Consider the following 56,761-nt stretch of genomic DNA (forward strand, 5'->3'; position numbering starts at 1 on the left):
ATTCTTGCTCTCACCTTTTTCGCTGCGTTTCGCAATTTTCACATTTCAATCTGTTCGCAGATTGTTGACAAGCTGCGCTTGCCCCGATACTATAAAGGCAACCCGAACACGCTGCCAAGGAGGTGCAACTATGACCGCCGTGATTTACGCCCGCTATTCATCCGACAGCCAGAGAGAAGCGTCCATTGAAGGACAGCTGCGCGACTGCAAGGACTACGCCGAGAAGAACGGTATCACCGTGGTCGGCACCTACATCGACCGTGCCTACTCTGCCAAAACGGATGACCGCCCGGACTTCCAGCGGATGATTAAGGACAGCGCAAAGAAAATCTTCGATGTGGTTCTGGTCTGGAAACTCGACCGCTTTGCCCGGAATCGGTTCGATGCCGTGAACTACAAGTACCAGCTGGAAAAGAACGGTGTCCATCTGGTGTCCGCTATGGAACCCATTTCGCAGGGGCCTGAAGGCATTATGGTGGAGAGTATGCTGATTGGCATGGCGGAATACTATTCCGCCGAACTTGCCATGAAAGTAGCGCGCGGTGAGCGCGAAAACGCTCTCCAGTGCAAGTACAACGGCGGTGTGGTGCCGCTGGGCTTCACCATTGGCAAGGAGGACAGGCTGTACCATATCGACCCGGAGACGGCTCCCATCGTGCAGGAGATCTTCACCCGGTACGCCGACGGCGAACCGGCTGAGAAGATTGCAGCATCCCTGAATGAGCGCGGCCTGCGTACCCGCACCGGGAAGCCGTTCGTAAAGAACAGCTTCTTCCAGATCTTCCGCAACCGCCGTTACATCGGTGAATACCGCTATAAGGACATCGTGACACCGGGTGGCATTCCCGCCATCGTGGACGAGGACTTGTTCAACCGGGTGCAGCAGCGCTTCGAGCAGAACAAGATCGCCCACGGTCGCCCTGCAAAAGAGGATGTGAGCTATCTGCTGACCACCAAGCTGTTCTGCGGCAAGTGCGGTACGCTCATGGGCGGCGAAAGCGGCACAAGCCACATGGGAAACACCTACTATTACTACAAGTGCGGCAAAGCCAAACGCCACGGCAAGGCGCACTGCGATCTGAAAGCCATCCGCAAAGAGCCGTTGGAACGGTTCGTGGTGGAGACTGCCATCAAGGTGATTTTCAGCGATGAAATCATCGAACGGCTGATAGATTTGATTATGGAAGCCCAGCAGCAGGAGAACACCCGCCTGCCCGTTCTGAAAGACCAACTCCGGGATACAGAGAAGCGGCTGGCAAATCTTCTGGAAGCCATTGAACAGGGTATCCTAACCCCGACCACCAAGCAGCGGCTGGACGAACTGGAAGCCCGGAAAGAAGCTCTGAACACCAGCATTCTGGAAGAAGAACTGAAAAAACCAGTTCTGACCCGCGAATGGATGCGGTTCTGGTTTGAAAAATTCCGCAAGGGTGACATGAGAGACATGGAGCACCAGCGGCAGATCATTGATACCTTTGTCAACTCGGTCTACGTCTTTGACGACCGGGTCGTGCTCAATTTCAACTTCACAGACGATGCCAAGACGGTCACCCGTGAGGAAGTGTTGGGTTCGAGTGCTGTGGACAATGCTCCACCACAAAAATCCTCAGACTTTCGTCTGAGGATTTTTTGTTTGGTGGCGGTACAGGACTCGAACAGGGCGGCTCTGACGACGCCAGTCGGCAGAGTAAGCAATCAGCCCAGTGGGCTGTTGCTTAGCCCGCGGTTCCCAACGCGTAGGAATGTCTACCGGGATGACTGCCGTTTTGTGGTGGACGGTACAGGACGAGAACCGGAACGAGCAAAGGCAGGGTATCACCATGACGGTGGTATCCTGCCTTTTGCTTTGATATGTTTTATCAGTAGATCACAGCATCCGTTGCAGTATAGCCTTCGAGAGAATTCTCCTTGACCTGAATACAAATATAAGTGATCTCAGAATTGCTTGCAGCAAAGAACTGGCGCTTTGCCATGGGAGAAATCTTCAGCCAGTCGCCTACTGCAAGGCTGATTTCTTCGCCATCGATAACGACCTTGCCTTTGCCGGAAAGAACACCGTAGATTTCCTCATTTGCCTTGTGGGAGTGAACAAATGGAACATTTGCTCCCGCAGGAAGCGTATTCAGGCTGATCTCCGCACCAGTCAGGGCGAGCTTTTCATGAAGCTCCGTCCGATTTTCTTTTCCAACTGTCATTTTTGTGTAGCTTGCCATTGTAAGCACCTCCAATTTGATTCGCAATCTTTCATTGCCTGAGCTAAGTATAGAAGCCCACACATTCAAAAACAAGTACGCACCTTTTTGTAACTGTACACTCAAAAATGAATGTGCTATACTATACACAGAGGTGACTGATATGCGTACAAAAGAAGAACTGCCGGAATGTCCGGTTGCAACAGCAGTATCCCTGATTGGCGGAAAATGGAAACTCTTGCTTCTGCGCAATCTGAAAGAGCGTCCATGGAGATTCAATGAGTTGCAAAGAAGCATCGACGGGATCTCGCAGAAAGTTTTGACCGAGAGCTTAAGACAGATGATTGATGATGGACTTGCCTACCGCCGTGATTATCACGAGAATCCTCCCAAAGTAGAATATGGGTTGACCGATCTCGGAACGGAAATGTTACCAATTGTCAATGCACTTGCAGACTTTGGCAATTACTATAAATCAGTCGTTGATCGGTCATGATCGATATTATGAAGCAGGGTTTGGGGCTCCGCACGCCCCAACAAGAGCGCTTTGGAAACTCGCAAGAGTTGAAGAGTTTTGGTGGGCGGTACAGGACTCGAACAGCACGGCACCGCCGCAGGCGGGGCAGCAGAACGGTCTTGCGTTAGCAAATAGCACAAAACCCGGAATCTTTTCGGGGCCAAAATGGCTCAAAAAGGGTTCCGGGTTTCTGATTTTGCGCTATTCCTTTGTGCAAGCTGCTATCGCATTTTTATTTTGCAACAGCCCCTCTTTTTTATTTCCGGAGATTTTATTTTCGGGTATAGGCTTCCATGCCGTGCTCGGCGGGGTCGTAATATTCCATCAGGGTGATGTAGTTTTCCGGGTAGTGGCAGAATGCCGCACGCAGAACGCTGTCTGCCGGGCTGTTCACGCTCATCAGGCTGAGGATGTAGTACACCAGCATCCGCAGCACATCGCTCTCCACCTCGTAGCACAGACCCACCGCCAGCACCGGCACCACCACCTGCTGCGCCCGCAGCGGCACGATGGCCCCCACCTGCTCCAGAATGGGTCTGCTCATGGCCGAAGCCGTCATCACGCAGCGCAGCACCTTCGTCCACGACATTTTACGGATGTTCTCCATGCTGCGCAGCCGTTCCATCACAGCTTCATCGTCCAGGATCACGCCCTCGGCTGCCTCTTTCTCCGAGAGGGTAAAGGCACACTGCAGCATATCCATAAAGGCAGCTTCATATTTTTCGTGGTAATTTGCGGCGCTTTTGCAGAACGCCAGAGCCGCCGCGATCACCGAATCCACATCTTCCTTTGTGGCCAGCTGGTCGAACCGCAGCGGCACGCCGCCCATCCGGCTCTCGATGATGCTCAGATCATCCAGCTCGTTCTGGTACGCCGTGGAGGGCAGAAAGCGGTCGTTTCCGTTGCGGTGGTAGCCCCACTCTTCCGGCATCACACGGGCCACGATATCGCCGCTGGAAATGATGTTGAAGATATTGCTTACATCCCAATCCGTTTTCAGTCCGCCGTCTGCCGTGTGGTCGTTGTCGTAGTCCGCCTGCAGATCCGGGCGGTCTGCTGCCGTCAGTGCCGCCGGTGCGGCAAAGGTGTAAACAAAGGTATTTTCCTGCGCGATCTGCGGCAGCTGCTGCCGGATGCGCGCCGCCGTCAGGTTTGCCACAGCCGCGCCGCGGCTGTAGCCGCCCAGCCAGAGCTTGATGGTGCCCAGCGTTCCCGCTGCAGCCTCGGCTTTTTTCAGGTAGTCCTGCAGATCCTCAAAAAAATGCTCTGCTGCTGTCACAAAGCCATAGTGCCCGCCGCCTTCGCCCACATGCAGGTTGCTGGCCCACTCGGCGCCATAGCCGACACCGCGCAGCATGGCTGCAATAATGGTGGTGCGCTGGCCATCCTGTACCAGTGTTTTCTGCGCAAAAGCACAGCCCGCGGTATCCACCGGGGTGTTCAGGCTGCACTGGTAGCCCGCATAGACCGCATTGGCAAAGCCAAGCTTCTGGTAGGCATCCGCAATGCTGTCCTCACGGCCCGCTTCACCCTCCACCCAGTAAAGCGCATCGCTCTGGTAGGTGTTGCCGCTTGCCGCCACAAGGCCCAGCGTTGCCAGTGCCAGCTTGTGGCTGTACTGCAGCGCCGTGTTCTCAAAAAAGGCATCTGTATAATAAAAATCGTGGGAGAGATCTGTTTCGCTGTGGTCGCTGCGGAAGGCAAAGGAGTAGTAATCCTCCGGCACCGCACTGCCCACCACAGCCTGTGCGTCCTGCGGCAGCAAAGCCTCTGCCGCCGCGTGCGGGGCCAGCACGCCTGCCACGGCAGCTGCTGCCGCCTTGCAAAAGGCACGTCGTTTTATGGTCTTCATCTTTCTGCTCCAATCAAGGCTTCTGCATAAAACCAGCCTGTTTTTCTAAGTATAGCGGATTTTGCACGCTGATACAATCGCTCTTTCTTAATAAAAAAACAGTCCATGCTCCACACACAGACTGTTTTATGGTATAGTATAAAGGTGTCCGGCTCATCTCAGCTCGATCTGCCTGCAGTAGTCCACGATGTGGTGGAACATCTGTTCCACTGCCGGGGCCATTGCGGCGGGGCGCTGCACAGCCAGGCCCACCACACGGTCTTCCTCTGGCTCGATGGGATAGATCTTGATCGCAGCCTTGCAGTCGCGCAGCAGCATCTGCGGCATGATGGAAATGCCCAGACCTGCTTCCACCATGGCGATGTTGGACTGGTCGTCGATGACATGGCAGCGGCGCTCGGTGCCGATCTTATATTTTTTCAGGAACTGGCGCATCTCAGCATCGGTGGCATCGCACTGCACAACGAAGCTTTGGCCGTTCATCAGGGCGGGAGTCATCACGCCGTTTTCCGGTTCGGGCCAGTCCTGCGGCACGATGCACAGCAGCGGCTCGCGGAACAGCTCGGTGAGGTTGAACTCTTCACGGCAGGTGGAGGAAAGGAACGCGATATCCACCTGACCGGTTCGCAGCCATTCCTTCACATCGTCGTAGGTGCCCTGATACACCTCGATCTCGATCTGCGGGTAGTGGGTCATAAAGCTTTTGAGCAGGCCCGGCAGCAGCGAAGCACACACCGAGTTGAATACGCCCAGCTTCACCTTGCCCTTTTCCAGGCCGTTCAGGCGGGCGATGCTCTGCTTGAGGGCCTCGTCGCTGTTGAGCACATCGCGAATAGAGGGGTACAGGGATGCGCCGTAGCTGGTCATGGATACGCCGTTTTTGCCGCGGTTGAACAGAGCAAAGCCCAGCTCCTCCTCCATTACGGCAATGGCGTGACTGATGGCCGATGGGGTCAGGTGCAGCTGCTGTGCCGCCTTGTTGAAGCTGCCCTGCCGGGCCACGGCATCAAAAATCTCGTAGGAAAAAAGCGTCATGCCCAAAGCCTCCTTCCGTTTTTACTGGTTCGGAGACGCCCGATTCTCTGTGAATCTTTTTCATCTTTCATTTGAGATAGTTCAATTATCTTCTTGATTGTACTATCCCGCGCCTTTTCTGTCAAGCATTTTTGCCCGATTTATGCGCCTTTCCGGCGTATTTTGTCAAAGATGACGCAGGAGCCTGCCAGCCTGCGCCGTATCATTAAAAAAAGCACAAAAAGTAGATTTTTTATCAAGTGAGGGATTCCTTATGACCGAGACTGCCAAAGCCCCTGTCCGCTGTGGACTCAGCGGCACAGCGCTCAAATACATCGCCTGCATCACCATGCTCATTGATCACATCGGCGCTTCCTGCATCGAAGCCGGTATCCTGCTGCCGGCCCTCGCCGCCGGTGCTGCCAGCTGCGGTGGCATCCCGGTCAGCACCCTGCTGGCGGCAGACCGTGTGCTGCGGTATATCGGGCGGCTGGCCTTTCCCATCTTCTGCTTTCTGGCCGTGGAGGGCTTTCTGCACACCCACGATGTAAAAAAATACGTCCGGCGGCTTCTGCTGTTCGGCCTTCTGAGCGAGGTGCCTTTTGACCTTGCCTTTTTCCGCACACCGTTCGCCCCGCAGCACCAGAACGTCTACTGGACGCTGGCGCTGGGCGTGCTGGCTATGGCAGGGCTCAAGCGCTTTGAAAAGGAAAACGGCCTGCCCGGCTGGCAGGGGCTTGTGTGGGCGGGCGGCTGCGCCGCGCTGGCGCTGGCTGCCAACACCGACTACCACGCCATCGGCGTGCTCATCATCTGCACCCTGTACCTGACCCGCGCAGACCGCAAGCGGCAGTGCCTTGCAGGTGCGCTGCTGTTTTTGTTCGAGCTGACCGCGCCGCTGGCCTTTGTGCTGGTCTGGTTCTACAACGGGCAGCGCGGCGCGTGCAGTCCGCTGCAAAAAAAGGCCTTTTACTGGTTCTACCCGGTGCACCTGCTGGTTCTAGCAGGTATCACGAACCTTATGCTATAACAGCAAAAAGCCCGCCGTCCAAAGACAGCGGGCTTTTTTACAGCTTCTCACATCGGGAACATAACGCCCGTTAGCAGCAGCATGGCAGGCACCGTGACCAGCATACACACGGTGGAGTGGGCCACCGCCTGACTGGCAAGGGTCGCCTCGGTGCCGGTCTGTTTGGCCAGCACAGCGGCAAGGCTGCCGGCCGGGCAGCAGGCGATGATGGACAGGCCGGTGCGCAGCACATTGTCCAGCGGCAGCAGCCACAGCAGCAGCATGAACAGCAGCGGGAACAGGATGCCGCGCAGCAGGGTGACCCGGTACAGGAAACCGGTGTGCAGCAGCGCACGGATGTCGCTGTCTGCCAGCAGCACACCTACGATCATGAGCGCCAGCGGGGTGGTGCAGCCGCCCACCGCACTGCAGAACTGCTGCACCGGTGCGGGCAGCCGCCAGCCGGTGGCCAGCAGCACCAGCATAGCCACCGTGGCAATGTTGGTGGGGGTGATGAAGGTCTTGAGCCGGATCTTCTCGCCAGGGCGGAACAGGCACACCACATAGGTAAAGAACCATACATTATAAGAGGCCATGGCCATGCCCGCAAACACAGTGCCGCGCGCGGTGCCCAGCAGGGCGCTGCACAGCGGCAGGCCGATGAAGCCGCAGTTGGGCATAGCCGCCGTGCCCACCAGCACCGCATACTTACCCGGCGTGTCGTGGTGCAGCCAGCTGCTCAACCGGCACAGGCCGGTGGTCACCACAAACAGTGCCAGCAGCAGCACGAACAGCACCCCTGCCTGAGTGAGCAGCTCCGGCTCACCATCCACGGCTGCACCAGCCAGCATGGTACAGGGCAGCAGAAGCTTCATGATAAAATCCGACAAAAACTTGCTGTCACGATCCTTGATGATGCCGCTGCGTGCACCTACATAGCCCAGCAGCACCTCCAGAAAGATCACCGTGATCTGACCCGCCAAAACGCCAAACGCCATTGGTTCCTCCTTTTTTGTTCCGCAAGCCGCATTTTTCCTTTACAAAGGAAAAAGCCCATTGATTTCAACGAATCAACGAGCTTTTTCTTGGCGGAGTAGGAGGGATTTGAACCCTCGCGCCGTTGTTTAGACGACCTACGCCCTTAGCAGGGGCGCCTCTTCGACCTCTTGAGTACTACTCCAGAGCAAAGTGTGTTACACTTATTCAATAAAAAATGGCGGAGAGAGTGGGATTCGAACCCACGGTACGTTGCCGTACGGCAGTTTTCAAGACTGCTTCCTTAAACCACTCGGACATCTCTCCTTGTGGACATCCGCCTTACGCCGTGTCGAATGCCTATTTAATTTACCAGATTTGCACGCCGGTGTCAAGCCTTTGGGGCAATTTTTTTCTTTCAGCCCTTAAAAACAAAATTTACCACAACCTTTTTGGGTCTTGGCCTGTTTCAGGTCTTTACAAGTACACCTTTTTGTTGTATAATAAACACAAGAAAATTTCCTCGCGGTGTAAAGGAGAAATATACCATGTCGTTTTCAGAACTTTTGAAGCAGTGCCGCAAAAAGCAGGGCATCAGCCAGGCTGAGCTGGCTTCCAAACTGGGCGTGACACAGCAGGCTGTCGGCAAATGGGAAAGCGGCAAGTCCTCTCCCGATCCGTCTACCGTGGCCCGCATTGCCGAGCTTTTGAACACCACAGCAGATTATCTGCTGGGCCTGTACCGCCCGGTAAGCAATGTTTCCGCCCCGGAAGAGCGGTTCTTTGGCAGCTATTCTGAAAGCCTGATCCCGGTGATCGGCACGGTAAAGGCCGGTTACGGTGCCCTCGCCTTTGAGGAGGACTACGGTCAGGAGTATGCCCGTGTGAAGGACCCCTCCAACTATTTTTATCTGGTGGTGCGCGGCGACAGCATGGAGCCCCGCATTCAGGACGGCGACCTTGCCCTTGTGCACAAGCAGGACACACTGGAAAACGGCGACCTTGGCGTGCTGATCTACGGCGATGAGGGCGAGGGCACCCTGAAGCGCTATATCCAGCGCGGCAACTGCGTGGTGCTGCAGCCCTTCAACCCGGCCTACAGCGAAATGGTCATCAAGGGCGAGGACCTGAACCATCTGCACATCGCCGGCCGCGTGGTGGAAACCAAGGCAAAATGGTAATAACTCCTTCCGTCTGCTCACGCTGTTCGCAGCCGCCTTCCTCATGGAGGGAGGCCTTGGCAAAACCGGAAACTTTCCCGTACTGCCAAAGGCTCCTCCTTTGGGAGAGCTGTCGAACAAAGTGAGACTGAGAGGGCGAGGACGCTAACCGTGAAACCATAAAAGCCATCTGCAATTTTGCGCATGGCTTTATTTTTTGACCCTTTTTCCCACTTTGGAGGTGTATTCTGCATGGAACAGACCCTGATGGACAAGCTTACCATTCTGGCCGACAGCGCCAAATATGATGTTGCCTGCACCTCCAGTGGCGCATCCCGCACCGCGCGGGCAGGCATTCTTGGCAGCTGCTATGCACCGGGCTGCTGCCACGCCTTTACCGCTGATGGCCGCTGTGTAAGCCTTTTAAAGGTGCTCATGACCAACTGCTGTGCCTTCGACTGCAGCTATTGCGTCAACCGCAAGTCCAACGATATCCCCCGTGCCACCTTCACGCCCCGGGAATTGGCTGAGCTGACTGTGGAGTTTTACCGCCGCAACTACATTGAAGGGTTGTTCCTTTCCAGCGCGGTGCTGGGCACGCCGGACTACACCACCGAACGGATGCTGGCCGCCCTGCGGCTGCTGCGGGGCGAATACCGCTTTGGGGGCTACATCCACGCCAAGGCCATCCCCGGCACCAGCCCGGAACTGCTGCAGCAGCTGGGATATCTGGCCGACCGCCTGAGCGTGAATGTGGAGCTGCCCAGTGAGCAGAGCCTGAACCTGCTGGCCCCGGACAAAGGGCGGCACTCCATTTTCCGGCCCATGAAGCAGATCGCAGTTTCCGGCGCGCAGAGCAAACAGGAGCTGACCGTCTACCGCCATGCGCCAAAGTTCGCACCCGCCGGGCAGAGCACCCAGATGATCGTAGGCGCTTCGCCGGAGACAGACTACCACATTTTAAAGCTCACTGAGGGCATGTACCGGAAGTACAGTCTGAAACGGGTGTTCTACTCCGCCTACATCCCGGTAGCCGAGGACACCCGCCTGCCTGCGCTGGACACCAAACCCCCGCTTTTGCGGGAGCACCGGCTGTATCAGGCTGACTGGCTGCTGCGGTTTTACCAGTTCAAGGCAGACGAAATTCTGGATGAAGCCAACCAGAGCTTCAACCCCTACCTCGACCCAAAATGCAACTGGGCCGTGCAGCACTACGGGCTTTTTCCGGTAGATGTGAACCGCGCGCCCTTTGAAATGTTGCTGCGTGTGCCGGGCATCGGCCCCAAAAGTGCCCGGCGCATCTGGCACGCGCGCAAGCTTTCCAGCCTTGGGTTGGACGAGTTGAAGCGCATGGGCGTGGTGCTCAAGCGGGCACAGTATTTCATCACCTGCAAGGGTTTTGCGGGTGCGCACCCGGGCCGTGGCACCGCCGGGCGGGAGCGCATCACGCAGGCGCTCATCGACCCCAACGTGTTCGGCGGCAGCTGCGAACAGCTCAGTCTGTTCACGCCGCCTGCGGTGGACGATCTGATCACGCAGGGCGTGGCACCGCGCGCAGCCATGCGCATGGTGCGGGAGGAGGCGGTGCAATGTCTGGCGAAGGCGCTGTAAATGTTCAAGTTCAGAAAGCCCGCAGGCTCCACGATGCGGATGTGGTGTACCTCTACGACAGCAGCTTTGAAGGCTTTCTGTGCTGCGTGTTCGAGAGCTTTGCCCAGCACGAGATCCCCTTTGCGGTGTGGACACCCCAGCGGGAAACTTCCACCCTGTACCCGGTCAAGGACATCCCCACCGACCACGCCAAGGCTCAGCGGGTGTTTGCCAGCTTTGGCAGAAAGCTTGGCCCCGAGACAGAGTACCTCGTCAGCCGGGATTTCCTCTCCGGGCGGGAGGACAAAGAGCTGCTGCTCATCCGCTTTCTGCATCTGGCCTTCGCCCTCGGCCCCGGCACCGTGAAGCGCACCGGCCACCCGGACGTGGCCCCGCTGTATGAGATGAAGAAAAGCCTTGACTGGGAAGTGGACAAGTTTCAGGGCTTTGTGCGGTTTGAGGAGCACGACGGGATGCTGGGCGCCGTCATCCACCCCAAAAACTACATCCTGCCGCTGCTGCGGCCCCACTTTTGCGGGCGCTTCCCGGAAGAGAACTTTATGATCTACGATGCGGTGCATCAGGCTGTGCTGCTGCAGGAGGACCACAAGGCCCGGCTGCTGGAGCTGGCTGCACCGCTGGAGCTGCCGCCGCCCAGCGAGCGGGAGCAGCAGTTTCAGGCATTGTGGAAGCAGTTCTACCAGACGCTGGAGATCAAGGCCCACCACAACGAAAAATGCCGCATGACCCACTGCCCCAAGCGCTTTTGGGCCGATATGGTGGAGATGAAAGATGAATTTTAACAAAAACGTTGCATCTGCGCCGTTGCAACCCCCAAAACCTATGGTATACTATAAGAGATATCCGGCAGGCCTTCTGCCGAACACTCCCGCACTGCTGCGGGGCAACACAAAAGGAGTATTGTAGCGTTATGGTTCGCATTACTATGGAAGACGGCGGCATCATCGATATCGAGCTGAACGAAGAAGCCGCTCCTATCACCTGTGAGAATTTCAAGAAGCTGGTCAGCGAGGGCTTTTACAACGGCCTGACCTTCCACCGCGTGATCCCCGGCTTTATGATCCAGGGCGGCTGCCCGCTGGGCAACGGCACCGGCGGCCCCGGCTGGAACATCAAGGGCGAGTTTGCTGCAAACGGCGTGAACAATCCGCTCAAGCACACCCGCGGCGTGATCAGCATGGCACGCGCCATGAACCCCAACAGCGCCGGCAGCCAGTTCTTCATCATGCATCAGGATGCACCTCATCTGGACGGCCAGTACGCTGCCTTTGGCAAGGTGGTTGCAGGCATGGATGTTGTGGATAAGATCGCAGCTGTCCGCACCGACTGGAACGATAAGCCCACCACCCCGGTCAAGATGAAGACTGTGGAGCTCATTGAGGGCTGAATTTCAAACCTAAAAAAATCCCGACACCTTGCGGTGCCGGGATTTTTTGTTGATGCTTGTTTTTAGCAGCCTTCCTTTTCGGCCAGCTTGCGGCCCATGAGCACGCCCATGACCGAAGCCATCATCAGGCCGCGGGTCCAGCCGGAGGAGTCGCCCAGACAGTGTAGGCCCTTGATGTTGGTGTCAAGGTTCTCATCCATCTTCACCTTGTTGGAGTAGAACTTCAGCTCCGGGCTGTACAGCAGGGTCTCGTTGGCGGCAAAGCCGGGCACCACCATATCCAGCATCTTGATGAACTCAATGATGTTGGTCATGGCGCGGTAGGGCATGGCGGCGGTAATGTCGCCTGCCACGGCATCCTTCAGGGTGGGCTTCACGTTGGACTGGGCCAGCTCCTTCTGCCAGGTGCGCTTGCCGTCCAGGATATCGCCGTAGCGCTGCACCATGATGTGGCCTGCGCCCAGCATGTTGGTCAGCTCGCCCACCTTCTGTGCGTAGGCGATGGGCTGGTTGAACGGCTCGGTAAAGTTGTGGGAGACCAGAATCGCAAGGTTGGTGTTCTCGCTCTTTTTCTCCTTGAAGCTGTGGCCATTGACCACGGCAAGGTCGTTGTCGTAGTTTTCCTGCGCCACAAAGCCGCCGGGGTTCTGGCAGAAGGTGCGCACCTTGTTCTTCCAGGGCTTGGGGTAGCCGATAAGCTTGGACTCATACAGCACCTTGTTCACCTTTTCCATGACCTCGTTGCGGCACTCCACGCGCACACCGATGTCCACGGTGCCGGGCTTATGGGCAATATGATGCTCGGCGCAGATCTTTTCCAGCCAGTCCGCACCGCGGCGGCCGGTGCCAATGACCACGGTATCCGCATACACAGGCCGGACCTGATCGCCGTCCTTCAGCAGCACGCCCTTGCACTCCTCGTTCTCAAGGATGATGTTCTCGCACTCGGTATTGAACAGCATCTCCACGCCGTTGTCGGCCAGATAGTTCTGGATGGCAAGGTACAGCTGCTGCGCCTTCTCTGTGCCCAGATGGCGGATCGGGCAGTCCACCAGCTTCAGGCCGGCATGGATGGCGTTCTTGCGGATCTCCTTGATCTCCTCGCCGGTGTAGATGCCCTCCACATGGGGGTCTGCGCCGAACTCAAGATAGATCTTGTCGGTGTAGTCGATAAGCTCCTGTGCAAACTCCTCTCCGATCAGGGCGGGCAGGTCGCCGCCCACCTCATAGGAGAGGCTCAGCTTGCCATCCGAGAAGGCACCTGCACCGGAAAAGCCGGTGGTGATGGCGCAGGTGGGGCGGCAGTTGACGCAGTGGCCCACTTCGGCTTTGGGGCAGTGGCGCTTTTCCACGGGCTTGCCCTTTTCCACCAGCAGCATCTTCTTTTTGCTGCCGTGGCGCAGCAGCTCCACAGCGGTAAAAATGCCAGCCGGGCCGGCACCGACAATGATCAGATCATACTTTTCCATTTCTCTTTTATCCTTTGCTGTTTTGATTGCGAACTCCTTCCGTCAAACCCTTCGGGTTTGCCAGCTCCCTCATTGAGGGAGCCTTTGGCATTCCGGCAAACTTCCGCGGAAACGGAAAAGTCTCCGGTTTGGCCAGAGGCCCCATCCCAGAGGGGGCTGTCTGCGAAGCAGACTGGAGGAGTTTCCTTATTTCTCGTTCTCCTGTTCCACAGTGGCGCTCTCGTCCACCTCATCCAGCTCCACAGCGCTGGCCTCGGCATCGGTGCGGGTCACATCCGGGGCGACCACGCCGTCGCCGTTCAGGTCTTCACCGGTCAGGGACTCCAGCATGGACTGAGTCTCCGGGTGCAGCTTGGCAAAACGGCGCACGGCCAGCACCGTGTACAGGGCGCTGAGCAGGTTGATGGAACCTTCCACGATCAGGATGATGCCAATGGCCATGACCAGTGTTTCCATGGTGCCGAAGGGGTTCAGGATCATGATAACGCCCAGCACCACGCTGAGCACCGGCAGCAGCAGAAAGCTCTTCCAGCTGGAATAGCCGCAGCGGCGCAGATCCAGTGCGTTCTGCACACGACTGATGCTGTCAAAGATCACGAACAGGCCGAACACGATGGGCAGGATACTCACCACGATGTCGCTGCGCAGGATCAGGAACGCACCCAATGCCAGACAGATGATACCGGAGATCAGGGTGAGCTGGCTCTGGAACACACCGCGTTCCACCACAAAATAGCGGATGAGCTGCACCGCCGCGCAGGCCAGCACCACAGCGCCCAGCGCATAGCACACGATGTTCAGGGCCGTGGTGGGCTTCATGAGCAGAAAAACGCCCAGACCCAGATACAGCGCACTCATGAGCACCAGATTCCATTTGAGCTTTTTTACCATAGAGATCACGTTCCTTTCCTTTGCAGGGACAGTTTTTCACGCCCCTCATTCGGCAGGGGAATACATGGGGGCAATGATGTTTTTGTTGATGCGGGCGTAGAAGCCAAGGCTCAGCAGGACACTGACGATCTCAGCGATGAGGAAGGCCCACCAGACATTGTTGACATTGCCGGTCTGTGCCAGCAGCCATGCGGCCGGCAGCAGCACGAACAGCTGACGGCAGACCGAAACGATCAGGCTGAACACACCGTTGCCCAGTGCCTGAAACACCGAGCTGAGCACGATGCTGGCACCCGCCAGCAGGAAATGCAGGCAGATGATGCGCATGGCCGGGATGCCAATGGCCAGCATGGCATCACTGGCCGCAAAGATGCCCAGCACCTTATCCGGCGCGAACTGGAAGATGCAGAAACCAATGAGCATGATGCACTCGGCATAGCAGACTGCCAGCTTGATGGTTTTTTTCACGCGGTCCGGTCTGCGGGCACCGTAGTTGTAGCTGATGATGGGCACCATGCCGTTATTCAAGCCAAAGATGGGCATGAACACGAAGCTCTGCAGCTTGAAGTACACACCGAACACCGCCACCGCCGTGGCCGAGAAGCTCATGAGGATCAGGTTCATGCCAAAGGTCATCAGGCTGCCCACGCACTGCATGGCAATGCTGGGCAGGCCCACCGTGTAGATGCGGCCAATGGCCTCTGCACTGGGGCGGAAGCCCTTGAAGCTGATCTGGATATCTGGGTTCCTGTTCAGGTTGAAGAACAGGGTCATGCCTGCGCCGCAGAACTGGCCGATGACCGTTGCCACAGCTGCGCCGGTGGTACCACTGAGGGCCTCACCGCAGTAGCCAAAGATGAAGATGGGGTCCAGAATGATGTTCACCACTGCACCCACCAGCTGGCTGATCATGCTCAGCTGGGTGCGGCCGGTCGCGGCCAGCAGCTTTTCGCCCATGGTCTGGGTGAAAAGGCCCAGACTGAAGATGCAGCACACCGAAAGATACTGGATGCCCTGCTGCGCAATAGCCGCATCACTGGTCTGTGCATAGAAATAGGGCTTCATGCAGGTAAGGCCAATGACGAGGAACACCACGAAGCTGCACAGCGAAAGAAAGATGCCGTTTTTCGCCGTGGCATTGGCACGGCTCTGGTTCTTTTCGCCCAGACTTTTGGACAGCATGGCGTTCACGCCTACGCCGGTGCCCACGCCCACAGCGATCATCACATTCTGCAGCGAGAAGGCGAGGGACACAGCGGTGAGGGCGCTTTCACTCACATGGGACACGAACACCGAGTCCACCACGTTGTAAAGCGCCTGCACCAGCATGGAGATCATCATGGGCACGCTCAGCTTGACCAGCAGAGGGTTGATCTCCATGGTGCCCATAATGTTTTCCCGCGTTTGGGCGGGAGAGGTTTGGGGTTGCTTTGTTTCCACGTTTGCTCCTTTTTACATTGGGATTCAGGTGATATGGCAAGGCCGCTGCCGAATAACTCCTTCCGTCATCGCTGCGCGATGCCACCGCTCCCCTTTTTGTCACTTGCGTGACATCTTCCCCCGGCCGGGGGAAGTCTTTCTCAATGAGGGAGGCATTGGCAAAATCAGAAACTCCATCATACTGCCAAAGGCTCCCTCTCCGAGGGAGCTGGCACGGCGGGAGCCGTGACTGAAGGAGTAAAACAGTCGCCGTTGCCCGAAACGTGGGCAGGGTGCAAAAGCACCCTACCCACGAATCATCGTTGTTTTATTTTGAAGTGCCCGGGCGGTCAGCCAAGGTTCTTCTCCTTGGCGGCGGCTGCGTCCAGGATCATCTTCACGCAGGTCTCGCGGCCCAGAGCAGCGTTGATGGCCAGATCATAGTTGTGGGCATCACCCCAGCGGTTCTGGGTGTAGTAGTTGTAGTAGGCAGAACGGTTGCGGTCGGTCTTTTCCACCTCGTCCTTGATGCCCTTTTCGTCCTTGGCCTTGACCAGAGGATTGGTCTTTGCGTATTCCAGCCGCCACTCCTTGGGGGCGTACACGAACACGCGCAGCACATCCTTGCGCTCACGCAGCACATAGTCGCCGCAGCGGCCCAGGATCACGCAGGGGCCTTCCTCGGCCAGCTGCTTGATGATGCGGCTCTGAAGAATGAACACCTGATCGCCCAGCGGCAGCTCATTGCCCATGGTGTACAGACTGTACAGCAGGCTGTGAGTATGCCGTTTTTCACTGGCGGCAACAGCTTCTTCCGAAAGACCAGAGTGCTTTGCTGCCATGGTGATCAGCTCTTTGTCGTAAAGCTTGATGCCCAGCGCATTTGCCACATCTTCAGCGATGTAGCGGCCGCCCGTGCAGTATTCACGTCCCAAAGTGATGATCGTCTTTGCCATAATGTGTTCCTCCTATGTCTTGATCTATAGCCCAAAGGCTTTGGGTCGGGCCGGTCATTCCGCCGGCTTTTCCTGTGCCTGGGAAACAGGTTGCTCCGGCGTGGGGCGCGGCTTTGGCAGCCGCACCTCCGCCACGCGCATGGCACCGGTCTGGTCCACTGCATACACGCTGCAGCGGCAGCCTGCGGCCATGATCTTTTCCGGGAAGCGGATGCCTCCCTCCGGCGTGCGCTCCATCCGGCAGAAGCTGCGGTGGGCGGTGGTGGCGTGGGCCACACCGTCGTGGCACGCACAGGCCACCCAGCCGGAAAAGCCTTCCGGCAGCGGGTCCTTCACGCCGCGCTGCTCAAAATAGTAAACGTCTGCCGTCTCGCCGGGCACCAGCTCGCAGCGCATCCGCAGCGGACGGTTGGCGGCAACATCGCGGGGTTTTGCCCGCAGGGCGATGGCGCGCCCGGTAAAGTAACGCATAAAGTCCACCAGTGCCATGGTGCAGTTCACTGCGCCGTTGGAATCTGCGGTGGGGTCGTTCAGCAGCACATAATCTGCCATTACGGCATCGTCGTGGCCAAAGCCGCGCAGGCCCATCCAGACCCGCACCGGGTCCCGCTGGCCGCGGATGCGCCGCTCCACCTGCACTGCCACACAGCAGTCATCGTGGATCTGGGCACGCAGGTCGGCAAGATCCATCCATGCCTGCCAGCAGGGGTAGCCGCAGCAGCCAGCGGCAGCAGCCGCAAAGGCCGCATTGGCGGTGGTGCTGTGGGCCATGTCCTCCATCACATAAGCCACTTCTTCGGGCAGGACATCCTCGCCCCAGCAGTTCATCAGTGCCGCCATGACCAGCGGCAGATCCATGGTGCGCCCAAAGCTGGGATCGTGGGCGGAAAGGCAGTATTCCGGCAGATAGAGCTGCCGGTTCAGCGGGTGGCCGTTGTGCTTTTCCCACGCCAGCGGCCGCACTGCCGCGGCCAGCAGGCGCACTGCGGGCGAGACCTTGTCATCGTTGGTGGAAAGGTTCACCTGCAGCTGCACGCCGGTGCCGCCGCCGGGCGTTGCCACGGTCACGGTATCGCCCATGAGGAAGATCATGCCGTCGTCACTCTGGGAATTGCAGCTGCAGCGGGGGTAGCCCGGTGCCCACTTGCCAAAGCTCATCCAACCGGTCCAGTTTCCTCCGGCATATACCCGGCAGCGCACCTCCACCATGGTGTTGTGGGGCGCAAAGGCGTTCCAGCTGACATTCAGGTTGCAGAAGGCCGGCATGGCAAATTCCGGCGTGGTGTAGCTGCCGTATTGCAGGCAGCGGCCCGCCACGCTGTCCAGCACCAGTGCACCGCCGTCCAGTGCCACATTGTCCAGCTGCCCGCGGGAGAAGGTCTCGGTGCCCTGCAAAACCAGATTATTCCGTTGTTCCATGGAGCACCTCTCCTTTGCGGAAGTTCAAATTTACTCTTCGGTGTCGTCGGTTCTTTCGCCGTAGTCCTCTTTGAGGGCGGCTTCCAGCTCGGCATCCTTCATTTTGCGGATGCTCTCCTCAATGTGGAACACCTTTTCAATATCGCCGTAGATGATCTGGCAGGATACTTCGGTCACGAACCAGAAGCCGAAGATCAGCATGAGCAGCAGGCCCAGCGGCATGCACAGGATCACCACGCCCCAGAACAGGATCTGCACGATGGCCGCCGCCAGTGCGTGGGGCAGGAACGCGATCATGCAGTTGATGCTGTTTTTCACGGTCAGGCTGAAGGGCTGATCCAGCAGCACCACCTGCGGCCACATATAGGCGAACAGCATCTGGAAGATGAGCAGGTTCAGCACCGTGGCCACCCACAGCGGCACGCCCACATTGGTGCCCTTGCTCAGCATATTGAAGCAGAAATACACAAGGAAGATCTGCGCCGTGACCACCACACAGTAGAAGATGCCCGGCGCAATGCTGGCCTTGAAGTTGCGCTTGAAGGCACGGCGATAGGTCACCCACCAGTAACCGGCTTCGTCACGCAGGGCACGCAGCACGGTATCGTACATGCCGGCCAGCGCAGGCCCGGCCAGAATGCCGCCTACCACCGCGCTTGCCAGCATGACCGGCAGGCTGTTTGCCAGAAAGCCGATGTACACCAGACAGATCACCGGCAGAAAGCCGATGCAGGCCAGCAGGTTTGCAAGGAACATGCCGTTCATATCACGGCCCACAAGCTCAAAAAAACGGCCCACGCCGGTCTTGCGGGGAGCATCCTTTTCAACGCCCTTACCGGCCTTGAAGTCATTTGCGGAAGGAAATAAACCCATGTTCGTATGGTACCTCTCTTCATCCATTGGGCCGGCAGAAAGCATTTCGTGCAGAAAGTGCCATTGTGCTGGCTTTACAACTATAAATATACCCGCATTTTGTCAATTTTGCAAGACCGCAGATCCTCCGATTTGTAAAAAAAGTGTTATTTCCCCCCTTTTTACAAAAAGTGTGATACAATGACAATGGCATATTTTGCCGGAGGGAGGAAAACGCAATGAGCATTTTTCGCACGATTGCGATGTTTATTTACTTATTTGGTTATATGATCGTCCATTATGGCGTGCTGCGCCGGGCGGAACGCGCTCTGGCTGCAGGCGACATGCAGCTGGTGGAAGAGCTTGTCAACAAGCATATCCCGCACTGGAGCCGGGGCATTTTAAAGGTGACCGGCGTTTCCTTGAGCGTGGAGGGCCTTGAGAATATCCCCAAAGATACGGCCTGCGTGTTCGTGGGCAACCACCGCAGCTACTACGACATCCCGCTTTTGCTGGCCAGTCTGGATAAGCCCCACGGCATCCTTGCCAAGGAAGAGCTGGAAAAGATCCCGCTGCTGAACCGCTGGATGAAGCTGCTGGGCTGCGTGTTCGTGCAGCGCGACGACCTGCGGGCATCCGTGCGTGCCCTGAACGACGCCACTGCCATTGTGGAGAGCGGCAAGAGCTTCGTCATTTTCCCGGAGGGCACCCGCTACAAGGGAGAAGAGGGCGGTGCCGGTGAGTTCAAGGCCGGTGCATTCCGCATTGCCGTCAAGACCGGCGCACCGGTGGTTCCGGTGGCCATTACCGGTGCACGTGCCCTGTTTGAGAACAATGGCAACCTGTGCCATCCGGGCAGCGTGCATATCAAGGTGCTGCCGCCCATCCGGACTGCAGGCATGAGCAAGGCCGAGCAGAAGCAGCTGCCGGACGCTGTGCGTCAGGCCATTCTGGCACAGCTGTAAATCAGAACTTGGAGGAAACTGCCCCATGGCAAGCTACCGTTACGAACGCGATATCGACCCCAAAGACCTCCAGCCCCGCAAACAGCGCCAGTACACCCGCAAGGAACGCTGGGCCAACTGGTGGGATTATAACCTCAAGTGGGTCATCATCATCGGCATCATCGTGGTGTTCTTCGGCTACAACTTCGTCGGGCAGTATTTCTTTACCGTCCATGCAGACTATAACGTGGCCGTTGTGGCCCCCCACTACCTGCCGGAAGCCACCCAGACCGCCCTGCAGGACGCCCTTGCCGCCTACGGCGAAGACCGGAACGGTGACGGCAAGGTGGTGGTAAAGCTGAACCTCTACACCATGGACTTTGACAACGAGAACTCGGATGCCTACCTTGACATGGCAGGCACCACCAAACTTTCCACCGACATTCAGGGCGCGCTGAGTTCCATCTTCATCCTGTACGACCCAGCCGGGTTCCAGCAGACCACCGGCACCCTGCGCTACCTCGACGGCAGCCTGCCGCAGTCCGACGCAGACAGTGACTGGTGGAACATGGTCTACCGCTGGACCGACTGCCCGGTGCTGGCGGGCCTTGATCTGGGCGATTACGCCTCCGATGCCGTGCAGAGCGAAAGCGGCTCCAGTCAGGAGCTGATGAGCCGGTACTATATCGGCATCCGCGGCGCATGGAACAAGGACTCCGCCGGCCTGCTTGAGGGCGGCGAAGAACTGTGGAACAAGCTGACCGCCGGGGCGGTGTCCACCGTCACCGAGGAGGGCTGAGCCATGCGGTTCCGGGTAAAGCGCGGCGGGCCTGCCGCCGGGTTCACATTTGACCGCACAGCAAAGCCGGTGCAAAGGCCGGAGCCAGAAAAGCCGGTCTCCCTTGCACAGGCGCTGGATAATCCCTATGGGAGATATTACGGCAAAGCCCGCAGCAGGGAAGAACTGCTGAAAAACAGATAATGTGCAAATAAAACTCCCCCAGTCGCCTTCGGCGACAGCCCCCTCGGGGATGGGGCCTTTGGCAGAGCCGGAAACTTTTCCGCTTTGTCAGCGGCTCCCTCTTTGAGGGAGCTGGCAAACCCGCAAGGGTTTGACTGAGGGAGTTCGTTTTCTATTTTGTTCTTTTTACACATATCTGATTTGAAATATTCTCCCCTTTGAAACGCCGGAGGTTTTGTTGTTTCTCCGTCCCAGTTATGGTATACTTACTGGGTATCTATTATCTTGATGGTATTTATCATACATGCAAAAGGATGTGAACCCATGGACGCACTGGAACAGGCACGCGCCGAGATTGACACGGTGGATGCCCAGCTGGCTGCGCTGTTTGAGCGGCGGATGGCTGCTGTGCTGCAGGTGGCCGAATACAAAAGAGCCCATGGCCTGCCCGTTTACGATGCCGCCCGCGAGACGGCAGTGCTGGAAAAGGCTGCGGCCCGCATTCAGGACCCGGCTCTGCGGCCCTACTATAAAGACCACGTGCAGAACCTGATGGACGTGGCAAAACAGTACGAAGCCGTGGTGCTGGGCCAAAACCGCGCCGCCTATCAGGGCGTGGAGGGTGCCTTTGCCCACATTGCCCTCCGGGCGCTGTTCCCCCACGCCGAGGCTGTGAGCTACCCCACCTGGGACGAGGTGTTTGACGCGGTGGAACGCGGCGATGCTGCCCGGGGCGTCGTTCCCTTTGAGAACAGCCATGCGGGCGATGTTTCCGCCGTGCTGGATCTGTGTTATAACCATCCGGCGCTGTGGGTGGTGGATGTGTACGATCTGCCCATCTCCCAGAATCTTCTGGTGCTGCCGGGCACAAAACTCGACCAGATCAAAAGCGTCTACAGCCACCAGCAGGCCATCGCCCAGAGCGAGACCTTTTTAAGGCAGTTCGGCCTGCCCGCCACCGCCATGGCCAACACCGCCATGGCCGCAAAGTTCGTGGCCGAAAGCGGCGACTCCTCCAAAGCGGCCATTGCAAGCGTGGAGACGGCGGCACTGTACGGGCTGGAGGTGCTGGTGCCCAGCATCAACACCGACGGCGACAACACCACCCGCTTTATCGTGCTCAGCCGCGAAAAGCCTACCGGCGGCAACCGGTTCTCGCTGCTGTTCACGGTGGACAACAAACCCGGCAAGCTGGGCGAGGTGATCCAGATCATCGGTGCCAGCGGCTTCAATATGGAGTCCATCAAGAGTCGGCCCATGCCTCATGTGCCGTTTGAATATTATTTTTACGTGGAGCTGGTGGGCGACCCCACCGCCGACGAGACCGCCGCGCTGCTGCGTGAGCTTGACCGCACCTGCCGTACCGTGCGGCTGTTAGGAGTGTATACCAAATGAGTGAATTTATCGGAACCAAGCTGACCATGAATCTGGGCGAGCGCAGCTATGACATCATCGTCAAGAGCGGCTCGCTGGAAAACCTGTACCAGTTCGCCCGGCTGGACCGCCGTGTGGCCGTTGTGACCGACAGTGGTGTGCCCGCACAGTACGCCCAGATGGTGGCCGACCAGTGCAAGGATGCCCACATCATCACGGTGCCGCAGGGCGAAGCCAGCAAGAGCTTTAAAATTCTGGAATCCGTCCTCAAGCAGATGCTGGAATTCGGCATGGGCCGCGGCGATCTGGTGATCGCCGTGGGCGGCGGCGTGGTGGGCGATCTGGCCGGTTTTGCCGCTTCCATCTACATGCGGGGCATCGACTTCATCAACTGCCCCACCACCACCCTTTCCATGATCGATTCCTCCATCGGCGGCAAGACCGCCGTGGATCTGGGCGATACCAAAAACATCGTGGGCGCTTTCTGGCAGCCCAAGCTGGTCATCGTGGATCCGGACACCCTTTCCACCCTGCCCCGCCGCCACTTCATCAATGGTCTGGCAGAAGCCGTCAAGGCAAGCCTGCTGGCAGACCCCGAGCTGTTCGCGATCTTTGAAAATGGCGACGTGGATGCCCAGATCGGTGAGATCATCTGCCGCAGCCTGCGGTTCAAGAAGAACATCGTGGAGCAGGACGAGACTGAGCAGGGCATGCGCAAGGCCCTCAACTTCGGCCACACCATCGGCCACGGCATCGAGGCCGTCAAGGGCATCAAGGGCCGCCGCACCGTGGGCCTTTACCACGGCGAGTGCGTGGCGCTGGGCATGCTGCCCATGATCGAATCCAAGGCACTGCAGAAGCGGGTGCGCGCGGTGTACCGCCGCCTCGGCCTGCCCACCCGCACTACTTACGATAAGGAAAAGGTGCTGGCTGAAATGCTGCACGACAAAAAGGCACAGAGCGGCCAGATCACCATTATCAAGGTGCCGGGTCTGGGCTGCTGGCGCGCCGAGACCATCCCGGTGGAGGGCCTGCGTCCCCTGCTGGGCATTGAGGAGTAAGCCATGAAAAATACATTCGGCAGCGACCTTTCGCTGACCATTTTCGGCGAGAGCCACGGCCGCGCCATCGGCGCGGTGCTGGACGGCATGGCCGCAGGCCTGCCGGTGGACGAGGCATTTCTTGCCGCCTGCATGGACAAGCGCCGTGCCCGGGGCGACGGCCTGTCCACTCCCCGGGTGGAGGCAGATACCGTGCAGCTGCTGTCCGGCGTGGTGAACGGCCGCACCACCGGCACCGCCATTGCCCTGATGATCGAAAATACCAACACCCGCAGCGGCGATTACGCCAAGACCGCAGACCTTCTGCGCCCCGGCCATGCAGACTACACCGCCTACGCCAAGTACCACGGCTTTCAGGATGCGCGCGGCGGCGGGCACTTCTCCGGTCGGGTGACGGCCGCCCTTGTGGCGGGCGGTGCCATTGTGCTGAGCGCACTGCACCGTGCGGGCATCGACATCACCACCCATATCGCAGAGTGCGCTGGCATTGCGGACACCCGCTTTGCACAGGATGATGCCGCACAGCTCTCTGCCCAGGTGGAAGCCCTTGCCAGCAAGCCCGAGGGCTTTGCGGTGCTGGATGAAACCGTAGAAGAACCCATGAAAGCCGCCATCCGTGCCGCCGGTGCGGAGGGCGACAGCGTGGGCGGGATGCTGGAAACCGCCGTCCTCGGCCTGCCGGCAGGCATCGGTGAGCCCTATTTTGACAGCGTGGAAAGCGAGATCGCACATCTGGTGTTCTCCGTCCCCGCCGTCAAGGGCATCGAGTTCGGCACCGGCTTCGGCTTTGCCGGGATGCGCGGCTCCGAAGCAAACGACGCCTTCCGCATGACACCGGAGGGTGCGGTGGTGACCGCCACCAACCACAATGCGGGCATCAACGGCGGCATCGCCAACGGGATGCCGGTGGTGTTCCGCACCGTGGTCAAACCCACACCCAGCATCTACAAGCAGCAGGATACAGTAGACTATCTTGCCAAAAAGGACGCACAGCTGTCCATTCAGGGCCGTCACGACCCCTGCATCGTGCCCAGAGCCGCCATCGTGCAGACCTGCGCCGCCGCACTGGCTGTGGGCGATCTGCTCACGGCACGCTACGGCGAGGCCTGGATGACCCACCCCACCAGCTTCCGGAAGGAGGACGAGTAAAATGGAATACGGACTCATCGGCGCAAAACTCGGCCACTCCTACTCCAAGATCATCCACGAGATGCTCTGCGGCTACCACTACGACCTGTGCCCTCTGCCCACCGAGGAAGAGGCCCGGGCCTTTCTGGCAAAGCGGCAGTTCAAGGCCATCAATGTCACCATCCCCTATAAGAAGCTGGTGATGGAATACTGTTCCTACATCGACCCGCGGGCTAAGGCCATTGGAGCGGTGAACACGGTGGTGAACAAAAACGGCCTGCTCTACGGCTATAACACCGATTATATGGGCTTTGCCCACCTGTGCGACGCCCACGGCGTGAGCTTTGCAGGCAAGACCGTGGTCATTCTGGGCACCGGCGGCACCCACAACACCACCAGCGCTGTGGCCCGGGACAAGGGCGCGGCAAAGGTGCTCACCGTCAGCCGCCACCCCGACCCGGAAAAGGGCGAGCTGAGCTATGCCGAGGCCGTTTCCAGCGGGGCACAGATCGTGGTCAACACCACCCCGGCGGGCATGTACCCGAATGTGGGGGTGTGCAATCTGGACGTTGCCGCCATGCCGGGCCTTGAAGCTGTGGTGGATGTGGTGTACAACCCCGACAAGACCGAGCTCATCCTCCGCGCCGAGGAAGCGGGCGTGCCGGTGGCTGTGGGCGGCCTTGAAATGCTGGTGGCGCAGGCGGTGTACGCCGCAGAATATTTTCTGGACCGCAAGTTCGAGGATGCGCCGGTTGAAATTCGGCGCATCACCGCCGCACTGCGCCGGGATATGCTGAACATTGCCCTGATCGGGATGCCCTCTTCCGGCAAGACCACCCTCGGCAGGATGCTGGCAAAGAGCCTTGGCCGTACCTTTGTGGATCTGGATGAGGAGATCGTAAAGACCGACGGCCGCAGCATCCCGGATATCTTTGCAGCCGAGGGCGAGGACGGCTTCCGCACAAAGGAAACTGCCGAAACACAGCGCTTTGGCAAAGAGGGCCGACAGCTCATTTCCTGCGGCGGCGGCATTGTAAAAAAGCCGGAGAATCTGCGCGCTCTGCACCAGAACGGTGTCATTCTGTTCATCGACCGGCCGGTGGATGCGCTGGCCGTGGGCGGCGGCAGGCCGCTTTCTTCCAGCATGGACGCACTGCGCCAGATGGAAGCACAGCGCCGTCCGCTGTATCTGGCAGCGGCAGATGCCGTCATTCCCAACAACGGCACGCTGGACGATGCCCTGCATGCCGCCATGGAGGCACTGGATGAAATTTTTGATTCTTAACGGCCCGAACCTCAACATCATGCGCTGGTCGGAGCCGGGCGTACCCGGTGAGCTGGATTATAACGCCATCATGGACTATGTGCAGGCAGGCTGCGAACAGCTGGGCATTGAGACCGACTGCTGCCAGTCCAACCACGAGGGCGACCTCGTGGACGAAATTCAGGCTGCAGCGGGCCGGGTGGACGGCATCGTGCTGAACCCTGGTGCCTACGCCCACTACAGCGTGGCCATTCTGGATGCGCTGCGCCTGTGCGGCGTACCCGCCGTGGAAGTGATGCTGCACGCCCCGGACGAGCGGGAGCCTTTCCGCAAGACGGACGTGGTGTCCTTTGGCTGTCAGGGCCACTTCATCGGGGAAGGCCCGCAGGGCTACCTGCACGCCTGCATTTATCTGGCCCAGCTGCTGCGCACCGACGGCTCCAGCAAGGCGCATATCGTGATGTAAAAACGAAAGGAAATTATCACCATGATCATCTCCACCAAAAAAGGGACTCCGAAGGACGAACTGGAAAAGATCGTTGACAAATTCGAGAAGCAGGGTCTGGACGTGACCCTGATCACCGGCAAGGACTACAACGTGTTCGGCCTGGTGGGCGACACCACCAAGATCGACGAGCGGGATGTGCTGGCAAACCCGTGGATCGACAACGTCACCCGCGTGTCCGCGCCCTATAAGCGTGCAAACCGCCTGTTCCACCCGGCAGATTCCGTGATCGACTGCGGCGGCGTGAAGATCGGCGGCAAGGAAAAGATCGCCGTCATGGCAGGCCCCTGCAGCATCGAGGGCGCAGAGCAGGCTCTGCGCATTGCACAGGGCGTGAAGGCCGGCGGTGCCACCCTGTTCCGCGGCGGTGCCTACAAGCCCCGCACCTCTCCCTACTCCTTCCAGGGCCTTGAGACCGAGGGCATTCTGGATATGGTAAAGGCCCGCGAGGCCACCGGCATGCCCATCGTCTCCGAGCTGATGAGCGAGGACCGCATCCCCGAGTTTGAGGAGTACGTGGACGTGGTACAGATCGGTGCCCGCAACATGCAGAACTTCCAGCTGCTCAAGGCCGTGGGCAAGATGCACAAGCCGGTGCTGCTCAAGCGCGGCCTGTGCAACACCATCGAGGAGTGGATCATGAGCGCTGAGTATATCATGGCCGGCGGCAACGAGCAGGTCATTCTGTGCGAGCGCGGCATCCGTACCTTCGAGAAGTACACCCGCAACACCCTCGATCTCTCTGCAGTGCCCATCATCCACGAAAAGACCCACCTGCCCATCATCGTGGACCCCAGCCACGCCACCGGCAAGGCCAATCTGGTCGAGCCCATGATGATCGCTGCCGTGGCCGCCGGTGCCGATGGTCTGGAAGTGGAGGTCCACTACGACCCGCAGCACGCATGGAGCGACGGCGCACAGTGCCTGACCCCGGATTCCTTCGCACAGGCCATGGCAAAGTGCCGTCAGGTGGCATGGGCCATTGGCCGCGATATGTAAAAGCTAAACGTCCTCGCCCTCTCAGTCTCACATTCGTTCGACAGCTCCCCCAGAGGGGGAGCCCTTGGCAAAACCGGAAACTTTGCCGTACTGCCAAAGCCTCTCACTTTGGGAGAGGTGGCATCGCGTAAGCGATGACGGAGAGGGCGAGCCGCCTAAAGGTTTATCTATGCTTGTAACAATAACACGATCCCCGAGTAAAATTTCCGGCACCATCACTGCCCCGCCCAGCAAGAGCATGGCCCACCGTGCTGTGCTCTGCGCCGCGCTGGCCGAAGGGCGCAGCCATATCACCAATCTGGAATTCAGCAAGGACATCTCTGCCACGCTGGGCGCAGCGGCACAGCTGTGTGCCCGTGTGCGTACCGGCGCAGACGATGCTGTGGTGGAAGGGCTGGGGCATTTTGTGCCCCTTGCCGCGCCGGTGGACTGCTGCGAGAGCGGCAGCACCCTGCGCTTTCTCATCCCCATCGCCAGCCTGACCGGACAGGCAGTTTCCTTCACCGGCCGCGGGCGGCTGATGGAGCGGCCTCAGTCGGTGTATGACGCTCTGTACCGGGAGCAGGGCCTGCGGTTTGAGCAGAGCGCTGCCGGGCTGACCGTGGAAGGGGCACTGACCCCCGGCGAATACCGCCTTGCAGGCAATGTATCCAGCCAGTTCATCAGTGGGCTGCTGTTTGCTCTGCCGCTGCTTTCCGGCAACAGCACGCTGCACCTCATCCCGCCGGTGGAGAGCCGCAGCTACATCGATATGACCCGCTCTGTGCAGGCAGCCTTCGGTGTGCAGAGCCATTGGCTGGACGAAAACACTCTTGCCATCCCGGGCGGGCAGCACTATCACCCCTGCGATTACACCGTGGAGGGCGATTACAGTCAGGCCGCGTTCCCGGCGGTGCTGGGGGCCGCGTGCGGCGGCGTGACCATCACCGGCCTTGCCCCGGAAACGCTGCAGGGCGATGCCGCCATTCTGGATATCCTGCGCCGCTGCGGCGCGGTGTTTACCCGCACGGCAGAGGGCATCTCTTTTGAAAAGGCCCCCCTGCACGAGGTGGACATCGACCTTGCGGACTGCCCGGACCTTGGCCCTGTGCTCATGGTGCTGGGCCTGCTGTGCGAAGGCACTACAGTCATCCGCAACGCAGAGCGTTTACGCCTGAAGGAGAGTGACCGCATCGCTGCCATGGAGGCCGAGCTGCGTGCCTGCGGCGGCGTGCTGGAAAGCGAGGGCGGCACCATTACGGTGCACGGCTGCGCGGACAGGCTGCACGCTCCGGCGGGTGTTCTGCATGGGCACAATGACCACCGTGTGGTCATGAGCCTTGCGGTGCTGGCCCTGAGTACGGGCATCCCCCTGACCGTGGACGATGCCGAAGCCATTACAAAAAGCTGGCCGAATTTCTTTGAAGCCATCAAGCCCTTGGGCGCGGAGGTGGAATATGCTTGATAAAACAAAACGTTATCTCGTGGTGGGCCTTGGCCTGCTGGGCGGCAAATACGCGCTGGAACTGACGAAAGCCGGTTTCCATGTGGACGGCATCAACCGCAGCGAGGGGCATTTGCAGTACGCGCTAGAGCACGGCTATATCGCCAGTGGCAAGACCCACGATTTTGAGGACCTTGTGAGCAGCGCCGACCACATCATCTTTGGTCTGTACCCCACGGCCCTCATCGAGTGGTTCCGCACCTACGGCCATCTGCTCAAGCCCGGCTGCATCTTTACCGATGTTTCCGGCGTAAAGACCGGCCTTGTGGAGCCGGTGCAGGCCATGTGCCCGGCGGGCGTGGAGTTCATTGCCAGCCACCCGATGGCAGGCCGTGAGACTTCCAGCGTGGAGCACGCCGCCGAGGTGAACTTTGCCCCGGCCAACTTCATCATCACCCCCACGGAAAAGAACACGCCCGAAGCCATTCAGTGGGCAAAGGACCTGGCCGAAGTGCTGGGCTTCCACCACATCTGCACCCTGACGGTGCAGGAACACGACAAGATGATCGGCTATGTGAGCCAGCTGTGCCACGCCATCGCCGTGAGCCTGATGTGCGCCAACGATAACTCTTCGCTGTGCGAGTACACCGGCGACTCCTTCCGTGACCTGACCCGCATTGCACGCATCAACGATAAAATGTGGGCAGAGCTGTTTTTGTGGAATAAGGAAAACCTCATCAGCGAGATCGACCAGTTCGATGCTGCGCTGCAGCAGATGCGCGCTGCCCTTGTGGCCGACGACCGGAACAGGCTGGAAGAGATGTTCCGTCTTTCCACCCAGCGCCGCGCGGCGTTCGACAAAAAACTGCCCGAATAAACCGGAGGTGCTCCCATGCCCAAGCAGGAAGGCCAGAAATCCAAGCTTTTGACCCTTTTGCGTATTCTGGAACAAAAGACCGACGAAGAACACCTGCTCAATGTACCGCAGCTGGTAGAGCTGCTGGAACAGCAGGACATTCTTGCCGAGCGCAAAAGCATCTACAGCGATATCGACACCCTGCGCAGTCTGGGGTATGACATCCAGCTGCGGCGCGGGCGCGGCGGCGGCTACTGGCTGGCCAGCCGCACCTTTGAGCTTTCTGAGCTGAAGCTGCTGGTGGATGCCGTACAGGCCAGCAAGGTTGTGTCGGCACGCACCAGCAGTAAACTCATCCATAAACTGGAAGCCCTCTGCTCCGACTACGAGGGCACCCAGCTGCAGCGTCAGGTGTACGTGGATGGCCGCCCCAAAAGCGACAGCCACACCCTGCTTTACAGCATCGATGCGCTGCACAGCGCCATCAATGCGGGCAGAATGGTGCGGTTCCGCTACAAGGACAGCGGCACCCGCACCGTCAGCCCGTGGCAGCTGGCATGGGAAAACGGCTGCTACTACCTTATCGCTTATCAGGACGAGAAAGAGCCTGCGGGCATCCGCAACTACCGCGTGGACCGCATGTCTTCCGTGACGGTGCTGGGCGATGCCCGCCGGGGCAAGGCCGAGTTCCGCCAGTTCGACCTGCCCGCCTATCTGCGCAAGCACTTCAACATGTTCGGCGGGCCGGAGCACCAGGTCACCCTGCGCTGCACCGCCGACCTGGAAAGCGCCATGCGCGACCGCTTTGGCAGAACGCCGCTGTTCGTGCCGGAGGAAGACGGTGCATATTTTCACTTTGATGTTCCGGTATGCGTCAGCCCCCAGTTCTACGGCTGGGTGTGCGGCTTTGGCGGCAAGGTGGAAGTAACGGCTCCCGCCGAGGTGCGCAAGGGGATACACGATATGGTGCAGGCCCTTGCGAAGCAGCACGATTAAAATGGCCTCCGCTTCGCTCTGGCCATCATCAGATGAAATGATATTTATAATCAGGTTCCGGAAAAATCTGCGGATTTTTCCGGAACCTTTTTTCACAGGGAAGGCCCGGACCGGGAGATGCAGCGTTTCCGGCAGGAAATAATTTCACGGCACCGTCCTGCCCTGTGGAGCCAGAGCGCCAGATGCTGCTTTCCGGTACGACTCCATCCGTGAAAAATGCAAACCCCGGCAGGCCGCAGCCTGCCGGGGTTTGCTGTTCCTATAAATAATTCTTCCGCTGAGCATGGCCAGAGCGAAGCGGAGGCCATTCTGAATCTCTCACTCCTCAAATTCCAGATCGCTGGGCAAAATCAGGTCCAGCTCGGCGGCAGGTTCTGCCACAAGGCGGCGGCTCTGGTGGAAGATGGCCTTTTCCAGCGTGTTGCGGGCAAGACGGCCGTTGCCGGCGGTGCGGCTGTCCAGCGCCTGACGGCGCTTGTAGTAGCCCAAAAGCGGGAAGGTACAGCCCTCGGCAAGGCGGTAGCCCTTGCCCTTTGCCAGCACGTTGGTGATGTCCAGCAGCTCGTCTGCCGTGTAGTCCGGGAACTCGATCTTGTTGGGGAAGCGGCTGGCAAGACCGCTGTTGGCGGTAAGGAACACCTCCATCTCCCGGGTGTAGCCCGCCAGAACGACCACCAGCTCGTCCCGGTGATCCTCCATGCCCTTCACAAGGGTGTCGATGGCTTCGAGACCAAAGCTGTCCTGCTCGCCGCGGTAGAGGCTGTAGGCTTCATCGATAAACAGCACACCGCCGAGGGCACTCTCGATGACGCTATTGGTCAGCGGGGCGGTGTGGCCGGTGTAGCGGCCCACAAGGTCGGCGCGGGTCACTTCCACCAGCTGGCCGCCCTTCAGCGCGCCGATGGCCTTGAGGTACTTTGCCACCAGCCGGGCAATGGTGGTCTTTCCGGTGCCCGGGTTGCCGGTGAAGATCATGTGCATGGAAAGGCTGACAGTCTTGAAGCCTGCCGCCGCGCGGCGCTGCTGCACCTGCAGGTTATCCGCCAGACCGAACACATACTCCTTGACCGCCCCAAGGCCCACAAGGCCGTTGAGTTCGGCGCGGATTTCATCTACAGCGCCCGTGTACTCGGCAGGCAGCAGGGCAGACAGCTCCTGCTCGGGCTGGTCGTTCAGGCAAAACCATACGCCCTCCGGCTTTGCGGTCAGGGTGACGGTGCCGGTAAGCTTTGCATCAGTCTGCAGGCAGTATTCACTCAGGGCACGGAACATTTTATCGCAGCATTCCGCAAGGCCCGCCGCACCCTTTTCCTTAGAGCACTGGGCGGCTACATAGTCCCGCACATCGGCCCCGGCAGAGAGGGTCAGCCCAAGGCGTGCGCTCACCTTCTGGGCCAGCGCATTCAGCTGCTGCGCCGCCAGCGCTGCAAGGTCCTCGCGGGCAAAGGCGCTGGTGGCGCACACATCGCCCACCGCCGCCACAAAGGGCGCACCGAACTTATCTGCCAGCGCGTCCCGGCCCTTGCGGGAAAAGAAGATGAGGTACTTGCCGCAGGGCGTGATGCTGTTCACAGCACCCGGTGCCAGCGCCGTGCCTGCATCCACAAGGATGCCCTCCTTGTTCACCAGATACCGGCTGGAAAGCGGCGCACTGCCCTTGACGGCCAGATCGGACAGCGTTTTCAGAAAGCCGGGATGGCAGCTCTCGTAATGCTCAAAGATCACGATCTCCCCGGGGGCGTGCAGGGCCGCATACAGATCCTGCAAAAACAGCTTTTCCGCACCGGAATTGGGGTAGAGGGCAAGGTCCACCACCGCAGTTTTGTCGCTCTGCAAAAGGCCCCGCGCCGCCATGATGCGGGCGGTCTCTGCCAGCGCAAAGTGCCGCCCCGTACCGGCTCCGCCGCACAGCAGGATCACATTGCGTGCTGCCGGGCGCTCGGTGCCCAGCACAAAGGGCCGGCGCATGGCGCGCACCACGCTGTCCACAAAGGCATCTTGCCCGAGGACGGTCTTTTTCACCTCGGCGGCAAGGCCCTCAAAGCTGCCAAGGTGCTCTGCGGTCACATCGGCAGTGCCCTTGGCAAGCAGGCCGTCCGCTTCCATATCCCGCAGCATCTGGCGGCTGTCCTCCAGAGCAGACTGCACCGCAGTGTCCTGCGTTTTCAGCTGGGCGTTCTGTTTTTTGAGCAGGGCATCCAACTGCTTCTGGTTTTCCAGCAGAGCAGCGTTCAGGTCCGGCACTGCGGGCGCTTTGGCCTTTGGCGTTTTGCTTTCCGGCTGGGCCGTTCCGCCAAAGCGCGGCTTTCCCCCTGCGCCGAACACACCGTTCATAAGGTTTTCCCAATCGTCGGTATATGCCATGGTTTGCCCTCCGTTTTTGTCGTTTTCTTCCAGTATAGTGTACCCGGACAGGTTTTGCAATTCCCTCTTGCAAAAAAGACCGCCGGTGTTTACACTTATATCTGATAGGAAATCTGCAAGAAGGAATGAAGAAACTATGACCGTCAAAACGCCCGCCGAACTGAAAACGCTGTACGAGAGCATCTCCTTTGACCTTCAAACCACCTACACCGGCCCGCTGGGGCAGGAATATGCTGTTTCCGGCACCCATCTGCGCCTGTGGGCACCCACGGCGCAGAGGGTGGAGGTCAGCCTTTACCGCAAAGGCAGCGGCGGTGAGCCCATAGGCACTCTGCCGCTGGAGCGGGGGCAGCAGGGGGTGTGGAGCATCTATCTGCCCGGCGACCAGCACGGACGATACTACACCTATACGGTCACGGTGGATGGCATTTCGCGCCAGACCGGCGACCCCTATGCCCGGGCGGCAGGCGTGAACGGCACCCGCAGCATGATCGTAGACCTTGCCCGCATCGCCCCTTCCGGGTGGGAGCATGATGTGCGTCCGGTCATCCCGCCGGAGCAGCGCGCGGTGTGGGAGGTGAGCGTGCGCGACTTCTCGCAGGACGCTGCCAGCGGCGTGCGCCCGGCATGGCGGGGCAAGTTCATGGCCTTTACCCAGCAGGGCACCACCCTGCATGGGGACGGCATCCACCCCACCTGCCTGAATTATTTAAAGCGGCTGGGCGTGAAGTATGTGCAGCTGATGCCCATTTTCGACTTTGGCAGCGTGGACGAGGCAAAGCCGCTGCTGCGGCAGTACAACTGGGGCTATGACCCCACCAACTACAATGTGCCCGAAGGCAGCTATTCCACCGACCCCACCCGCGGCGAGGTGCGCATCCGGGAGTGCAGGGAAATGATCGCAGCCCTGCACGCGGCGGGCATCGGTGTGGTGATGGATGTGGTGTATAACCACATGTACCGCAATGAGAACCCGCTGAACGACACCGTGCCCTGCTACTTTTTCCGCCAGAACGAGGACGGCAGCTTTTCCAACGGCAGCGGCTGCGGCAACGAATTTGCCAGCGAGCGGCCCATGGCCCGGCGGTATATGATCGATTCCATCCTCTATTGGGCGCAGGAATACCACATCGACGGCTTCCGGTTCGACCTGATGGGTCTGTACGACGTGGAGACCATCAATGCGGTGCGCGCCGCGCTGGATACGCTGCCCGACGGGCGGGATATCCTGATGTACGGCGAGCCGTGGCAGGGCGGCGGCAGCCAGCTGCACCGGTACGAGGCCAACAAGGCGAATCTGGCCATGCTGAACGAGCGCATCGGCATCTTCTGCGACGACACCCGCGACACCATCAAGGGCGGCTGCTTCAACGCCCGGGAGCCGGGCTATGTGGAGGGCAGGCCCGGCAGCTTCTGGGACATCGGCGGCGCGGTGGCGGCATGGTGCCGCAGCGACCGTCTGCCGCCCCACGCGCCCAGCCAGATCGTGAGCTATGTTTCCGCCCACGACAACTTCACCCTGTGGGACAAGCTGCTGCTGGTGCGGTACGAAAAGCCGGAGTTCACGGCGGCAGACGGCACAGCCCTTGCCCAGAACCGGCTGGCGGCGGGCATTTACCTGACCAGCTTCGGCCTGCCTTTCCTGCAGGCGGGCGAGGAGTTTGCCCGCACCAAAAAAGGGAAGGGCAACAGCTACCGCTCTTCGCCTGCGCTGAACCGGCTGGACTGGGAGCGGGCCGAAAAATATCATGCACTGGTGGACTACTACCGCGGCCTGCTGGCGCTGCGGGCAAGGTTTCCGCGGCTTTCCAGCACCGACCCCCACGCGCCGGATGCCCTGTATTTTTTCTCACTGGAGCAGCCGCTGGTGGGCTGGCAGCTGCCCGCCCAGTGGGGCGACGGCGCAGCATGGCAGGCGCTGTGCGTGTTCTATAACCCCACCGAGACCAGCAAAGCCGTGCCGCTGCCGGTTGGGCGCTGGCAGATGCTGAGCGACGGCATCTCGTCCAGCCTGTGGCGCGGCCCGGCAAGAGTGTATGAGCACGAGGCCGTGCTGATGCCTTACAGTGCCACCATCTTTGGACAGATATAAAAACAGGAGCGGATGGAAAACTCTCATCCGCTCCTGTTTTCTATTTTGCTCAGCTGTTGGAAGCCGTCTTTTCGCCCAGTGTCACATTGACCGTCTGCATCTGGCCGTCGCGTGCAATGGTGATGGAAAGCGTATCGCCTGCTGCGTGCTTCTGCATCAGGGTGCCAAGGTCGTCCTTGGAGGCGATCTCGGTGCCGTCCACGCTCACGATGCGGTCACCGGCCTGCAGGCCTGCCTTTTCGGCAGGGCCGCCCTTGACCACCTCCACAACGTAAACGCCGTAGGCATTCACGCCCAGCTGAGCAGCAGTCTGTGCGTCGGTCACGGCCAGATAGGTGATGCCCAAATAAGGCCGTCCGGTCACATAGCCGTTCTCCAGCAGTTCCTGTGCCACCTTGATGGCATCGTTGATGGGGATGGCAAAGCCCAGACCCTCTGCATCGCTGGAAGAGGATTTTGCGTTCACAATGCCGACCAGCTCACCGTTCATATTGAACAGGCCGCCGCCGGAGTTGCCGGGGCTGACCGAAGCATCCATCTGGATCAGGGACATGGTGTTCACAGAGCTGCTGCCCTGAATGGTGACGCTGCGGTTCAAAGCGCTGATCATGCCGCCGGTCACGGTGCCGCCCAGCTCACCCAGCGGGTTGCCCACAGCCATCACGCTCTGGCCCACCTTCAGGCTGTCGCTGTTGCCCACGGTGGCGGGGGTCAGGCCGTCAGCATCGATCTTGATGACCGCGATATCGCTGGTGGTATCTTCGCCCACAAGGGTGGCGGTGTAGTCCTTGTCACCAATGGTAACGGTGATGGTGGAAGCGCCGTCCACCACATGTGCACAGGTGAGGATGTAGCCGTCCGAGCTGATGATCACGCCGCTGCCGGCACCGCTCTCCACCTGATTCTGGCCGTACCACGACCACTGAGAGTAGACCACCTGCTCCGTAGTGATGACCACCACGCTGGGGCTGACCAGATCAGCCACCTGCTCGGTGTTCAGGCCGGTGCCGGTGCTGGACGCTGCGGTGATGGAACTATCCGAACCGGATGCACTGTCGGCCGTAGAGGAAGGTGCCACCTGCTGAATGACCACCTTGCCGCTGCCTCCAAACTTTGCCCCCACAAAGCCGCCCGCAAAGCCCATGGCTGCGGCCAGCACCAGCGCCACGGCGCTGCGTGCAACGCGCTTGCCATTGAACTTTTTCTTCTTTTTAGGGGGCTGCGCGTCCTGCGGCTGTACCGGATGTACCGGCGGCGTTGCACCGCCTGCGCCGTTGTCTGTCTGCGGGGCGGTGTAAGCGGTCTCCGGTTCCGGCTGCGGGTCGTTGTACTGGTTGGCGGTGTTCATGCCGCTGCTGCCCACATTGGGATAACCGGTATCTCCGCTTTCGTTTTTATCCTGAGAGGAATAATCATATTCCCATTTGTTCTCATTGTCCATGCTGATACTTCCTTTCCGTAAGGGATACGTCCACAGGAGCCCTGTTCCTTTGAACTGCTCCTATTGTAACCGTCAATTGTGAAAATCAATCGCGCGCGCCGTGAAGAAACTGTGAAAAAAAGACGCACTTTCCGCCCTTGACAGAGGCCTTTGCGCTTGCTATTGTAAAAGCGTAAATTCAGGAGGAACACACCATGGAACTGCACCGCACAGACGAGGGCTTTGCCCTCTATAAGGAAAAAACACAGATCGGCTTCTGCGCGCTCACGCCCGCCGCAAAGGGGGCTGCCATCACCGCGTTTGGCATCGAACCGCAGTGGCGGCGCAAAGGCTACGGCTCCTATCTATTAAAAGAAACTTTGCGCGCCTACGCCGGATACGACCGCGAAAAGGCTACCGTATTTACCGCCCCGCTGCCCGCCGATGCCGCAGAGCTTGCGTTCTGGGCAAAGTTCGGCTTTGCGGCAGAAGGCAGGCAGCTGGTGCGCCGCCGCACGCCGGACCTGACCGCCGTCAAGTTCGTGCAGGACTTTCTGGCCGCGCGGCTGGCACAGCCGCGCCTTTGCATCGATGCTACCTGCGGCAACGGCGGCGACACGGCCTTCCTGTGCGGCATCACCGCGCCGGAAGGAAAGGTAGTCGGCTTTGACGTGCAGGAAGCTGCCATTGCATCCACCCGGAAGCATCTGGAGCAGCTGGGCGTGTCTGCCGCCCGGTATGAGCTGCACTGCCAGAGCCACGCAGACCTTTTACAGATTGTGCAGCCCGGCACGGCAGATGCGGTGATGTTCAACTTTGGCTGGCTGCCCGGGGCCGACCACGCAGTGTTCTCCACCGCGCAGAGCAGCATCCCCGCCCTGCAGGCGGCTTTGGAAGCCGTGCGCCCCGGCGGCGTGGTGAGCGCCATCCTCTACAGCGGGCAGGTCATCGGCACGGATGAAAAGCAGACGGTGCTGGAATATCTCCGGGCACTTCCGCTCAAAAGTTTTACCGTTCTGGTGTGTGATTTTGCCAACTGGGCCGAAACCGCCCCTCTGCCCTGCATCATCCTGAAAAAATAACGAAAACACTTGCATTATGGAGCGTTTTCGGATAAAATAGGGTACGTATGTGTAAAAAGACGGCCTCGCCCTCTCCGTCTTTGCTTCGCAAATCCACCTCTCCCAAAGGGAGAGGCCTTGGCAAAAAGATGCACTTTGCGTGGACTGCCAAGGGCTCCCACTTTGGGGGAGCTGGCGCGTTAGCGCCTGAGAGGGCGAGCCCGGCAAAGTCCAACCGGACATACTAAATGCAAAAATCCACTTCCTGCTCCACAGCAGGTTTATCAGGAGATCTACAGTTTATGACAAATCGTGAAGAAATCGAGCGCCGCCGGACGTTTGCGATCATCAGCCATCCCGACGCCGGTAAGACCACTCTGACCGAAAAGCTGCTGCTGTACGGCGGAGCCATCAATCAGGCAGGCTCCGTCAAGGGCAAGCAGAGCGCAAAGCACGCCGTGTCCGACTGGATGGACATTGAGAAGCAGCGCGGTATTTCCGTCACCTCTTCTGTCCTGCAGTTCAACTACGCGGGCAAGTGCGTGAACATTCTGGACACCCCGGGCCATCAGGACTTCTCGGAGGACACCTACCGCACCCTGATGGCGGCAGACTCTGCCGTCATGGTCATCGACGCTGCAAAGGGCGTTGAGGCCCAGACCATCAAGCTGTTCAAGGTGTGCACCCTGCGCCACATCCCCATCTTCACCTTCATCAACAAGATGGACCGCGAAGCCCGCGACCCCTTTGAGTTGATGGAGAACATTGAGGAGATTTTGGGCATCAAGACCTACCCCATGAACTGGCCCATCGGCTGCGGTAAGGAGTTCAAGGGCGTGTTCGACCGCAACACCCGCAAGGTGCTGGCATTTTCCAGCGACGGCCGCGCCAACGGCGTGAAGAAGGTGGATGAGACCGAGGCCGAGCTGGGCGATCCCGCACTGGACGAGCTGCTCACCCCGTATCTGCACCAGCAGCTGGTGGATGAGATCGAGCTGTTGGACGGCGCCGCCGAGGAATTTGACCTCGAGAAGGTGCTGCGCGGCGAGCTGAGCCCCGTGTTCTTTGGTTCCGCTCTGACCAACTTCGGCGTGGAGCCTTTTCTGGAGAACTTCCTGCGGCTCACCCCCACCCCGCTGGCCCGCGTGGACAGCCTGACCGGCGAGACCGTAGACCCCTGCCGCGACGAATTCTCTGCCTTCATCTTTAAAATTCAGGCCAACATGAACAAGGCCCACCGCGACCGCATCGCCTTTATGCGCATCTGCTCCGGCAAGTTCGAGCGCGGCATGGAGGCCTTCCATGTGCAGGAGGGCAAGAACATCAAGCTGGCCACCGGCACCCAGCTGATGGCGCAGGACCGCGCCATCGTGGACGAGGCCTACGCCGGCGACATCATCGGCCTGTTCGACCCGGGCATCTTCTCCATCGGCGACACCCTGTGCACCGGCAAAAAGAAGGTCCAGTTCGCAGGCATCCCCACCTTCTCGCCGGAGCACTTTGCCCGCATTGAGCAGAAGGACACCATGAAGCGCAAGCAGTTCGTGAAGGGCATGGAGCAGATCGCGCAGGAGGGTGCCATCCAGATCTTCCGCGAAGTGGGCGGCGGCATGGAAGAAGTGGTAGTCGGCGTGGTCGGCGTGCTGCAGCTGGAAGTGCTGGAGTACCGCCTGAACACCGAGTACAACGTGGAGATCCGGATGCAGCAGCTGCCCTTTGAACAGCTGCGCTGGGTGCAGAACGACCCCGACACCTACAACCTGCGGGATCTGGACCTGACCAGCGACACCAAGGCTGTGGAGGATATGAAGGGCAACCGCCTGCTGCTGTTCACCTCCGACTGGGCGGTGCGCTGGGCTGAGACCCACAACGAAACGCTGAAACTGAGCGAGTTCGGCAATATCTGAGTTGAAAGAGAGCTGCGGTGCGGGAATGTCCCGCGGCTGCGGCTCTTTTTATAAAACACAAAAAATACAACGAAAAATGCCAGTTATGGAATGAGCTGCTCCCATTGCGGGGAACACTGCTGGCATGGAGGGAAGTATATGCAAAACATCAATATTGGCAAAAGCGGCATTCAGGTGCCATTTCTCGGCATGGGCACCTGGGCCATCGGCGGCGGTGCATGGTGGGGCGACAACGACGACAGCCTTTCAGTCAAGGCCATCCAGACTGCTGTGGAGCAGGGCATCCAGTGGATCGACACCGCGCCCATCTACGGCCTGTACCACAGCGAGACCGTGGTGGGCGAAGCCATGAAGCACATCGACCGCGACAAGGTGGTGCTTTCCACCAAGTGCGGTCTGGAGTGGCGGCATGAAACACCGGTGCTGCACAAGGTCGTGGACGGCACCACCGTTTACCGCGACCTTTCTGCAAAGAGCATCATCGAGGATGTGGAGGACAGCCTGCGCCGCCTGCACACCGATCATCTGGATGTGCTGTACACCCACTGGCAGACCCCCGATTTCGGCATCTACCCGCTGGAAGAGACGGTGGAAGCTATGATGAAGCTGAAGGAGCAGGGCAAGATCCGTGCCATCGGTGCATCCAACGTCACTGCGGACATCATCCGCGGCTACTGCAAGTACGGCCAGCTGGATGTCATTCAGGAAAAGTACAGTCTGCTCACCCGCCGTGTGGAAAAGCAGCTGCTGCCTACCTGCAAGGAGCTGGGCGTATCCGTGCAGGCATACTCTCCGCTGGAGCAGGGCCTGCTGACCGGCAAGGTGACTATGGAAACCACCTATCCCGAGGGCAGCACCCGCAACTCGAACCCCAGCTTCCAGCCCGCCCGCCGGGCACAGGCGCTGGACATGCTGGCAAAGTGGGGCGACCTGACCGAGAAATACGACTGCTCTCTGGCACAGCTGGTGATCGCCCTGACCGCCCGTATGATCCCCGGCCTGCATGTGCTGTGCGGTGCCCGCACTCCGCAGCAGGTGATGGACAACGCCGGTGCGCTGAACATCAAACTGGACGGTGCCGATGCCGTCCGCATGAAGTGGGACGTGGATGCCATTTCCTGATGGTTTGACCATCGGAACAGCCTCCGCTTCGCTCTGGCCGTATTTAGAGGAATTCTTCTTTTATGTTTGGGTCCTGAAAAGCCTGCGGGCTTTTCAGGACCCTTTTTTCACGCAAAAGATCGAAACCGGCAGATGATGCCGGTTTTCTTTATGACTCTTTCTGTGAAAATGCAATGCCGGACAGCCCGCAGGCCGTCCGGCATTGCTCTTATAAAAATAAAAATTCCGCTGTTTATGGCCAGCGCAAAGCGGAGGCCATTTAAAATCGTCAGCTGTTCTCCTTCCAGAACAATCCGCCGCTGGTCTGGAACAGCATCCACGGGTTCACGCTCTTGCTGCCAAGCTTGAAGTCCATGGTCAGCTCCTCGCCCAGCACGCCTACAGCCTGCCCCTTTTCCACCGTCTGCCCGGCAGAGACGGAAAGAGTCTGCAGCCCGTACAGGTAGCTGCGCATCCCGCAGCCATGGTCGATGACCACCGTGTTGCCGGTAAGGGCCAGCTCTTCGGCCAGCACCACCACGCCGTTTGCCGGGGCGCGGCAGGGCTCGCCGGGAATGGTATAAAGCTTTGTGGAGTTGGAACGGCTGCCCTGCCTGCCGTTCGCCACCCTGACCTGACCGTAATCCACAAGGGTGGTGTAGCTTTCCACCGGGTTCACAAAGCCGCCCTGCCACATTTTTTCCCGCGCGGGCGCTTCGTACAGGCCCCAGACTGCATTGCGGAACTGGGTGTTTGCCGCATCCGATGCATCCGGTTCCGGCTCCACGTCCACCGTGCCAAAATCCTTGGGCAGCACGATGATGCTGCGGGTGATGGTCTCGCCATTCACGGTAATGTTCACCTCATGCCCGCCGGAGGAAGCGTTGTATGCCGCCGGGATATAGGCCCGCCAGCCATCGGCTGCACGCACGCACTGCACATTGCCGAGGTCTGTTTCCACCGTGGGTGCTGCATCGCCGGTCATGCCGGAGATGCGCAGGCCCACAATACCGCCCTGCTCCACCCGCTCGGCGGAAAGCTCCACCTCCGCGCTGGCCTGCAGGGTGAACCGGAAGGCATAACGATACCAGCCGGTGGGCTTTGCGGGCTTTTCCAGCCCCAGATTTTTGCGCACTGAGCCGGTGCTGCCGCCCTCAAATTGGGTGGCCATGCCGCCCTCCGGCACCCGCCAGACCGATAGCTCTGCCTTATATTCGCCGTTGGTCGGGAACAAAAAGCTTTGATAATCGCTCACACTGCCCACAAATACAATGCTGCCATAGGCGTTCTGGATGGTGAGGGTGGTGTAGCTGGCCCAGTCCGGCAGGGTGATGGCCGGGTGGGCCGTGTACAGCGTGCCCAGCTTCTGCACCGTGAGGGTGGCGGGGCTGGCGAACACCTTATCGAGCTTTCCGCCGATGAGCGGCACCTGCCAGCACCAGCCGTTGGGTTTCAGCGCTTCAGTGCCAAACTGCGCGGTGCTGTCCGGGCAGCCGCCCTCGGTGGTAAAGGCATAGCTCACGCCCATCACTGCGCCCAGAAAGATGCCTACGCCTAGCACCACACCCACGAGCCAGAGCAGAAAACGCTTCATGATACACTCCTTCTATGTAGCAAAAAGGGCGCACCGGCACAGCCTTTTGCAGACTGCCGGTGCGCCCGAAGGTTTACGGTTCGTGTTTTTTATTCTGCAGCATCCTCTGCAGGGGCAGCCTCTTCGGCAGCAGCCTCCGGCTCTACCGTTGCAGCATCGTCCTCGCCGAACAGCAGACGCTCGTACTCGTCCAGCTCCTTCTCACGGCGGTGCAGGTAAACAGCAACAGCAGCAAGGGCACCGGCAACAGCGGCCAGAACAGTGATCACAGCGACCAGACAAGATTTCTTCATAGGTTCAATACACTCCTTTTTTCGTTGAAACGATGTTTCAGCTTTCATTCCAGTGCTTGTTGGCTTTTATTATACCCGTTCCTGTCAAAAATTACAACCATTCAGGTCAAAAAGGCCAAAATTTCATACCATAAGCTTCTTATATGACTTAAACGCACCGGGCAGGGTATACTCCGCCTGCAAAGCTTCCCGGCTGGCCCAGACGCAGCCTGCCGGAGCATCTTGGGCGGGCACATGCAGCAGGATGCCGTTCATATGCCACTCGATGTGGCTGAAGATGTGCTTTGCAGCGGGCAGCGCTTCCGGCGCGGCGGTGCCGGTATCCAGCCCCATGGCCTGCAGGCGGGCAAGGACCTCTCCGGCTGCGAGGGCTTCACCCTCCCACAGTACCGGCTGCCACAGCCCGGCAAGCAGGCCCTTTTGGGGCCGCTGCTGCAAAAGGAAGCCTGCCGGGCTTTCCAGCAGGGCCAGCGTCACAGGCTGCAGTCTGCGGGGCTTGGGCGCTGCTTTGCGGGGCAGCTCCAATGCAGTGCCCGCAGCACAGGCGGCGCACAGGTGGGCAAGCGGGCATTTTTCGCACAGGGGCGCACCGTTCGGCACGCAGACCAGCGCTCCCAGCTCCATAAGGGCCTGATTGTAGTCGCCGGGCGCATCCGGCGGCTGGTGCTCCATCACGCGGGCGGTGAACGCTTTTTTCACTGCCGGTTCCGTGACGGCAGCGGGGTCGTTGTACAAACGGGAGAACACCCGCAGCACATTGCCGTCCACGGCGGGCACCGGGATACCGAAGCTGATGGACGCAACGGCTCCCGCCGTGTAGTCCCCGATGCCGGGCAGGGCGCGCAGGGCATCATAGTCGGCGGGCAGCTGTCCGCCGTACTGCTCGCAGACGATGCGTGCAGCCTTTTGCAGGTTGCGCACCCGGCTGTAGTAGCCAAGACCCTCCCAGAGTTTGTGCAGCTTTTCCTCTTCGCAGGCGGCAAGGGCCGGAATGTCCGGCAGGGCGGCGAGGAAACGTTCGTAGTAGGGCAGTGCCGCCGAGACCCGGGTCTGCTGCAGCATGATCTCGCTGAGCCACACATGGTAGGGGCTGGGGTCGGTGCGGAAGGGCAGGATGCGGTGGTTTTTGTAAAACCAGTCCAGCAGGGCAGAGGAAATGTTTTCCACTTGTTTTGTGCTCCTTATCAAAAAACGGGCCGCCGCAAGGTGCAGCAGCCCGGTAAAAGTATGCGCGCTTATCAGAAGCCGTATGCAGTGCGGGGGAAGGGCAGCACGTCACGGATGTTCTGGATGCCCGTGAGGTACATGATCATGCGCTCGAAGCCCAAGCCGTAGCCGGCGTGCTCCACGCCGCCGAACTTGCGCAGGTTCAGGTACCAGTCGTAGTTGGTCTTGTCCATGCCCAGCTCGTCCATGCGGGCCACCAGCTTGTCGTAGTTCTCTTCACGCTGGCTGCCGCCGATCAGCTCGCCGATGCCGGGCACCAGCATATCTGCGGCTGCCACGGTCTTGCCGTCCGGGTTCTGCTTCATGTAGAAGCTCTTGATCTCCTTCGGGTAGTCGGTGACGAATACAGGCTTCTTGAACACCACCTCGGTCAGGTAGCGCTCGTGCTCGGTCTGGATGTCCACGCCCCACTCCACAGGGAACTGGAACTTCTTGTTGTTCTTCTTCAGGATCTCGATGGCCTCGGTGTAGCTGATGCGGCCAAACTCGCTGTTTGCCACCAGCTCCAGACGCTCGATGAGGCCCTTGTCGATGAACTGGTTAAAGAAGGCCATTTCATCCGGGCAGTTGTCCAGCACGTAGCGGATAACGTACTTGGTCATGGCCTCGGCGGTGTCCATGTAGCCGGACAGATCGCAGAATGCCATCTCCGGCTCGATCATCCAGAACTCGGCGGCGTGACGGGTGGTAAAGCTCTTCTCGGCACGGAAGGTGGGGCCGAAGGTGTACACCTTGCCGAATGCCATAGCCATGGCCTCGGCTTCCAGCTGGCCGGAAACGGTCAGGTTGACCGGCTTCTCGAAAAAGTCCTGCGTATAATCCACGGTGCCGTCCTCGTTCTTGGGCACATTCTCAAGGTCGAGGGTGGTCACGCGGAACATCTCGCCTGCGCCCTCACAGTCGGAAGAGGTGAGCAGCGGAGAGTGAGAGTAAACGAAGCCGTTCTCCTGGAAGAACTTGTGGATGGCGTAGGCAGCAGCGCTGCGCACGCGGAAAGCGGCGTTGAAGGTGTTGGTGCGGGGGCGCAGGGTAGGCATGGTGCGCAGATATTCCATGCTCATCTTCTTTTTCTGCAGCGGATACTCGTCCGCCGGGCAGTCGCCCAGGATCTCCACACTGTCGGCATTCAGCTCAAAGGGCTGCTTTGCCTGCGGGGTGAGCACCAGCTTGCCCTTGACGCGCAGGCTGCTGTACAGACCGGTGTGGATCACCTCATCGTAGTTTGCCAGCTTGCCTGCTTCCAGCACGACCTGCAGGGTCTTGAAGCAGCCGCCGTCCGACAGGGCGATGAAGCCGATGTTCTTGGAGTCGCGGATGTTCTTTGCCCAGCCGCAGACGGTGATCTCGGTGCCGTCGGCGGGGGTGTTTTTGAACAGCGAAACGATCTCAGTGCGTTCCATAGTGTTTGTTCTCCCTTTCGATATAAAATGAAAAAGACAGCTTTGTTCTCCCTGAAAGTTCAGGGCGAACAAGCTGTCTTGTAATGTCCGCGGTGCCACCTGAATTACCGGAAGTGTCCGGTCGCTCACGCGCTCAATAAAAGCGCTGCCCCTGTAACGCAGGGCCTGCGGCGCACCTACTAATGGCAGCTGCCATGTTCAGTTTGCTGCTCCCGGGTGTTCGTTCACGCGGCGTGCGGGCGCGGCTCTCAGCTGTGCCGCACTCTCTGGGCCGGACGGCCCGCGCTACTTTTCCCGATCTTTGCATTTGACCTTTAAAAAATAGCACTTTGGCGGCGTTTTGTCAAGCACCGCCCAGCAATGCGGCAGCAAGGCCCTTTGCCGCCAGCTGCCCGGCATAAAGAGCCTCGTTCAGGTTATTGCCGTGCCCGCCGATCTCAATGAGCAGGCTGCCGGTTGTCAGATCCTGATTGTAGAACCGGTAGCTGAACAGCACCGGCCGGGTAAAACCGGGGTACATTCCTTCCATGCTGCGCTCCCACGCAGCGGCAAAGCGCAGATTCTGCCGCCAGCCCGGCAGCTGAACGGTGGTGCCGTTGTCGCACCCGCAGATGATCATGACCTGTGCGGCCTGCCGCCCGTCCACCGTGCACACCGGGGCATAGCGGCTGCCGCTTTCCGTCTCGATGGCATCCCGGTGGACATCCAGCACCACCTTGATGCTGGGATACCGGGCCAGATACTGCTGCACCACGGCCCGGCTGTTGGCATAGCTTCCGGTGTAGCTGGGGTAGTCGTTCAGGGTCTCGTCGTGCAGGGTGTTGATGCCTGCCGCATTGAGGGTATCGGCCACCACACGGCCCACCGCGCACATGTTCACGCTGCAGTCGGTGCTGCGGGCACCATCGCCGGGGGCAAACCACAGCCCGGCCGAAAGGCGGTAGTCCTCGGTGGCGTGAGTGTGCATCACCAGCACCTGCGGGTCGGGACTGTTCGGCTCAATGGCAAAGGGCAGCGGATTCTCGATCTCCGCCGCAATGTCTGCCGCCGTCTGCCGGGTATTGTTTTTGATGCTGCCCGCCCCGCAGGGAATGTACTTTTCGCCGCTGCCCTGCGGATAATTTTTTTCAATGACAGTACCCGCATCCGCCGGGCGGGCTTCCTCGCCCAGCAGCGGCACAAGGTAGTCCTCAATGTTCCCGGTCAGCGCCTGCACGGCCTGCGGCAGAGAGGATGCCGCCGCTTCCGGTGTGCTGTCCGGTGCGGCTTCCACCTGCACAGATGATGCGGGCTGCTCCTGTGCGGACTGCCGCCCCAGCCAGAAAAGAGTTTCGGCCATTGGCAGCGGTGCAGTAATGGCCGCAGCCAGCATCAGTGCCGCCGTGCGGGCAAAGATGCACAGTGCGGCAAACAGAGCAGCCGCTTCCAGAAACGGCACGATATGCCCCTGCGCCCGGGCGGGCGGCAGTGCTTTGCTGCGCATAAAATAACCTCCCTTCCGGCCCACCGGTGTTACCCCGCCAGCCAGAACAGCTGCGCCACGCTGAGCCTTGGCTGCAAGGCCCGGTTGATGGCACCGGCCAGAAGAGCCGAGCCGTGGGCGATCACGCTGTCCAGCGCCCGGGGCGTGACCACAAGATCTGCTCCTTCGTCCGAATCCATCAAGGTGGGGATGCCCGCCGCGATCACCGGCACGCCCAGCGCTGCCGCGTCCAGATGCTTTGCATGATCCGCCTGCGCCGGGTACAGCCCGGTGTCGGAGAACTGCACGCTGCGGCCCAGCCGCGCACCCTCGGCACTGCAAAGGCTGTCCACGCAGATCAGGGCCGCCGGCCGCACCGCTTCCACCATGGCCCCGGCCAGCTGGCGCAGAGTCAGCCCGGTGGAGGCCGACACCCCCGGCGCAATGGCGGCCACCGGCCGGATGCCTTTTACCGGCAGCGTGTGCTGCGGCCCCATGGTGACTAAAATCTTCTGCGCCGTGCGCGGGCCGAGGGCATCCGCCGTGACCCGCCGGTTCCCGATGCCCAGCACCAGCACCGGCCCTTCCGGCGGCAGCAGGGCGCGCAGTTCTGCCGCACAGGTCTCGATCACCGCAGCGTCCCGCTCGTCCAGCACGCTGACGCTGGGCATTTCCAGCGTGACATACCGTCCGCGGGGCTTCGCCATCCCTTCGCGCGCGATCTCCACCCGCGTTATTGTGACCCCGCCGCGCTTTGCTGTGGCAAGCCTTACCCCGGCAGGCAGCGCCCCCTGTGCCGCGCCAAACATCTCGTCTGCCATATCGGTAAAACGCATTTTTCTGCTCCTCCTGCCTGTTTTGGGGCCAAATGCCCCCTCTGCACGCAGAAAGTATGGAAAAAATAAAACTTTTCTAAACAAAAATCAAAAAAACGCTTGCGCTGGTACGCGAAATATGGTATCATAGGGTGCGCTGTTATAGGTAGCCAAGGAGGTGGAACGAATGCCTAACATCAAATCTCAGAAGGACCGCGTCGTGCAGGCTGCTGCAGAGCAGGCTCACAACAAGGCCATTAAGACCAACCTGAAAACAGTCGTCAAGAAGGCAGACGCTGCCATCGATGCGAATGCCGCTGACAAGGACGCAACCGTCCTGGCTGCTGTTTCCGCGATCGACAAGGCTCGCGCTAAGGGTGTCATCAAAAAGAACACCGCCAGCCGCAAGATCAGCCGTATGGCAAAGCGTGCTAACAAGAACGCTTGATCGCTTTCTGATTGACGAACAAAACCTCTGTACCGGGTTCCCGGCACAGGGGTTTTTGTTTTGCCCGCTTTTCAGGGCACGGCAGCAGGCCGCTCAAAATCGCACAGGGTGGCAAAATCGAACCCCGGTGCCTGCTCCAGAAGCTGCTCCGGCGGCAGGCCGTCGGGCGGCTCGGCCAGCAGCGCCCACGCAGCCCATGCCGTGGGCACCGCCGCCGCAAGGGCCAGCCCCGGCAGCGCCAGTGCCGGGCATGTATGGAACGCACTGCCCGGCGGCAGGGCTGCCACCGCGCACAAGGCCTGTGCAGCCCAAAGCTCCCACAAAAGGGTCGTCCAGCGGTGCTTCATCCGCATCACCTCCTGTTTTGCACAGTTTACCGCAGTGCGGTGGAAAAACAGGGCGAAGGGTGGCGGACAAAGTGACAATGTTCTGGTGTATTTCTTCTTCAGTTCTGGTCGTGACTTTTGCCCACCCAGCTGCACACCACGCCGCACACAAGGCTGGTGGTAACACCGGCCGCAGCGGCGGTCAGCCCGCCGGTGAGGATGCCCACAGCACCTTCTTCCTGCAGCGCGGTGCGCACGCCCTTTGCCAGCAGATGGCCGAAGCCCAGCAGGGGAACCGTGGCCCCGCACCCGGCAAACTCGGCCAGCGGGGCATACCACCCAATGGCCGAAAGCACCACGCCCGCCACCACATATCCAGTCAGGATGCGGGCCGGGGTCAGGCCGGTCAGGTCGATGAGCAGCTGTCCCGCCACGCAGATGGCCCCGCCCACACAGAAAGCCCAGAAATAGTTCATCTTACTTCTCCTTTTCCGGCGCACGCAGCTCCACCAGATGCGCCACCGCCGGGATGGTCTCCTTCTGCAAAAAGGTGGTCTGGCTCATCAGGGCCCCGGTGGCTGTGAACAGCACCCGCTTCTGGCTGCCCCGGCGCAGGCGCGGCAGGATGTGCCCGCACAGCACCGCCGCGCAGCAGCCCGGGCCGGAGCCGCCGCTCTTTACGCTCTGCTCGTTTGCGTCGAACAGGATGCACCCGCAGTCCACATGGTTTTTGATCAGCAAGCCTTCTGCGGCCAGCAGCTCCCGCAGCAGCTGACTGCCAACCTGCCCAAGGTCGCCGGTATAGATGCAGTCGAACTCCTGCGGTTCGGTGCCGGTATCCTTAAAATAGTGCAGCAGGGTGGAAGCCGCTGCCGGGGCCATGGCAGCCCCCATATTGTTGATGTCCTTTACCTGATAATCCTGCACACGGCCAAAGGTGGCAGCGGCAATGCCAACGCCTTCGCCCTGCGGCTGCAAAAGGCAGCATCCGGCAGCGGTGGCAGTCCACTGGGCCGTAGGCGTGCGCACCGCGCCGTAGCTCAGCGGCGTGCGGAACTGCCGCTCTGCCGCGCAGAAGTGGCTGGAAGCCATGGCCAGCAGATTGCGCACAGCACCGCCCTCGCACAGAACAGCACCCAGCGCAAGGCCCTCGGCCATGGTGCTGCAGGCCCCGAACAACCCGGCAAAGGGCACGCCCAGCTCCCGCATGGCATAGCTGGATGCCGTGCACTGGGCCTGCAGATCCCCGGCAAGGGCCAGCTGCACCTTTTCCTGCGGAAGCGCCGCCTTTTGCAGGCACAGCCGCGCGGCGCGCAGCTGCAGGTATTTTTCCGCAGCTTCCCAGTTGGACTGGCCAAAGCGGTTGTCTGCGCTCAGCTCGTCGAACTCTGCCGCCAGCGGGCCTTCGCTCTCTTTTTTGCCGCCCACCGCTGCACCCGCAGCGATCACCGGCAGTGTCTGGAACAGCAGGGTATCCCCGCACCGGACCGTCATAGGCAAAATTTCTCCTTCGTGGAAAATAGATGAAAAACGTTCCATAAAATGTTGTATAATAACATCATGCTGCAATCTTACGGCACACTTGCCCGTGTTTATGACAGCACAGGCACACCCGCCATGCCCAGCACCCACAGCACCGCGCCGTACACCACCGCCGCCAGCGTGCCGTACACGATCACCGGCCCGGCAATGGTGAACATCTTGGCCCCGGTACCCAGCACCCGGCCCTCGGCCTTGAACTCGATGGCCGCGCTGACCACTGCATTGGCAAAGCCTGTGATGGGCACCAGCGACCCGGCCCCGGCCTTTGCGGCCAGCTTCTGGTACCAGCCCAGCGTGGTAAGCACCGCTGAGAGCACGATCAGGCTGCAGCTGGTCAGGGTGCCGGCAAGGTCGGCTTCCACGCCCATGGCAAGATAGCTCTGGCGCAGCACTTCGCCCAGCAGGCAGATGCCGCCGCCCACGCCAAAAGCCCACAGGCAGTCCAGCCCCAAGGGCGAGTGCGGCCCGATGCGCCGCACCCGGCGCGCATATTCCTGTGCTGTCATTTTCATATTGTTTCCCCTCCGGGCATAGCTTGCCCATAGGAAGCAAACTCTATGCACATCCACCGGAAAGAAGGTATTCCAGATGAATCCGTCTGTCCATCCTCATCACCGCCGCCATCTGCGGCCCGCCGTGCGGCGCGTGCTCACCGTTACCGTCGTGGCCTGCATTGCCGTGGGCGGGGCCTCGTTCGTGCTGCACAGCCGTTCCGCTGTGCCTGCCGCCTCGGCAACTTCCACGTCCAGCGCCTCGGCAGCATCAGAGGCAGAAAGCAGTCTGCTGACCGCCCGGCAGGCGCAGGCCATTCTGGATGATCCCCGCATGGTGCTGGTGAACCACACGAACAAAATGCCGGACGATCATACCTTTACCACCAAGGCGTGCGGCTCGGCCACCGCTGTGAACAAGACCCTGCAGACCGAAGCCGCCGATGCGTTCCTCGCCATGCAGGCCGCCGCCGCAAAGGACGGCGTGACCATCTGGATGCAGAGCGGCTACCGCAGCGTGGACTACCAGAAGAACCTCTACGACCAAAAGACCCAGTATTTCCGCAATAAGGGCCTGAGCGAAGCCGAAGCGAAAAAGCAGGCGGCAAATATCGTGAACCCGCCGGGCTACTCGGAACACAACTGCGGCCTTGCTGCCGACCTGAACAGCCCGGAGCACACCGACCTGACCGAGGGCTTTGAAAACACCGAGGCCTTCCGCTGGCTGAGCGCCCATGCCGTGGAATACGGCTTCATCCTGCGGTACCCCAAAAACGCAGAAGCCGTTACCGAGATCACCTACGAGCCGTGGCACTGGCGCTATGTGGGGCCGGAAAATGCGGCCCTGATCCAGCAGAGCGGCCTGTGCTTTGAGGATGCCGTTGCCGTGCTGCAGAAGCTTGCTGCAGGGGAGAAGATCACCGGTTAAAAATCCGTAAAACCGAGGGGCTTTTCGTTGCATTTTGCACACAGTTATGGTAAGATAACAATAGTCTGCCCTGATGCAGGACCGCTTTGGGCAGCTGCAAAAATGTTTTGAACAAAAGAAGGAATATTTTATGATAAATCGCACAAAAATCTTTACAATTGCTCTCACCGGCGCGCTGGCTGCTGTCGCTCTTACTGGCTGCGGCGGTTCCGCCAGCTCTTCGGCCGCTCCCTCCTCCGTTTCCACCGCTGCTGCGGAATCTCCCGCTTCCAGCGCCGCCGCATCCGCTGTTGTGGACAATGCTGCCGAGAACGGCTCTGATGCACTGGACGGTGTTTTCAATGCTCTGCTGGAAGCCGACCCCATCTCCAACCAGTTCGAGATCGCAGCCATGAACATTGAGTACGATTTCGGTCTGCAGGCAGATGATGTGGTGAGCTACAAGGGCGTGAAGAGCAACGACAACGGCGATGCCGGTCTGGTGCTGGTGCTCGAAGCTGCCGACGGCAAGGCCGAGGACGTAGCCAACCAGCTGGCTTCCTACCAGCAGGATCAGGTGGCCTTCTACGGCAACTACGCCGAGTTTGCTCAGGCGCAGGATAACGTGGAGAACGCTGTTATCGCCTTCAAGGGCAACACCATTGTCATGGTGATCGCATCCAACGAGTGCACTGCCGATCTGGACAGCGCCGTGGACAGCGCACTGGCAGACTGAATCTGGATCCACCCAAGGCCGGTGCCATTTGCGGCATCGGCTTTTTTCGGCTAAAAGGAGGCTGACGCTTTGGTTTTCAGCACCATCATCTTTCTGTTCCGGTTTCTGCCCATCACGCTGGCGCTGTATTACCTTGCGCCCGCAAAGCTCAAGAACACCGTGCTGTTCCTCTGCAGTCTGGTGTTCTACTGCTGGGGCGAGGTACGGTTTTTCCCGGTCATGGTGGCCCTCATCCTCATCAACTACATCAGCGGCCTGTGCATCGAGCACTTCGACCAAAAGCCGGCCCTGCGCAGGACATTTCTGCTGGTGGCCCTCATTGGCAGCCTTGGGATGCTGTTCTACTTCAAATACGCAAACTTTGTGCTGCGCAGCGCAAACGCCCTGCTGGGCACCGCCTTTGCCGAGATCCAGGGCATTGGCACTCTGCCGCTGGGCATCAGCTTTTACACCTTCCAGACCCTTTCCTACTCCATCGATGTTTACCGCCGGGATGTAAAGGCAGAGCGTAATATCATCGACTTTGGTGCCTATGTGGTCATGTTCCCTCAGCTGATCGCCGGCCCCATCGTGAAATACCGCGATGTCTCGAACCAGCTGCACGTATACCGGCACCGCTACAGCCTGCAGCAGATCGAAGAGGGCATGACCCTGTTCACCTTTGGCCTTGCCAAAAAGGTGCTGCTGGCGGATGCCATCGGTGCTTTGTGGACAGACATCATCGGCGTTGCGGACAGCCCTTCCACCACCTTTGTGGGCCTTGCCAATGCATCCACCCCGCTGGTGTGGCTGGGCATCATCGCCTACAGCCTGCAGCTCTACTTTGACTTTTCCGGCTACTCCATGATGGGCATTGGCATGGGCAAGATGCTGGGCTTCGACTTCCCCGCAAACTTCAACTACCCTTATATCTCCGCATCCATCACCGAGTTCTGGCGGCGCTGGCACATGACCCTTTCCGGCTGGTTCCGGGAGTATGTGTATATCCCTCTCGGCGGCAACCGCAAGGGCCTGAAGCGCCAGATCTTCAACCTGTTCGTGGTGGAGCTGCTCACCGGCATCTGGCACGGCGCGAACTGGAACTTTATCTGCTGGGGCCTGTACTACTTTGTGCTGCTGGCTGTAGAAAAGCTGTTCCTGCTGCCCCACCTGCAAAAGGGCAGAGTGTGGCCCCACATCTACACCCTGTTCCTCGTGGTGGTGGGCTGGGCCATGTTCGTGGGCAACGATACGGGCGTAAGCTTCGGTCTGCTGTTCCACAAGCTGTTCGTTCCTTCCGGCGGTGTTTCGCCGCTGTACTTCCTGCGCAACTACGGTGTGCTGCTGGTGGTCAGCATCCTCTGCTGCACCCCGTTCATTGAAAAGATTTGGAACCTGCTCAAAAAGAATGCCGTCACCCGCTGTGCCGCCATTCTGGCGCTGCTGGTGGTCTCCACCGCCTATGTGGTGGGCAGCACCAACAGCCCGTTCCTCTATTTCAACTTTTAAGGAGGCGTGAAGATGGACAAGCATTCCAAAAAATCTTCCTCGCTCCTGCACTACCCGGTGCTGGTGGTGTTCAGCCTGTTCTTTCTTGGTCTGTTCGCACTGGACCTTATTACACCGGACCGCGCCTACAGCGAGATGGAAAACACCACCCTTTCCCAGCGCCCGGCGCTGACCCAGCTTTCCGCCAAGGGGCTGAACAGCTACTTTACCGCCTACACAAAGTACGTGAAGGATCAGGTGTTCGGCCGCGATGAGTGGATCAGCCTGCAGAGCGTAGTGGAGACCACCCTGCTGCAGAAGGAGCAGAACGGCGGCATCCTGCTGGGCAAAGAGCACATGATGTTCCCCCGCACCTTCGGCCTGCTGGACAGCGAGAACCGCACCCTGCCCAAGAACACCGCCGCCGTGGAAGCACTGTGCCAGCGCCACCCGGGTAAGGTGGATGTACTGCTGGCCCCGGCAGCATCGGTCATTTACCCGGAAAACGTGCCTGCAAACGCGCCGCTGCTGGACGAGGATGCCTATCTCGACCAGCTTTCCGCCGCCGTACAGGCCGCCGGAGGGCGCTTTGTGGATGTGCGGCAGACCCTTGCCGAACACAAGGACGAATATATCTACTACCGCACCGACCATCACTGGACGAGCCTTGGCGCTTATTACGCCTACCAGCAGCTGTGCGGTACGCTGAGCCTGACCCCCTTCGACCCCGCCGCGCACACGGCTCTGACCGCCGAAAATTTCTACGGCACCCACTACTCCAAGGCCCGCACATGGAATGCCGTGCCGGATACTATCACCTACTACGACCTGCCGAACAGCCTGACCATCTATAATGTCACCGCTGCAGGCCAGCCCGCAGACGGCCAGACCACCGGCCTGTACGACACGGACAAGCTGAACGTGTACGATAAGTACGCCATGTTCCTGCATGGCAACAACGGCCTGAGCCGCATTGAGGGCGACGGCACCGGGCGCATTCTGGTGATCAAGGACAGCTACGCCAACTGCTTTGCACCGTATCTGACGGCAAACTACGCCCAGATCGATGTGGTGGACTTCCGCAACTACAACTACGGTCTGGATCAGCTGATCGCGGATAACGATTATGACCAGATCCTGGTGCTCTACAGTTTTGACAGCTTCAAGAGCGACCCGTACCTCTACCGTGCCGGTGTGGCCGGGTAAACATGGCAGCGCCTTTTCCGCAAAGGAAAGGGCGCTGTTGTTTTATGTCAAATTATTGCAGTCTTTTTTCACAAATTTTTCTAGTTCTTTTCGGAAGTCTCTCCAGTTTTTGCGCACTCTGCCCATTCACCCCTTGCAAAAAATCAACGGGTGTTGTACAATGGCGATATAGAGCAGTTGTTCTTCATCGATGGTTCGATCTGGTGTGAACAGTGCATAGAATGTGCTGATACGATCTTTGATTCAAAGGAGTGTTATTATGGAAAACAAGATCATGATGCCTGCTTCCTACAACGTTCTTTCCTGCGAAGAGATGACCTACACCGAGGGCGGTGCTACCTTTACGGAAGCTCTGCTGAACTGGATTCCGCCCATTGGCTGGTACATGGGTGTTACCGCCATGCGCAACTACCGCAAGAGCCACCCCAACGACTGGCTGGATACCGGTCTGGATGCTCTGAGCCGCGATATGGATTCCAGTGCGCAGAACATGCTGCGTGATCTGGGACGCATCGTCTGGGTCACCGCGACCAGCGCTACCGGCGTTGGTTTTCTGGTCAATGCTGCCATCGTCCTGCTCTGACCCTGCTCATAAGATCCGTCCGGAGAGACCAAAGACCCCTTTACCCGCGGCCTTTTCCGCCAGAGAGGGCCGCGGGCTTTTCATCAAGCAGAAATAAGAAATCGGCTGCCTGAGCACTGTATACCGTCTGAACGGTCTTTTGCCTGCAGAGAACAGCACTGCTTTCCTTTTCCTGCAAGCAACTACTCGCGTCATGCGGCGGCGCGCCCTGCTTTATGAGAACGATCTCCAAGCGCATATCCCGGTTTATTTTTGGGTTTTAAACAGTGCGATCTTGCACTGTCTGGATAGCTTTGATTCAAAGGAGTGTTATTATGGAAAACAAAATCATGATGCCTGCTTCCTACAACGTTCTTTCCTGCGAAGAAATGACCTACACCGAAGGCGGTGCTACCGTCGGTCAGGCTGTCGCTGCATGGCTGTGGCCCGGCTACGCTACGGTTATCGGCATCAACACCTGCCGTGAAGCACGCAAGAAGGATCACGACAACTGGGCATCCAACGTCTGGAGCGATATCAAAGCCGACTGCAAGGGCAATGTGACCAACACCTTCTACCATGCCGGCATGATCTTCTGGAATGCTGCATCGACCATCAGCAGCTTTGGCCTTTCTGCCGTTATGTCTCTGGGCATCATCTACTTCTAATTTTCAGGAGTACACCAAAGGGCTTTTTGCGGCGGCTCTTCAACGGAAGAGCCGCCGCTTTTTTTATCAAACCTAAAAAAGGAGTTTTGCTTTATGACGAACGCCATTACTTATCCTGCTGCATACAATGTTTTGTCCTGCGAAGAAATGACCTACACCGAGGGCGGCGTAGGTGTTGTGGAAGCCGCCATGGCATGGTTCCCGCTGTACGGCTGGTACAAGGCTGTTTCTGCCATCCACGATTACCGCAAGGCAAATATCAACTCCAACTGGGTGGAAAACGGCATGAACGCTCTGGTTGCCCATGCTGAAAAAAGCCCCACGAACACCATCCATGACATCGGCTGCAGCTTCTGGTTCATTGGTTCCTGCGCAACCATCATCGGCCTTGTGCCCAACGCCCTGTTGATCTTCGGCAACTAAGTCCCGGTCTCTGTTCTGAAAAAGCAAAAGCGGCGGCACCTCCCGTTTGGGAAGTGCCGCCGCTTTTTATGTTATGCGGTTTTCAGTCTCAGTTGTTGAACATGTCCTTCAGCTTTTTGAAGAAGCCCTTGCGCTTTTCGTAGTTTTCTTCTTTCAGGGTGCCCTCGAACTTCTTCAGGGCCTCCCGCTGGGTCTTGTTCAGCTTCTTGGGGATCTCCACCTCGCACTTGACGTACATATCACCGCGGCCGCGGCCATTCAGGTACTGGATGCCCTTGCCGCGCAGGCGGAAGGTGGTGCCGCTCTGGGTGCCCTCGGGCACGGTGTACTCCACCTTGCCGTCAATGGAGGGCACCTGCACGGTGTCGCCCAGCACGGCCTGACTGTAAGTGATGGGCACGGTGACCCACACATCGTAGCCGTCGCGCTGGAACACCTCGCTGGGGCGCACCGTGACCATGACGATCACATCACCGGAGGGACCGCCGTTTGCACCGGCATCGCCCATGCCGCGCAGTGCAAAGCTCTGGTCGTCGTCGATGCCCATGGGGATGGACACCTCCAGCGTCTTTTTAGCAGCCACCTTGCCGCTGCCATGGCAGACCTTGCAGGGATTCTTGACCAGCTTGCCCTTGCCGCCACAGCGGGAGCAGGGCTGCTGGGTCTGCATCACGCCAAAGGGGGTGCGCTGCTGACGGATCACGAAGCCGCGGCCGCCGCAGTCCGGGCAGGTCTCGGGGCTGGAACCGGCAGCACAGCCGCTGCCGTGGCACTCGGTGCACTCCTGCTGGCGGGTGATGGTGATGTTCTTCTTGCAGCCGTGCACGGCCTCGTCAAAGCTCAGGGTGATGCGCACGCGGATATCCTGACCCTTGCGCGGTGCGTTGGGGTTCGCCTGACGGGACGAACCGCCAAAGCCGCCGAAGCCGCCGCCAAAGATATCGCCGAAAATGTCGCCCAGATCCACGCCGTCGCCGCCAAAACCGCCAAAGCCGCCCGCACCGGGGCCGCCGCC

Annotated in this window: 54 protein-coding genes and 2 tRNA genes (1 of these 56 cut by a window edge); 31 read left to right on the forward strand and 25 right to left on the reverse strand. The window is 59.5% G+C overall.

All coding sequences use genetic code 11. The annotated features are described in order from the left end of the window. The first annotated feature begins 130 nt into the window (after window positions 1–130). A complete protein-coding gene (locus tag DWY76_RS05565) occupies window positions 131–1,912 on the forward strand; it encodes a recombinase family protein (RefSeq protein ID WP_243111950.1) in 1,782 nt (593 codons plus the stop codon). Here the strand turns inward: DWY76_RS05565 and DWY76_RS05570 are convergent. Continuing rightward, on the reverse strand, window positions 1,860–2,213 hold the full coding sequence (locus DWY76_RS05570; RefSeq protein ID WP_005943480.1) for a cupin domain-containing protein: 354 nt from the start codon (window positions 2,211–2,213) through the stop codon (window positions 1,860–1,862). The two genes, DWY76_RS05565 and DWY76_RS05570, sit on opposite strands and share 53 nt — an antisense overlap. A gap of 142 nt (window positions 2,214–2,355) precedes the next feature. Here DWY76_RS05570 and DWY76_RS05575 point away from each other — a divergent pair, with 142 nt between their 5' ends. After that, the gene (locus DWY76_RS05575; RefSeq protein WP_005943481.1) at window positions 2,356–2,688 is read left to right on the forward strand and encodes a helix-turn-helix domain-containing protein; all 333 of its coding nucleotides are present in this window, start codon (window positions 2,356–2,358) and stop codon (window positions 2,686–2,688) included. A gap of 292 nt (window positions 2,689–2,980) precedes the next feature. Here DWY76_RS05575 and DWY76_RS05580 read toward each other — a convergent pair whose 3' ends face one another. Together DWY76_RS05580 and DWY76_RS05585 are read right to left on the reverse strand one after the other, a co-directional pair. Next, window positions 2,981–4,561 carry a lipase gene (locus DWY76_RS05580; RefSeq protein ID WP_120080302.1) on the reverse strand — a complete coding sequence of 527 codons (1,581 nt, stop codon included), beginning with the start codon at window positions 4,559–4,561 and terminating at the stop codon, window positions 2,981–2,983. Between the two features lie 153 nt (window positions 4,562–4,714). Next, on the reverse strand, window positions 4,715–5,596 hold the full coding sequence (locus tag DWY76_RS05585; protein ID WP_005943485.1) for a LysR family transcriptional regulator: 882 nt from the start codon (window positions 5,594–5,596) through the stop codon (window positions 4,715–4,717). Between the two features lie 253 nt (window positions 5,597–5,849). Between DWY76_RS05585 and DWY76_RS05590 the strand changes: the two genes are divergently transcribed. Then, the gene (locus DWY76_RS05590) at window positions 5,850–6,605 is read left to right on the forward strand and encodes a TraX family protein (RefSeq protein ID WP_097774649.1); all 756 of its coding nucleotides are present in this window, start codon (window positions 5,850–5,852) and stop codon (window positions 6,603–6,605) included. Window positions 6,606–6,652: 47 nt separating this feature from the next. Here the strand turns inward: DWY76_RS05590 and DWY76_RS05595 are convergent, their stop codons facing one another. The 3 genes from DWY76_RS05595 to DWY76_RS05605 all read right to left on the reverse strand — a co-directional run bounded on the left by DWY76_RS05595 (window position 6,653) and on the right by DWY76_RS05605 (window position 7,886). Then, on the reverse strand, window positions 6,653–7,582 hold the full coding sequence (locus tag DWY76_RS05595; protein ID WP_097774648.1) for an AEC family transporter: 930 nt from the start codon (window positions 7,580–7,582) through the stop codon (window positions 6,653–6,655). 88 nt (window positions 7,583–7,670) lie between these two features. After that, a tRNA-Ser gene (locus DWY76_RS05600) sits at window positions 7,671–7,764 on the reverse strand. Between the two features lie 34 nt (window positions 7,765–7,798). Continuing rightward, window positions 7,799–7,886, reverse strand: a tRNA-Ser gene (locus DWY76_RS05605). 221 nt (window positions 7,887–8,107) lie between these two features. Between DWY76_RS05605 and DWY76_RS05610 the strand changes: the two genes are divergently transcribed. The 4 genes from DWY76_RS05610 to DWY76_RS05625 all read left to right on the forward strand — a co-directional run bounded on the left by DWY76_RS05610 (window position 8,108) and on the right by DWY76_RS05625 (window position 11,717). After that, window positions 8,108–8,740, forward strand: a complete 633-nt coding sequence (locus DWY76_RS05610) for an XRE family transcriptional regulator (RefSeq protein WP_005943491.1) — start codon at window positions 8,108–8,110, stop codon at window positions 8,738–8,740. 231 nt (window positions 8,741–8,971) lie between these two features. Next, window positions 8,972–10,330 (forward strand): putative DNA modification/repair radical SAM protein, encoded by a 1,359-nt coding sequence (locus tag DWY76_RS05615; protein WP_120080304.1) that lies wholly within the window; start codon window positions 8,972–8,974, stop codon window positions 10,328–10,330. Further along, complete coding sequence (locus DWY76_RS05620; RefSeq protein ID WP_120080306.1) at window positions 10,309–11,112, forward strand: TIGR03915 family putative DNA repair protein; 804 nt, start codon at window positions 10,309–10,311, stop codon at window positions 11,110–11,112. The genes DWY76_RS05615 and DWY76_RS05620 overlap by 22 nt, the downstream gene beginning before the upstream one ends. Window positions 11,113–11,240: 128 nt before the next feature. After that, window positions 11,241–11,717 (forward strand): peptidylprolyl isomerase, encoded by a 477-nt coding sequence (locus DWY76_RS05625; RefSeq protein WP_005943496.1) that lies wholly within the window; start codon window positions 11,241–11,243, stop codon window positions 11,715–11,717. Between the two features lie 62 nt (window positions 11,718–11,779). Here DWY76_RS05625 and DWY76_RS05630 read toward each other — a convergent pair whose 3' ends face one another. From DWY76_RS05630 to DWY76_RS05655, 6 genes are all read right to left on the reverse strand, one after another. Next, complete coding sequence (locus DWY76_RS05630) at window positions 11,780–13,186, reverse strand: FAD-dependent protein (RefSeq protein ID WP_005943497.1); 1,407 nt, start codon at window positions 13,184–13,186, stop codon at window positions 11,780–11,782. Window positions 13,187–13,372: 186 nt separating this feature from the next. Next, complete coding sequence (locus DWY76_RS05635) at window positions 13,373–14,077, reverse strand: DUF308 domain-containing protein (RefSeq protein ID WP_097774646.1); 705 nt, start codon at window positions 14,075–14,077, stop codon at window positions 13,373–13,375. Window positions 14,078–14,122: 45 nt separating this feature from the next. Further along, window positions 14,123–15,466 (reverse strand): MATE family efflux transporter, encoded by a 1,344-nt coding sequence (locus DWY76_RS05640; protein WP_165852576.1) that lies wholly within the window; start codon window positions 15,464–15,466, stop codon window positions 14,123–14,125. Between the two features lie 380 nt (window positions 15,467–15,846). Beyond that, window positions 15,847–16,452 carry a cytidylate kinase-like family protein gene (locus DWY76_RS05645; protein ID WP_097774644.1) on the reverse strand — a complete coding sequence of 202 codons (606 nt, stop codon included), beginning with the start codon at window positions 16,450–16,452 and terminating at the stop codon, window positions 15,847–15,849. Window positions 16,453–16,506: 54 nt separating this feature from the next. Further along, complete coding sequence (locus tag DWY76_RS05650) at window positions 16,507–17,871, reverse strand: hypothetical protein (RefSeq protein ID WP_005943502.1); 1,365 nt, start codon at window positions 17,869–17,871, stop codon at window positions 16,507–16,509. Window positions 17,872–17,901: 30 nt separating this feature from the next. Beyond that, complete coding sequence (locus DWY76_RS05655) at window positions 17,902–18,771, reverse strand: DUF624 domain-containing protein (protein WP_243111951.1); 870 nt, start codon at window positions 18,769–18,771, stop codon at window positions 17,902–17,904. A 191-nt stretch (window positions 18,772–18,962) separates the two neighbouring features. On the opposite strand from DWY76_RS05655, the gene DWY76_RS05660 reads away from it, so the two are divergent. The 12 genes from DWY76_RS05660 to DWY76_RS05715 all read left to right on the forward strand — a co-directional run bounded on the left by DWY76_RS05660 (window position 18,963) and on the right by DWY76_RS05715 (window position 30,234). After that, on the forward strand, window positions 18,963–19,688 hold the full coding sequence (locus DWY76_RS05660) for a lysophospholipid acyltransferase family protein (RefSeq protein ID WP_005943505.1): 726 nt from the start codon (window positions 18,963–18,965) through the stop codon (window positions 19,686–19,688). Window positions 19,689–19,713: 25 nt separating this feature from the next. Continuing rightward, entirely contained in the window at window positions 19,714–20,466 is a 753-nt protein-coding gene (locus DWY76_RS05665; RefSeq protein WP_120080312.1) for a hypothetical protein, read from the forward strand. Window positions 20,467–20,469: 3 nt separating this feature from the next. Then, entirely contained in the window at window positions 20,470–20,649 is a 180-nt protein-coding gene (locus DWY76_RS05670) for a hypothetical protein (RefSeq protein ID WP_005943509.1), read from the forward strand. 303 nt (window positions 20,650–20,952) lie between these two features. Continuing rightward, complete coding sequence (locus DWY76_RS05675) at window positions 20,953–22,023, forward strand: prephenate dehydratase domain-containing protein (RefSeq protein ID WP_120020030.1); 1,071 nt, start codon at window positions 20,953–20,955, stop codon at window positions 22,021–22,023. Beyond that, on the forward strand, window positions 22,020–23,063 hold the full coding sequence (gene aroB, locus DWY76_RS05680; protein WP_097776946.1) for a 3-dehydroquinate synthase: 1,044 nt from the start codon (window positions 22,020–22,022) through the stop codon (window positions 23,061–23,063). Before DWY76_RS05675 ends, aroB begins: the two co-directional genes overlap by 4 nt. Before the next feature lie 3 nt (window positions 23,064–23,066). After that, entirely contained in the window at window positions 23,067–24,212 is a 1,146-nt protein-coding gene (aroC, locus tag DWY76_RS05685; RefSeq protein ID WP_120080314.1) for a chorismate synthase, read from the forward strand. Window position 24,213: 1 nt separating this feature from the next. Then, the gene (locus tag DWY76_RS05690) at window positions 24,214–25,476 is read left to right on the forward strand and encodes a shikimate kinase (RefSeq protein WP_120080316.1); all 1,263 of its coding nucleotides are present in this window, start codon (window positions 24,214–24,216) and stop codon (window positions 25,474–25,476) included. Next, a complete protein-coding gene (locus tag DWY76_RS05695) occupies window positions 25,457–25,921 on the forward strand; it encodes a type II 3-dehydroquinate dehydratase (RefSeq protein WP_097774636.1) in 465 nt (154 codons plus the stop codon). Before DWY76_RS05690 ends, DWY76_RS05695 begins: the two co-directional genes overlap by 20 nt. Before the next feature lie 21 nt (window positions 25,922–25,942). After that, complete coding sequence (aroF, locus tag DWY76_RS05700; protein ID WP_097781196.1) at window positions 25,943–26,959, forward strand: 3-deoxy-7-phosphoheptulonate synthase; 1,017 nt, start codon at window positions 25,943–25,945, stop codon at window positions 26,957–26,959. Between the two features lie 169 nt (window positions 26,960–27,128). After that, complete coding sequence (aroA, locus tag DWY76_RS05705; RefSeq protein WP_120080318.1) at window positions 27,129–28,403, forward strand: 3-phosphoshikimate 1-carboxyvinyltransferase; 1,275 nt, start codon at window positions 27,129–27,131, stop codon at window positions 28,401–28,403. Next, entirely contained in the window at window positions 28,396–29,259 is an 864-nt protein-coding gene (locus DWY76_RS05710; protein ID WP_120080320.1) for a prephenate dehydrogenase, read from the forward strand. The genes aroA and DWY76_RS05710 overlap by 8 nt, the downstream gene beginning before the upstream one ends. A 15-nt stretch (window positions 29,260–29,274) precedes the next feature. Then, complete coding sequence (locus DWY76_RS05715; protein ID WP_120080322.1) at window positions 29,275–30,234, forward strand: WYL domain-containing transcriptional regulator; 960 nt, start codon at window positions 29,275–29,277, stop codon at window positions 30,232–30,234. Between the two features lie 318 nt (window positions 30,235–30,552). On the opposite strand, the gene DWY76_RS05720 is transcribed toward DWY76_RS05715, so the two are convergent. Then, window positions 30,553–32,598: an AAA family ATPase gene (locus tag DWY76_RS05720; protein ID WP_120080324.1), complete on the reverse strand. Its 2,046-nt coding sequence runs from the start codon at window positions 32,596–32,598 to the stop codon at window positions 30,553–30,555. 136 nt (window positions 32,599–32,734) lie between these two features. Here DWY76_RS05720 and pulA point away from each other — a divergent pair, with 136 nt between their 5' ends. After that, a complete protein-coding gene (gene pulA, locus DWY76_RS05725; protein WP_120080326.1) occupies window positions 32,735–34,690 on the forward strand; it encodes a type I pullulanase in 1,956 nt (651 codons plus the stop codon). Window positions 34,691–34,739: 49 nt separating this feature from the next. Here pulA and DWY76_RS05730 read toward each other — a convergent pair whose 3' ends face one another. Next, the gene (locus tag DWY76_RS05730; protein WP_120080328.1) at window positions 34,740–36,131 is read right to left on the reverse strand and encodes a trypsin-like peptidase domain-containing protein; all 1,392 of its coding nucleotides are present in this window, start codon (window positions 36,129–36,131) and stop codon (window positions 34,740–34,742) included. A 194-nt stretch (window positions 36,132–36,325) separates the two neighbouring features. Here DWY76_RS05730 and DWY76_RS05735 point away from each other — a divergent pair, with 194 nt between their 5' ends. The 3 genes from DWY76_RS05735 (at window position 36,326) to DWY76_RS05745 (ending at window position 40,200) form a co-directional block, all read left to right on the forward strand. Beyond that, the gene (locus DWY76_RS05735) at window positions 36,326–37,192 is read left to right on the forward strand and encodes a GNAT family N-acetyltransferase (RefSeq protein ID WP_120080330.1); all 867 of its coding nucleotides are present in this window, start codon (window positions 36,326–36,328) and stop codon (window positions 37,190–37,192) included. A gap of 281 nt (window positions 37,193–37,473) precedes the next feature. After that, complete coding sequence (locus DWY76_RS05740) at window positions 37,474–39,078, forward strand: peptide chain release factor 3 (RefSeq protein WP_120080332.1); 1,605 nt, start codon at window positions 37,474–37,476, stop codon at window positions 39,076–39,078. 138 nt (window positions 39,079–39,216) lie between these two features. Then, complete coding sequence (locus DWY76_RS05745; protein WP_120080334.1) at window positions 39,217–40,200, forward strand: aldo/keto reductase; 984 nt, start codon at window positions 39,217–39,219, stop codon at window positions 40,198–40,200. 268 nt (window positions 40,201–40,468) lie between these two features. Here the strand turns inward: DWY76_RS05745 and DWY76_RS05750 are convergent, their stop codons facing one another. The 6 genes from DWY76_RS05750 to gpr form a co-directional block, all read right to left on the reverse strand. Further along, window positions 40,469–41,773: a M23 family metallopeptidase gene (locus DWY76_RS05750; protein ID WP_120080336.1), complete on the reverse strand. Its 1,305-nt coding sequence runs from the start codon at window positions 41,771–41,773 to the stop codon at window positions 40,469–40,471. Between the two features lie 89 nt (window positions 41,774–41,862). Continuing rightward, window positions 41,863–42,066 (reverse strand): hypothetical protein, encoded by a 204-nt coding sequence (locus DWY76_RS05755; RefSeq protein ID WP_044953882.1) that lies wholly within the window; start codon window positions 42,064–42,066, stop codon window positions 41,863–41,865. A gap of 123 nt (window positions 42,067–42,189) precedes the next feature. After that, on the reverse strand, window positions 42,190–43,233 hold the full coding sequence (locus tag DWY76_RS05760; protein WP_120080338.1) for an A/G-specific adenine glycosylase: 1,044 nt from the start codon (window positions 43,231–43,233) through the stop codon (window positions 42,190–42,192). A 71-nt stretch (window positions 43,234–43,304) separates the two neighbouring features. Beyond that, on the reverse strand, window positions 43,305–44,693 hold the full coding sequence (asnS, locus tag DWY76_RS05765) for an asparagine--tRNA ligase (protein ID WP_120020016.1): 1,389 nt from the start codon (window positions 44,691–44,693) through the stop codon (window positions 43,305–43,307). A gap of 343 nt (window positions 44,694–45,036) precedes the next feature. Further along, window positions 45,037–46,176, reverse strand: a complete 1,140-nt coding sequence (locus tag DWY76_RS05770) for a stage II sporulation protein P (protein ID WP_005943550.1) — start codon at window positions 46,174–46,176, stop codon at window positions 45,037–45,039. Window positions 46,177–46,205: 29 nt separating this feature from the next. Next, window positions 46,206–46,991: a GPR endopeptidase gene (gene gpr, locus DWY76_RS05775; protein WP_120080340.1), complete on the reverse strand. Its 786-nt coding sequence runs from the start codon at window positions 46,989–46,991 to the stop codon at window positions 46,206–46,208. A gap of 166 nt (window positions 46,992–47,157) precedes the next feature. Between gpr and rpsT the strand changes: the two genes are divergently transcribed. After that, on the forward strand, window positions 47,158–47,418 hold the full coding sequence (gene rpsT / locus DWY76_RS05780; protein ID WP_005943554.1) for a 30S ribosomal protein S20: 261 nt from the start codon (window positions 47,158–47,160) through the stop codon (window positions 47,416–47,418). 71 nt (window positions 47,419–47,489) lie between these two features. On the opposite strand, the gene DWY76_RS05785 is transcribed toward rpsT, so the two are convergent. The 4 genes from DWY76_RS05785 to DWY76_RS05800 form a co-directional block, all read right to left on the reverse strand. Then, entirely contained in the window at window positions 47,490–47,765 is a 276-nt protein-coding gene (locus DWY76_RS05785) for a peptidoglycan synthetase (RefSeq protein WP_118527663.1), read from the reverse strand. A 98-nt stretch (window positions 47,766–47,863) separates the two neighbouring features. Beyond that, window positions 47,864–48,220, reverse strand: coding sequence for a SpoVA/SpoVAEb family sporulation membrane protein (locus DWY76_RS05790; RefSeq protein ID WP_005943559.1), 357 nt, complete (start codon window positions 48,218–48,220; stop codon window positions 47,864–47,866). Between the two features lies 1 nt (window position 48,221). After that, window positions 48,222–49,238 (reverse strand): stage V sporulation protein AD, encoded by a 1,017-nt coding sequence (locus DWY76_RS05795; RefSeq protein ID WP_120080342.1) that lies wholly within the window; start codon window positions 49,236–49,238, stop codon window positions 48,222–48,224. Window positions 49,239–49,336: 98 nt separating this feature from the next. Beyond that, on the reverse strand, window positions 49,337–49,798 hold the full coding sequence (locus DWY76_RS05800) for a SpoVA/SpoVAEb family sporulation membrane protein (protein ID WP_097774624.1): 462 nt from the start codon (window positions 49,796–49,798) through the stop codon (window positions 49,337–49,339). Between the two features lie 76 nt (window positions 49,799–49,874). On the opposite strand from DWY76_RS05800, the gene DWY76_RS05805 reads away from it, so the two are divergent. From DWY76_RS05805 to DWY76_RS05840, 7 genes are all read left to right on the forward strand, one after another. Next, entirely contained in the window at window positions 49,875–50,705 is an 831-nt protein-coding gene (locus DWY76_RS05805) for a M15 family metallopeptidase (RefSeq protein ID WP_120020013.1), read from the forward strand. Between the two features lie 130 nt (window positions 50,706–50,835). Further along, window positions 50,836–51,420, forward strand: a complete 585-nt coding sequence (locus tag DWY76_RS05810; protein ID WP_165852577.1) for a DUF4358 domain-containing protein — start codon at window positions 50,836–50,838, stop codon at window positions 51,418–51,420. 69 nt (window positions 51,421–51,489) lie between these two features. Then, complete coding sequence (locus DWY76_RS05815; RefSeq protein WP_005943568.1) at window positions 51,490–52,908, forward strand: MBOAT family O-acyltransferase; 1,419 nt, start codon at window positions 51,490–51,492, stop codon at window positions 52,906–52,908. Between the two features lie 12 nt (window positions 52,909–52,920). Beyond that, a complete protein-coding gene (locus DWY76_RS05820) occupies window positions 52,921–54,093 on the forward strand; it encodes a DHHW family protein (RefSeq protein ID WP_120080344.1) in 1,173 nt (390 codons plus the stop codon). Between the two features lie 259 nt (window positions 54,094–54,352). Next, on the forward strand, window positions 54,353–54,676 hold the full coding sequence (locus DWY76_RS05825) for a hypothetical protein (RefSeq protein WP_005943572.1): 324 nt from the start codon (window positions 54,353–54,355) through the stop codon (window positions 54,674–54,676). 314 nt (window positions 54,677–54,990) lie between these two features. Next, on the forward strand, window positions 54,991–55,323 hold the full coding sequence (locus DWY76_RS05835) for a hypothetical protein (RefSeq protein ID WP_097781182.1): 333 nt from the start codon (window positions 54,991–54,993) through the stop codon (window positions 55,321–55,323). A 93-nt stretch (window positions 55,324–55,416) separates the two neighbouring features. Continuing rightward, the gene (locus DWY76_RS05840; protein WP_005943576.1) at window positions 55,417–55,746 is read left to right on the forward strand and encodes a hypothetical protein; all 330 of its coding nucleotides are present in this window, start codon (window positions 55,417–55,419) and stop codon (window positions 55,744–55,746) included. Window positions 55,747–55,834: 88 nt separating this feature from the next. On the opposite strand, the gene dnaJ is transcribed toward DWY76_RS05840, so the two are convergent. Then, on the reverse strand, window positions 55,835–56,761 hold the 3' portion of the coding sequence (gene dnaJ / locus DWY76_RS05845) for a molecular chaperone DnaJ (RefSeq protein ID WP_120080346.1). Its footprint extends 252 nt past the window's final position; only the last 927 of its 1,179 coding nucleotides appear in the window; its start codon lies off the right edge, out of view; it ends in the stop codon at window positions 55,835–55,837.

The sequence above is a fragment of the Faecalibacterium sp. AF27-11BH genome (genome assembly GCF_003603005.1).
Classification (GTDB): Bacteria; Bacillota; Clostridia; order Oscillospirales; family Ruminococcaceae; genus Faecalibacterium; species Faecalibacterium taiwanense.

Coding starts and splice junctions, on each gene's coding strand:
- DWY76_RS05565 (WP_243111950.1), top strand. CDS start 131: ATGACCGCCGTGATTTACGCCCGCTATTCATCCGACAGCCAGAGAGAA.
- DWY76_RS05570 (WP_005943480.1), bottom strand. CDS start 2,213: ATGGCAAGCTACACAAAAATGACAGTTGGAAAAGAAAATCGGACGGAG.
- DWY76_RS05575 (WP_005943481.1), top strand. CDS start 2,356: ATGCGTACAAAAGAAGAACTGCCGGAATGTCCGGTTGCAACAGCAGTA.
- DWY76_RS05580 (WP_120080302.1), bottom strand. CDS start 4,561: ATGAAGACCATAAAACGACGTGCCTTTTGCAAGGCGGCAGCAGCTGCC.
- DWY76_RS05585 (WP_005943485.1), bottom strand. CDS start 5,596: ATGACGCTTTTTTCCTACGAGATTTTTGATGCCGTGGCCCGGCAGGGC.
- DWY76_RS05590 (WP_097774649.1), top strand. CDS start 5,850: ATGACCGAGACTGCCAAAGCCCCTGTCCGCTGTGGACTCAGCGGCACA.
- DWY76_RS05595 (WP_097774648.1), bottom strand. CDS start 7,582: ATGGCGTTTGGCGTTTTGGCGGGTCAGATCACGGTGATCTTTCTGGAG.
- DWY76_RS05610 (WP_005943491.1), top strand. CDS start 8,108: ATGTCGTTTTCAGAACTTTTGAAGCAGTGCCGCAAAAAGCAGGGCATC.
- DWY76_RS05615 (WP_120080304.1), top strand. CDS start 8,972: ATGGAACAGACCCTGATGGACAAGCTTACCATTCTGGCCGACAGCGCC.
- DWY76_RS05620 (WP_120080306.1), top strand. CDS start 10,309: ATGTCTGGCGAAGGCGCTGTAAATGTTCAAGTTCAGAAAGCCCGCAGG.
- DWY76_RS05625 (WP_005943496.1), top strand. CDS start 11,241: ATGGTTCGCATTACTATGGAAGACGGCGGCATCATCGATATCGAGCTG.
- DWY76_RS05630 (WP_005943497.1), bottom strand. CDS start 13,186: ATGGAAAAGTATGATCTGATCATTGTCGGTGCCGGCCCGGCTGGCATT.
- DWY76_RS05635 (WP_097774646.1), bottom strand. CDS start 14,077: ATGGTAAAAAAGCTCAAATGGAATCTGGTGCTCATGAGTGCGCTGTAT.
- DWY76_RS05640 (WP_165852576.1), bottom strand. CDS start 15,466: ATGGGCACCATGGAGATCAACCCTCTGCTGGTCAAGCTGAGCGTGCCC.
- DWY76_RS05645 (WP_097774644.1), bottom strand. CDS start 16,452: ATGGCAAAGACGATCATCACTTTGGGACGTGAATACTGCACGGGCGGC.
- DWY76_RS05650 (WP_005943502.1), bottom strand. CDS start 17,871: ATGGAACAACGGAATAATCTGGTTTTGCAGGGCACCGAGACCTTCTCC.
- DWY76_RS05655 (WP_243111951.1), bottom strand. CDS start 18,771: ATGGATGAAGAGAGGTACCATACGAACATGGGTTTATTTCCTTCCGCA.
- DWY76_RS05660 (WP_005943505.1), top strand. CDS start 18,963: ATGAGCATTTTTCGCACGATTGCGATGTTTATTTACTTATTTGGTTAT.
- DWY76_RS05665 (WP_120080312.1), top strand. CDS start 19,714: ATGGCAAGCTACCGTTACGAACGCGATATCGACCCCAAAGACCTCCAG.
- DWY76_RS05670 (WP_005943509.1), top strand. CDS start 20,470: ATGCGGTTCCGGGTAAAGCGCGGCGGGCCTGCCGCCGGGTTCACATTT.
- DWY76_RS05675 (WP_120020030.1), top strand. CDS start 20,953: ATGGACGCACTGGAACAGGCACGCGCCGAGATTGACACGGTGGATGCC.
- aroB (WP_097776946.1), top strand. CDS start 22,020: ATGAGTGAATTTATCGGAACCAAGCTGACCATGAATCTGGGCGAGCGC.
- aroC (WP_120080314.1), top strand. CDS start 23,067: ATGAAAAATACATTCGGCAGCGACCTTTCGCTGACCATTTTCGGCGAG.
- DWY76_RS05690 (WP_120080316.1), top strand. CDS start 24,214: ATGGAATACGGACTCATCGGCGCAAAACTCGGCCACTCCTACTCCAAG.
- DWY76_RS05695 (WP_097774636.1), top strand. CDS start 25,457: ATGAAATTTTTGATTCTTAACGGCCCGAACCTCAACATCATGCGCTGG.
- aroF (WP_097781196.1), top strand. CDS start 25,943: ATGATCATCTCCACCAAAAAAGGGACTCCGAAGGACGAACTGGAAAAG.
- aroA (WP_120080318.1), top strand. CDS start 27,129: ATGCTTGTAACAATAACACGATCCCCGAGTAAAATTTCCGGCACCATC.
- DWY76_RS05710 (WP_120080320.1), top strand. CDS start 28,396: ATGCTTGATAAAACAAAACGTTATCTCGTGGTGGGCCTTGGCCTGCTG.
- DWY76_RS05715 (WP_120080322.1), top strand. CDS start 29,275: ATGCCCAAGCAGGAAGGCCAGAAATCCAAGCTTTTGACCCTTTTGCGT.
- DWY76_RS05720 (WP_120080324.1), bottom strand. CDS start 32,598: ATGGCATATACCGACGATTGGGAAAACCTTATGAACGGTGTGTTCGGC.
- pulA (WP_120080326.1), top strand. CDS start 32,735: ATGACCGTCAAAACGCCCGCCGAACTGAAAACGCTGTACGAGAGCATC.
- DWY76_RS05730 (WP_120080328.1), bottom strand. CDS start 36,131: ATGGACAATGAGAACAAATGGGAATATGATTATTCCTCTCAGGATAAA.
- DWY76_RS05735 (WP_120080330.1), top strand. CDS start 36,326: ATGGAACTGCACCGCACAGACGAGGGCTTTGCCCTCTATAAGGAAAAA.
- DWY76_RS05740 (WP_120080332.1), top strand. CDS start 37,474: ATGACAAATCGTGAAGAAATCGAGCGCCGCCGGACGTTTGCGATCATC.
- DWY76_RS05745 (WP_120080334.1), top strand. CDS start 39,217: ATGCAAAACATCAATATTGGCAAAAGCGGCATTCAGGTGCCATTTCTC.
- DWY76_RS05750 (WP_120080336.1), bottom strand. CDS start 41,773: ATGAAGCGTTTTCTGCTCTGGCTCGTGGGTGTGGTGCTAGGCGTAGGC.
- DWY76_RS05755 (WP_044953882.1), bottom strand. CDS start 42,066: ATGAAGAAATCTTGTCTGGTCGCTGTGATCACTGTTCTGGCCGCTGTT.
- asnS (WP_120020016.1), bottom strand. CDS start 44,693: ATGGAACGCACTGAGATCGTTTCGCTGTTCAAAAACACCCCCGCCGAC.
- DWY76_RS05770 (WP_005943550.1), bottom strand. CDS start 46,176: ATGCGCAGCAAAGCACTGCCGCCCGCCCGGGCGCAGGGGCATATCGTG.
- gpr (WP_120080340.1), bottom strand. CDS start 46,991: ATGCGTTTTACCGATATGGCAGACGAGATGTTTGGCGCGGCACAGGGG.
- rpsT (WP_005943554.1), top strand. CDS start 47,158: ATGCCTAACATCAAATCTCAGAAGGACCGCGTCGTGCAGGCTGCTGCA.
- DWY76_RS05785 (WP_118527663.1), bottom strand. CDS start 47,765: ATGAAGCACCGCTGGACGACCCTTTTGTGGGAGCTTTGGGCTGCACAG.
- DWY76_RS05790 (WP_005943559.1), bottom strand. CDS start 48,220: ATGAACTATTTCTGGGCTTTCTGTGTGGGCGGGGCCATCTGCGTGGCG.
- DWY76_RS05795 (WP_120080342.1), bottom strand. CDS start 49,238: ATGACGGTCCGGTGCGGGGATACCCTGCTGTTCCAGACACTGCCGGTG.
- DWY76_RS05800 (WP_097774624.1), bottom strand. CDS start 49,798: ATGAAAATGACAGCACAGGAATATGCGCGCCGGGTGCGGCGCATCGGG.
- DWY76_RS05805 (WP_120020013.1), top strand. CDS start 49,875: ATGAATCCGTCTGTCCATCCTCATCACCGCCGCCATCTGCGGCCCGCC.
- DWY76_RS05810 (WP_165852577.1), top strand. CDS start 50,836: ATGATAAATCGCACAAAAATCTTTACAATTGCTCTCACCGGCGCGCTG.
- DWY76_RS05820 (WP_120080344.1), top strand. CDS start 52,921: ATGGACAAGCATTCCAAAAAATCTTCCTCGCTCCTGCACTACCCGGTG.
- DWY76_RS05825 (WP_005943572.1), top strand. CDS start 54,353: ATGGAAAACAAGATCATGATGCCTGCTTCCTACAACGTTCTTTCCTGC.
- DWY76_RS05835 (WP_097781182.1), top strand. CDS start 54,991: ATGGAAAACAAAATCATGATGCCTGCTTCCTACAACGTTCTTTCCTGC.
- DWY76_RS05840 (WP_005943576.1), top strand. CDS start 55,417: ATGACGAACGCCATTACTTATCCTGCTGCATACAATGTTTTGTCCTGC.